Raw genomic sequence first — 55,976 nt, forward strand, 5'->3', positions numbered from 1 at the left:
GCGGGTATCCCGGCGGCAAGCCGCCGGGCAGCGAATGCCTTCGCTTCGCTCCGGCAAAATTCCCGCGCAAGCGCGGGAATTGAATTCCGCAAGCGGAATTCTAAACCGTCGGAAAACCCGCTGCGCGGGATTTCCGAGATTCCCGCAAGCGGGAATCCGATCAGCTGACTGGGAGGGGGTGCATCACGCGCGGCACTGTGTAGGCCCAGGAATCCTGGGCTATCTCAGGAAGTTCACTCCCTGTAACCTCATCGTCGGTCAAGGCCGGCACCCCTGTCGAGCCCGGTGGCTCCGCTTCGCTCCGCCACCCTGAACGCCCGTCACGGCTCACCTCCAGAACCGTCGACACGAGAGGAGTGTACCACCCGGAGCGCGGGTTCATGCTCGAATCTTGCCGTACTTCACCCTGAGGAGCGAAACCTTCGACAAGCCTGCTGCATCACCGTGATGCACTGTGTAGAGTCAGTGTTGCAGGCGCACCCCCAGTGTTCGGCTCTCTTGTGCGGGTTGTGCGATCAAGAAAATCCCCTCCAACATTCCATGGAAGGATTGGGGACATGCCCATCGACTTGCGTGACCACCAGATCGAGGCGGTCGACGCGATCATTCGCGCGCTGGACATCCCGCCGGGCGGATCGATTCCCTGGAACGGCCTGAGGACCCAGATTCACGCGGCCTGCGGGACCGGGAAGACGTACATCTGCGCAGAGGCCGCGCGCAGGATGGTGCCGCGCGGCCGGGTGCTGGTGCTGGTGCCGACGCTGGCCCTGCTGGAGCAGACGATCAAGTCGTGGCGGGAGGTCGGACACACGGGGCCGGCGGTCGCGGTGTGCTCCATGGAGGACAACGTCGAGCTGTTCTCCATGGACGTGCGGTGTACCACCAACCCGATCCGCCTGGCGATGTGGCACAGCTCCGGGCCGGTGACCATGTTCGCCACCTATGGCTCGCTCGGGGTGCTGGTCGACGCCTTCGAGGGTGCCTACGGGCAGATCCTGAAGCCGCTGGACCTGGTCGTGGTCGATGAGGCGCACCGCACCAGCGGGTCGCTGGGGAAGAAGTGGGCCAGGGTCCACGATCAGGAGTGCATCCCGGCGGCCCGGCGTTTGTACGCGACGGCGACGCCGCGGATCTGGCAGGAGCGGCCGGCGCCGACCTGGGACCTGCGGGAGGGCGAGCGGTACGAGCGGCTGCCGGAGGAGATGGCCGCGTCCATGGACGACGAAGCGATCTTCGGTTCCGTCGCGTGGAAGCTCCCCCTGTCCGAGGCGGTGAAGCGCGGCCTGCTCGCCCGGTACCAGATCATCGTGGTCGAGCTCACCGACCCCGTCGTCACCCCCGAGAAACTGATGAGCCCCGAGCGGCGCCAGGAGGAGATCCGCGGGCAGCGACTCGGCGCGCTCCAGGCCGCCATGCTGCGGACGATGGCAGAGCACAGGCTGCGGACGATGATCACGTTCCACCACCGGACGGTCGAGGCGCAGGCGTTCTCGGAGGGTCTGGCGAAGGTGGCGCAGCGGCTGCACGAGAGCGATCCGGAGATGTACCCGGAGCGGATCTGGGCGGGCTGGCTGAAGGGGGAGCACGCCGGCGAGCGGCGGTCGAGAACCATTGGAGAGTTCGGGCGCAGCGCGTTGTGGGCGGTGCTGTGTAACTGCCGGGTGCTGGGCGAGGGCGTGGACATCCGGGCCGTCGACAGCGTCGCCCTGCTGGACCCGAAGGGAGCGCCGCACGACATCGTCCAGGCGATCGGACGAGCCCTCAGGCAGAAGCCGAACGAGGGGAAACTGGCGTCGCTGATCGTGCCGGTATTCCTCAAGGAAGGCGAGGCGCCTCAGGACATGTTCACCTCGGGGAGTTACCGGCCTTTGGTGAATGTGCTTCAGGCTTTGCGGGCTCACGATGAGGAGGCCGTGGAATTGCTGGCGATTCCTCAGGTCGAGCAGAAGAACGAGGTTGAGCCGTCCACGGATATCGGTCCGGAGCCGCAGGAAGGCGAGAAGGAAAGCCGGATGCTGCTCCGTTTTTCGGCTCCGCGTGATCCGGTGATGGTCGCTCAGTGGGTTTCGTTCAACGTGATCGACACCGAGCGTCAGGACTGGGCCCGGGGATGGTCGGCCGCCGAAAAGTACTACAAGCGGGAGCGGCACCTGCGGGTGCCGTTCGACCACCGGGAGGCGACCCGGGCCGGGCTGGACCCGCACCAGATGTACCCGCTGGGGCACTGGGTGAGTGAGCAGCGCAAGGCGTACGCGGCCGGGGAGATGGAGGGCAAGCGGGTCGAGCGGCTGGAGTCGCTCGGCATGGTGTGGGATCCGCTGGACGCGGCGTGGGAGGAGAACCTCGCCGCCGCCCGGGAGTACTACAAGGACCACCACACCCTCGCGGCGCCGCGCACGGCGACCTCGCTGGACAAGCCCGTGGGGCAGTGGCTGTCCAACCAGCGCCGGCCCGGGGTACTGGCCGAGCGTCCCGACCGGATCGAGGCGCTCGCTGAGATCGACCCGGACTGGAACCCGGACTGGCCCCTGGACTGGCAGCGCCACTACGCCGCCGTGCGCGAGTGCGTCCAGGGCGGGGCGCAGCTGACGGACCTGCTGCCGGGAGTGACGCTCCACGGGCTCGACGTCGGCAGGTGGTTGGAGCGCCAGTGTCAGCACATCGTGTGGCAGGGCCTCATGGACGGGCAGCAAGGGCGCCTGGCCGGGCTCGGCGTCGAGCCGTTGGCGGCCCCCGCCGAGGAGGTCGCGCCGAAGAAGAAGGCCGGCGGGAAGGTGAGCGCGTTCGACCGCGGGCTCACCGCTCTCGCCCAGTACCGGGAGCGCACGGGGACGGTGATCGTGCCGCGCGGCCATGTCGAAGAGATCAGGGAGGGCGAGGGCGTGGTGGAGGTGAAGCTCGGGGTGTGGATCTCCAACACCAAGAGCCGCCGGGCCAAGCTCACCGGCGAGCAGCTCGACCGGCTAGCCGCACTCAGTCTCGACTGGCGCTGACCCGGCTGGGTCCGGTGCCCGCCGAGAAGCGCTCCAGGCCGTCTCCGACCGCCTGTGCCAGTCGCGTTGGAGGAACGCGGCGGGCGAGCGGTGCGGAGGCGGCCTGGCGGCCATTCTGGGGCCGCCGCGCCCCAGCCCGCCCCACCGCGAGCGGCCGGCACCAGCCGGACGCGAGAGAAGAAGAGGCCCGCCGCAGGCGCAGCAGACCCTCAACGCCACCGCCCCACCCAACCAGCCAACCACCACTCACAAAGCCAGGGACAGGAAGGGGAAGGAGAGACATCTCAGGAAGCTATGGAGTCAAGCAGCGGCCGTGATTGATGACGTGACGGAGGAGGTGAAGGCGTGGTTCTCGTCGAACAGCTGGCGGTTCTGAAGGCAGTGGAAGAGCTGGCCGAGCAGTCGGTTCAGGAGGTTACGTTGGGCGCCGGCGTGCCAGTCTCCGTGCTCGCGTCGGCGGCGGTAGTGGGCATCGGCGCCGGGCGAGGCGGTGAGGGCGGAGAAGGCCCAGAGGAATCCGGCGTGCATGAGCCGGTTGTTCTTGACCATGCGTCGGCCGACGTAGCTCTTCTTGCCGGAGGCCCGGGTGATGGGTGCGGAGCCGGCGTAGGCCTTGAGGCCGCGGGCGTCGGCGAAGCGGCTGCGGTCGTCGCCGATCTCCGCCAGGACACGAGCGCCGAGCTGGACTCCGAGGCCGGGGAAGCTGAGGTATATCTCGGCGTCCGGGTGCTCACGGAAGGCGGCCTCGACCGCCTTGGCGAGGTCGTCACCGGCCTGGCAGGCCGCGTCGAACTGCTTGAGCAGGGCAGCGAGCTGGTGGCCGAAGGCGTCCTCGACCGCGTCGGGGTGGCGGGCGTACTCGGCCCGGAAGATGCAGCGGAGCCGTTCGGCCTCGGCGTCGATCCCACGGGAGCGGCCGGCGCGCTTGAGTGCTGCCCGCAGTTGGGGCAGGGTGAGCTTCGCCGCCCTGGCCGGGGTCGGCGCGGCGGCAAGCACTGCGCGGGCGTCCGGCCGGGCCAGCCCGCCGGCCTTGCTCTGGAAGGCTTCCAGGGCGGCCGGGTAGTACTCGCGCAGGAGCGAGCGGATCTGGTTGCCGAGCTGCTGCCGGTTCCAGACGGCATCCTGTTGGGCGCGGGCCAGCACGGTGACGGCCCGGCCCTGGTCGGAGTCGGCCGGAAGCGGGCGGTGCACGGGCATGTCGGTGCGCAGGATGTTCGCCAGGACCAGGGCGTCGCCGGGGTCGGACTTCTTGCGGGAGACACTGTGCCGGTCGCGGTAGCGGGCGGCGGCGAGCGGGTTGACCGCGAAGACCTTCCGGCGGCCAGTGCGCAGGGCGGCGACCAGCAGGCCGTGGCTGGTCTCGATCGCCACGGGGATGGGTTCGTCGGGGCCGTCGCCGTACTCGGCGAGCAGGTCCAGCAGCAGCTGGTAGCCGGCCGCGTCGTCGGTGATCCGGCGCTTGGCCAGCAGTTCGCCGGAGTCGTCCACCAAGGCGACGTCATGGTGCGATTCGGCCCAGTCGATGCCGCAGAAGATCTTCAACCTGTTCCCCCAACTCTTGCTGTTTCCGCAGGTCGCGAGCACATGCGGGTCACGCGGCGCCCTAATCCCAGGACTCTTGGGTCCGCCATCTCAGTAGCCGTTCATGACACCAGCGCGTCCCAGGGGCCCCCGTCTGCACGAGAGCTCGGCGGCTCGCGGATATCAAGAAGGGGTCAGCCCTGGAACGGGCTCGCACCACGCCCAGGAAACACGATCACCGGTGGGTTTCGCAGCGGCCCGAGGACGCCGGACCGCGCCGCTCTCTCCAACAGACCTCGCAGGTCGGGGTTGTCGTAGGCATCAGCCCGGCGCCCACGCGACCACTACGAAACCCACCACCGTGACTGCGCCGCTCTTTCTTGAGGCCTCGCAGGGGCCAGGTATGGAACAGGCGTCCGTCACGCACAGACAGTCCGGGAAGCCTTCGTTGGAAGCTCCCGGAGCCACCTTCACTACGGATTAGGGTTGTCGGGGTGGTGAGTTCCACCTTGACGGCCACTCACCACGACACCTGACCTGCGTGTTTGCCCGGAATCCAGGCGCAGCGGTCGGGAGGGTCGGGCGCCGGTTGGTGCGCCGGTTCTCACCACCGGTTGGCGCACCGGTTAGTGCACCCGTTGTCGGATCGTGACCGCAGGGACCGGTCTTGGTGAGAAAAGTGGTGTGAACCGCGGGCTTCCCTACGGGTGCTCGCCGCCACCGGGGTGGCGGGCACCTGATCGTGAGGAGCCCGTGATGGCTATGCCGCCCGAGATCGACCACCAGGTCGTGGCCGCGCTGTACCAGTTCCGGATGGCCACCGCCGAGCAGTTACGCGTCCTGCACACCCCCGGCAGCAAACCGGAGCTGATGCGTCGGCGCCTTCGCCGGCTGAAGGACGAGGGCCTGGTCGAGGACGTCGTGCTGCCGCAGGCCGGGAAGCTGCGGGCCTGGTACCTGACCGAGCACGGCACCCGGATCGCCGCGACCTTCCCCGAGCTGGAGGGCGTCACCTCCCCGCCGCTGCCCGAGGACAAGTCCGCGGCGCGGCTGCGGCTCGGGCACGTCCTGGCCGTCGTACGCACCCAGGTCGCCTTCGTGGCCGGCGCCCGCGCGGCCGGGGACGAGTGCGCGCCGCTGGACTTCCTGCCCGAGGTCTACCACCGCTACGGCGAAGGGCGGGACGGCGCGGTCATCCCGGACGGCCTGCTGCACTACGCGACCGGCGGGGCTGGCCGCGCGCTGTACCGGGCGTTCGTCGAGGTCGACCGCGGCACCATGGCCGGCGAGAAGCTCGCCGCCAAGCTGATCGGCTACGCCCGCTTCCACGACCACCACCCGATCCCGGCCCACCTGCGGCGCACCGCCGGCGCCCTGAGTGTCCTGCCCGCCTGGCAGCAGCACTACGTGGTCTTCCCGCGGCTGCTGTTCGTCCTCGCGGACACCGGCGAGCAGGCCGCCCGGCAGCGCATCCGCGACCTCCAGGGCGTCGCCGATGCCCACCCGCTGGTCGCCCGGATGCTGATGAGCGTGAAGGCTGGCGCGGCCCGCCTGGCTGATCTGGAGCAGCACGGCATCAACGGCCCGGTGTGGCACGCGCTCGCCGACCACACACGGGCCCGGTGCGGGGCCTGGGAGTTGTAGGAACGGCCTCCTCACGAGCCTGGTCTTCCCTCCCATGCCGTGTGGAGGGCAAGACCAGTGCGCAGGATCAGTTGCTCCGCTTGACCTGTTCTTCCAAGCAGAGGACGCAGTCGTCGGTGTAGAGGGTGGCGTTCGGAACGATCACCAAGGGCTTCCCGCAGAGCGAGCGGTCGCCTCGGGTGGATCGAGAGTCCAACTGGTGTCGGTACCTGGGCTGTTCGTCCATGACGATGCCGTACGTGTTGCTCATGGCGCGACTGTACCGGGAGAGCCGAGCCTGGTCTTGGGATCCCCTACGTCCCCGCCACCTACATCTCGGTCAGCGCGGATCCGGCGCGGGAGCGCTCCGCAGCGAACCACTGGGCAACATCGTCGAGCGGGCCCAGCAGCGGCTTATGCGCGAAGGCCGTGTTGTAGGCGCTCCGGCCGGCGGGCGACGTGTGGTTGGGCTCTTCGGGCGGCAGCTGGTCAGCATGGTGCCAGATGATTGAGAGGGGCTGGAGAGTAATCGGGACTGTGATCGGGGCGGAAAGCCCGCCAACGGCGCGGAGTGTCAGTGGCAGAGCGTGGGTGGTGCGGTTGCGCAGCCACTGCAGGCCGCGGATCACGGTTCCTTCCGGCTGCTGACGGGCTGCCCTGTAGGCAAGGTCGGCCTTCACCAGCTGCTCGTCCAGGGCCCTGGCCCAGTAGGCGGTCTCCATCGTCGGCACCGTGACGGTGTAAAGGTTCGTGGTCTCCTCGATCGTGCGGGTGAGACGGACCCGGGCCTGGTTGAAGCCATCAAAGGCGATACCCACCAAGCCGGTGGCAGCAGCAGTCATGGGCTCACCGTAGAGGGATGCCCAGTACCGGGACGATCGGGTTCTGTCCGACTCCCTCCCCGGCATCAAGGTGTCCGGGCAGGCGGCATCAAGGTGTACGAAGCCGGCCACCAAGGTCCGCGCGACGCATCAAGGTTTCCCGGGCCGGTCACCAAGGTGTCCAGCCCGTCATCAAGGTGATGGCTGCCAACGTTGGTAGGGGCCGTTACGTGATCGTTGCCGCAGAGAGGGTGGATCGCCAAGGTATCCGCCAAGGTTCGCGGGGTTCCCTTCGGCGACCGCGCGGAGCACCGGCTCCGCGCCCAGCCGAAGGGGCAACCCCGCGATGACGAAGAACGACGGCGCCAGGCCGAAGAGCAGGGCGAGGACTGGGGCGGAGCCGGACAGCGAGACGCGGGAGGTGGAGATCACCTGGGCCGTGCTCGCCTCCCTGTTCCAGTTCCGGATCGCCACCGCCGAGCAGCTGCGGCGGCTGACCGCCCCGGACGCGGGCATCGAGAAGATGCGGGCCCGGCTGCGGCGGCTGCGCGAGGAGGGCCTGGCCGAGGAACTGGTGCTGCCCCAGTCCGGGCGGGCCAGGGGCTGGTACCTGACCGAGCACGGAGCGCGGGTCGCCGGCGCTTTCCCCGAACTGGCGGACATCCCCGCCCCGCGCCTGCCCGGCGACAAGAGCGCCTTCAAGTACACCCTGTGGCACCAGCTCGCCGTCCTACGGACCCACCTGGTGTTCCTCGCCGACGCCCGCCGCCGGGACGACGCCTACGGGCCGTTCGACTTCATCCCGGAGATCACCCACCGCTTCGCCGAAGGCCGCGAGGGCACGGTACGCCCGGACGGCCTGCTCTACTACAGCCGCACCAGCGCGGACGACGCCCGGGTCACCAACCTGGCGTTCGTCGAGGTCGACCGCGGCACCATGGGCGGGCCCCGGCTGGCCGCCAAACTGAACGCCTACGCCCGCTACTGGGCCACCGCGCCGCTGCCGGCCGGAGTGCGGCCCGGCACCATGGAAGCCGAGGGCGGTGGCGTGCCGCTGTGGGAACGCCGCTACGTGCGCTTCCCGAGGTTGCTGTTCGTCCTCACCGGCACCGGGCAGGCCGGCTTCGCCCACCGCGCCGACGACCTGGAACTCATCGCCCGCACCCGCTACGTCGCCAGGATGCTGCGCACCGTCCCGGCCCTGGTCGCCAAGCTGGAGGACCTGGAGGACGAAGGCCCCAGCGCCGACGTCTGGTGGTCGATCGCCGACCTCGAGGCCGGGCCGGGCCCTTGGTGGGGCTGACCGAGACCGAGTCCTGACCGACACCTTGATGCCCGTCCCGGAAGGGGCGGGCATCAAGGTACTCGTCCCGCTCCCACCGATGTTCTGACCTGCCGCGTTATTGATCCGTGACCAAGTCGCCAAGGTATCGGTGCCTAGTCCGGGGCGGGCATCAAGGTATCGGCGGGGCGCGGCGGGGCGCGGCCGAGCACGGTTCCGGTCGCACGTACGATTCCGTGCCGTGGGCAAAGAGAAGAAGACCTTCGAGTTCCCCTTCAACCTGACGGGCGCGCAGTTCAAGCTGGCTGCCGTACAGGCCGAGCGGCGCGCGTTCCTGGCCGCGTTGCCGACCTGGGGCGGTGACCTGGAGGCCGCCCGGCAGGGGCTGAGCGAGGAGCAGCTGGCCGAGTCCGCCCGTCTGGAGGAGGCCGAGCGGCAGGCGGCTCACGCGGTGTGGGCCGACCACTACTGGGCAAGGCTGCCCGTCGAGGACCGTGTGGCCGCACGCAGCCAGCTCCAGCACATCGACGAGGAGACGGCCGCGGCAGCAGCCGCGTAGCGAAGCCCGCGCCGCTCGACGGCCGGAGGCTGTCCACCGCGGGCGGAGTTTGCCGAACCCACCCCGGCCCGACTCGGTCACGCGCTGATGGTCACCGCCGGGTCCAGGTCGGGCACGCGGGCTCGTGCCAGGTCGTGCGGATGACGACCCCGCCCGGGGTGAGGTGTTCGCTGGACCAGGTCCGGCAGCACCCGCCGCCGGGCCGGGCCGGAGCCGGCGGCCTGGCGGCGCGGACCGGAGCAGCGGGGACGGGGACGGTGCGCGCGGCCGGACGGCGCCGTCGACGAGGGCGCCTGGTCTGAGGTGTCGTCATGCCGCAGGCTCTGCCCACCCAGCCGTCCCGCCGAACCTGACCGCCACCCGAACGGACCAGTGGCGGCCATTCTCACCGGCCGCTGAGCTGCGCGAACTCCCGAAACTCACCGGCGGTCGGCTGCCCGGGGCGGGAGAACTCACCACCGCCCCGGGGCGAACTCACCGGTCCGCCAGCGAAACTCCCCGGTGCAGGCCACAGTGGCCTGGCCGGGTGCGACACGGAGTGCAACACGCCCCCCTTCCGGTCCGGATCGCCTGGTGTTTTCGCAGGTCAGCGGTGCAACGCGGTGGCCTGGCAGGCCGGTGCGTTGCGGTCGTGTTGCACCTCGTGTTGCAGCTGACGGACGCCGGTCTGTCAGGATCGGCGCCACCAGGAGCCGGTGTTCTTCGCGCTGGCAGCCTCGGCCGCTGCGGTTTCGGCGTCGGCTGCGGCCCGCTGCGCCCGCTTCCGGTCGGCTTCCTCCTGCTGGCAGGACGAGCAGACCAGCTCGCCCCAGCGCGCCCGGTCCCACTCGGCGTCGGTGAGCTTGGCCTCGCAGCGGGTGCAGACCGGACGGCTCGCCTCCCGCTCGGCCTGCTCGCGGGCCCGGCGGGCGGCAGCCGCGGCCCGGCGCTCGACGGCCAGGAGCCGGTCGCCGTCCGGGTTGTCCAGCGCGCCGGTCAGGGTGTGCCAGCCGTCCCTGCCGAAGCGCCGCCACACCGCGGCGTCGGCGCCGTGGGCGTCGAGCATGTGCAGCGTGGTGGCGACCACCGGCAGCGCCAGGTGGTAGTTGCCGGCCGTCACCCCGGCGAAGGGGTACGGGCGCGGGCTCCAGTAGGCGGCGGAGCCGTCCTCCACCGCGTCGAGGCGGCGCAGCAGCCGCTGGTGGTCGCGTTCGGCCTTTGCAGCCTGCTGCTCAGGGGTGAGCGGGCGGGTGCCGGGGCGGTCGCGTTTGCGGCCGGGGACGAGGACCAGGGCGACGGGCGGGTAGCCCTCGTGGCCGGTGGGCGGGTAGACGGTGCGCCAGTGCCGGTGGTCGTGGACGGCGGCCCCCTGGTGCCGGGCTGCCTTCGCCCGGATCTTGTCGGCGCCCTTGGCGAGGCGCTCGCACCAGGCGGTGTAGGTGGAGAGCTTCTCGACGAGCTGGCCGACCGTCTCGTTGTCTCGGTCGACCTCGACCAGGAGCACCGGCACGTCGGCGCCGGGGTCGCGCAGGACGAGGTCGGCGTAGCGGGCGGTGCGGCCGGGTACGGGGTGGCGGAGCTCGGTGGTGAGGGTGAGCGGCGAGCCGTGGCCGGCACGGGTGAGGTGTCCGGCGGTGGCGGCGACGTCCAGGGCGTGCTCGTCGTAGCCGGCGCTCGGCGCCTGCTCGCGGACGGCGGACAGCTTCGTGCCGGGCGGCAGCAGGCGGGCGGCTTCCTTGTGGCCGACCTTGGTCAGGCACCAGAGCTTGCGGCCGCGGGCCCAGCCGTCCGGGCGTGCCTTGCCCGCGTCCTGCAGGTCGAGCAGCGCGTCGCGGGTCGCCTTGTCGGAGGCCTGGCCGGGCAGGGCCAGATGCCAGAGCTCACGGCCGGTGGCGCGCTGGAACAGGACGAGCGCCACCATGACGTTCCTCCGGGCTGGACCCGACGCACGCTTCCTGGTCCCCCGGCTTCCAGGAGCAGCGGTAGAAGGGTTGTCGCCATGGCGGCGGCCCCTTGTCCGGGGCCGCTGGCCTGCGGAAATGGGACCGACCGCGGGCGGGGCGGTGGAGGTGCGGGCGGAGGTGGCGGTGGAGGCGGCACCGGGGCCGTTGCCCCGGCCGGGCGAGGCCTCGCCCGGGTGCGCCGGAAGACGGTCGGCGCTCTGGTCGCCGTCGCCGGGGCTGTGGTCGGGGTCGGGCGCCGGGCGGGTGGTGGCGGTCATCAAGGTGGTCTTCCGTCAGCAGGAGGCCGGTGCGGGCGCGATGGCCGCCCGGCACCCGGGCGGGGTGCCCGGACGCGGCCGACCTTGCACGCCGCCCCCTTGTCCGCGGTCTGACGCCACCCCTTGTCCCGCCCCTTGACCAGCCCCCTTGTCCTGTCCTGTTTGCCCTGGTCAAGGGCCTTGTCCTCCCGGTTTGTCCGTGACCGGGATCACGATCCGTCCCGCACGGTCGTAACCGGCCGAGGGCCGTACGGGTTCACCCGGCATGACAATCCCTCATCCCGCGCCGGTGGCCCACGACGAGTCGGAAACCGCCGCGCTCGTCCACGGCGCGGTCATCATCAGCACCGTGGAGACCGCCTGGCAGGAGATCCGGCGACGACACCCGGACGTGCCGGAGCTCGCGGTCACCACCGCGAGCGGCAACGGTGCGGACCCGACCCGCTGCGCGACGCTGCGCACCGGACGCGAGTTCACCCGCGACGGCGTGCTGACCATGGAGCTCCGGTTCTGCGCCGGCACCCTGCGCCACGGCGGCCAGGCCAACCTGCAGGCGCTGCTGCACCATGCGGCGCACGGCCTGGCCAGGCGGCGCGGTGTGAAGGAGGTGAGCAGCGGCTACCGGTGGCACAACAAGCACTTCGCGCGGATCGCCCGCGAGCTCGGGCTCACCCCGCCGCGGCGTGCGACCCCGGTCGTGGGGATGACCGACTGCCGCCTCGATGACGCCGAGGCCACCCGGTGGAGCGAGGTGATCGCCGTCCTGGACGCGGCTGCCGGCGTCCGGCTGGAGGCCGCCGTGCAGTCCACCGCCACCCCTCGCAGCCCGCGCTCCGGCAACCGGTTCGCCGTCGTGTGTGCGGAGTGCTCGCCGCCCCGCCGTCTTCAGATCACGCCTTTCTCCTTCGAGCAGGGGCCGCTGCTGTGCGGGGTGTGCCTCACCAAGTTCCGCCCGGCACCGCCCGCCGCGTGAGTGGCGGGCCACCCGTTCTCGAGGCCCTGGTCGAGTGCCAGGCGCAGCGTAAGTGAGGGCGTCGGCGGGGTTGGCGGACAGCAGCGGCACACCGTCGGTGGCGTCGTCGACCGGGCGGCCACCGAGGAGGGCGGTCCAGCTGCCGAGGTCGTCGTAGACCTCGGTCCAGCCGACCGGGGCCGCGCCGCTCAAGGGCTTGGATGCCGGGCTTGCCGGGCCAGGTGAGGTGGACCAGCTGGCCGCCGTCCCGGCCGACGCTGCCCGGATCTAGGATCTGGTCCAGCGCGGCCCTGCCGCCCCGGTCTGGCACCCGCTCGGCGGTCGGGGCGGGCGTGCGTGCGGGTGGACGGAGCCGTAGGCGGCGAGCCGGAGCCACAGGGTGGCCTGCTGTCGGCCGTCCCGGCCGCTCCCCGGGTTCACGGGGCCACGGGGTCTCACGGCTGTAGCGGCTGGCCGGGTTGGATCCAGGTCAGGTCCAGCGCGATTGCCTTGAGGTCTTCGGGCGCGGCAACCACGATCGTCTGGTCGCCGATTTCGAGCACGGCCGCCCAGAAGCCGTCCCGGGTGGCCGTACGGACGCCGTGCTCCTGGCCGTCGAGGCGCAGCACCGCTTCCCCGGTCGTGGCGGGGGCCGGGTTCAGGCGTGCCGCGGCTGATGCGAGGGGGCCGGACTCGTTCTCGATCCTGAAGTTGGAGATCGTGTTGTTGAGGACGTCTTCCAGGCGTGTGCGCGGCTTGACCCTGAAGTGCTCCGGTGCCGGCCGGGTGGTGCGCACGCGGACGCGGTAGGTGCGCTGGTGGGCGTAGTCCAGGTCGATGTCGGTCAGGTAGCCGTCGATTCCCTCGCGGCCGAGCAGGACCGTCCACCCGGATTCGGGGCTCGCCAGCGCTGCGACAGGGCGGGCGAACTCCCGCTGCGTCTCCTCGTGGGTGGGGATGGCGCGCCTGGGCTGGTCGGCTCCCGGCGGGATGCGGAACACGGTGCTGTCCTTCCTGGCGGGTGGGGCTTCTCCTGGCAGCCTGCCAGGAGAAGCCCCGCGCCGATGGCGGTTTGCCGGATCAGAAGATGGCGTAGTGGACGATCACCGAGTTCGGTGCCGGGTAGCAGACCGACCCGTCGTCGAGTGTGGCGTAGCTGGTGTTCTCGACCCAGGCCAGGCCGTTGCTGGGCGACAGGCCGGGGACGTGCTTGTCGCCCTTCCAGCTCTGGCGCTCCAACAGGCCGCCCGGGCCGAAGGGGATGTGGCTGACGCCGCCGGAGTCGGACAGGCCGACCTCCCAGTAGTAGAAAATCGCCCGCTGGTTGGGGTTGAGGGTGAACCCGGTGGAGATGTCGACGCTGAGGTTGCCCACCGCGTTGCCGGACAGCCAGACGGTGCCGCACTGCGGGTTGTAGTAGTCGCTGTAGTCGTCCGCGACGTCGTGGCCTGGCTTGGCGGCCGGCTTGATGCCCCATCGCGCGGCGGCGAGCTGCTGCGCGGCGGCGTCCTCCGTCTCGGTGGCGTTCTTCTTGACGGAGTACTCGAAGCCCTGGGGGCTGGTCTTGATGGTGTGGCCGTTGGCCTCGGCTGCCGCCTTGTCGTAGCCCTTGAAGAGCATCCCGACCTCGATGCGGTCGGCAGAAGGCTGCGGCGTGGCGGTGTCGGCCGCCGCCACCGGTGCGGTTGCGGCCAGGGCCGACGCGGCGAGCGCCGTTGCGGCCGCCGCTGTCGCGAGCTTGCGAAGCATGATGTGGTCCCTCCCCCGGCGGCCCCAGCGGCCGCCTACGAACATCCATCCACGCTTCGCGCGCCTGCGCCGTTCGCATCACGACCACTGTCCGGAACTGTTCGCAAGCCGTCCGACGCCGGGTGCATAACAAGATCGTATGGCTGACGCCCGGACGGTTCGCTGCCCGCCGACCCGTACCGCGATGGGGACCGGAACGCTCGGCAGGAGGCCGCTACAGGTTCTGCAGGTATGCGGTGTGGACGGTGAAGGCGGCCTGCTCGGGGGTGTCGTGCAAGGTCGCCTCCTGGGTGATCGGGTCGCCTATGAAGTAGTTCTCGCACACCGCCACCCACCGGTCTCCGATGCCGGGCAGGCCGCGCTCGACCCAGCCGACCTGATGGCCCTCGCCCGTCACGAGGTAGACGTCAGGGTTGACCGTCCAGCCGGCCAGCGCCCACCAGTCGCCGAACAGCTTCGGGTCGAGAACGATGCGCGCGTCGCTCGGGGGCAGGCGCCGGTGCATCGGATCGGCCGGGACCGGGACCTCGACCTCGACGGGCGGGCGCTGCGATGCGGACGGCACTGGGGCGGGCCGGTGCTCGCCCTGCTGGGCGAGGCGCTGGCCGACGAGCTCGCGCAGCCGCTCGCCGCCGGGCGGGGTTCCACCCCGGGGAGGAACAGGCCCTGCGGCGGCGGGCAGCGCAGAGGGCACCGTTTCCCCCCGGGGAGGAACGGGCGCCAGCAGGGCCTGCGGCCGGTCCCTGGCAGGGTCCGAAGGCGGCGGAGTTTCGCCCCGGGGCGCGGCGGGCGCGGACCGATCCTCGAAGACGGGAACGCCGGTCGCCACGGCAGGTGCGGTCGCAGCCGCCGGCACCGGATCCTGGGCGTCGCCGAGCGGGCCCCTCGTTTCACCCCGGGGCGAAACGAGGGGCTCCGAGGCGGGCCCTTCCGGGGCGGCGGCCTGGGCGGGGTGGGCAGCGAGCATCCGCTCGGCGACCTCGCGGTGACGCACGACCAGGCCGTCGACGGCACGGATGAGATCGTCCAGGGCCTGGCAGGCAAGGACGCCGTCGCCCTCGCGCTCCGCGCGCTCCAGCTGGAGAAGGAAACGCGCGTCGTGCTGGCGCAGCGCCTCGCCGAACTCCAGCAGCTCTGCCCCCTCGCCGTCGCCGACGGGCAGCGGGGTTTCGCCCCGGGGGTTTTCGGTGGCCGCGGCGAGCGCCTGCGCGCGCTTCTCCTTCTCCCGCATGCGGTCGCCCTTCGACGAACACGCCTTCGAGCAGTACTTCCGCGGGCGGCCCGTACCGCTCGGCTCCATCTCCTTGCCGCACACCGTGCAGGTCGGCGCGCCGAACAGCATCGGCTCGGCCACGACCTTTTGCCCCGGGGAGAAACTCATGATCGGGATGCTATCCCTGCGGTGAGCTGGGGTTTTACCCCGGGGTGAAACGCCGCGCCCTCGACGGGCAGCGTTGGCCCATCGCAGCAGTGCAGCGCCGGTTGCGCAGCGCTGCACACCCGCTCTTGCGCATGTGCAACGGCCCGCACACCGTGGTGCGCATGCGCGTCCCCGGAGCCCGACCCGTGCGCCGCCGACCCCGCCAGGGCGGGCGGCCGGGGTCTGCGGCACCCGGGCCTGCAACTCCGGTCGCACCGCTTCCCACCTGCGGTGGGGAGTTTCCGTCGCACCCGCTGCACGGCAAACTCACCGCCCTCGCGTGGCTGGCTGCACCACGGATCGCGACGTCGCAGTCCGGGCGGGCCGCTGCGCAGCCGGCGGTTGCACGGGGCCGTCGCAGCAGCAGCGTGCAGCAAGGGCCGCCTTGCTACACGGAGAGCAGCAAGGCCACCCTTGCTGCACCCGTGACCGGGCGGACGCTGCGGGGGTTGCACCGGTATGACGCCCTCTCCGCTGTCCTGGCTGCCGATCCCCTCCTCGCTCGACTCCGAGCCCGCGCCCGAGGAGGAGCTGACCGAGGAGGAGCGCGCCGGACTGCAGCTGGCCGCGGCGGCCGGGGAGAGGGCGGCGGCCTGGGTTCGCGAGCTGGCCCGCCGGCAGCCGGTCGAGGTGCACGGGCGGGTGCTGGAGCTGACCGCCGAGGCGATCGAGCAGACCTGCACCCGCGAGATCATCCCCGGCAACGACGACGACCTCGCCGCGGAGCTGCGCTACCGCCTGGACGGCGGCGTGCTGCTCGGCGCGACCAACCTGGAGACGCTCCCGGAGCTCACCCGCGGGGAGCGGATCGCGCTGGCCGCCGTGGCCGCGCTGGCCCTGGCCATGCCGGGCACCGCGGTGACCTGGTACGAGCGCGAGCTGCCCCACCTCTCCCAGGTGATGGACGACGCGATCGCCGCCGGCCGCGCCGCCGAACCACGCCGGTGAATCGCAGCAGCGCCAGCCAGTGGCCGGGCCGGGCCCGCCGGGCGCTCGGGCCCGGCGCGGACCGGGTGCTGGCCGACACCGTCCGCACGCCCCGCACCCCGCCGCCGTGGTCACCGGCCGCCGTCGACGGCGCGCTGCGCACCGTGCTGGAGGAGTTCGAGCAGCGGGCTGAACCGTGGCGGGACGCTTTCGACGGGCTGGACGAGGACGTCCTCGCCGAGGCCGCCGCCGAGGCACGCTCCTTCGGGGCCGACCCGGGTGGCGCCGTCGACAAGCTGGTACACGGGCTGGTCGGGCAGCTCGACCACTGGCAGCATGCGATCGGCGAGCTCGGCCGTACGCTCACCGCGGCCGCGCAGGACCGGCAACTGCCCGAGTGGGCCGCCAACGCCGGCCGTACCGAGGACGTCCGCTGGCGCCAAGCCCGCCAGGCGCTGCTGGAGGCCGTCGCCCGTCACCACCACGGCATCCTGACCTCCCGGACGCTGGCTAACCGGCCGTGGTGATCACCGACCCCCGAAGCACGGAAGAATAGGACAGGTGACCAGCAATCAGCCCCTCCCCCGCGGCCTCACCACCCTGATCCCGCAGTCCCGGGCCACCACCCCCAGCGAGCGGGCAGCCGCCCAGCTCCTCCACCTGCGCGAGGCCACCGTCCCGGTGCCGATCCTCGCCGCAGCCGCCGAACTGATAGCCCCGCAGCTCGACGATCCGGACCCGGCCACCCGCGACGCCGCCGGCGCCGTCCACGCCCGCCTGCTCGCCGCCATCGACGACGCCGCACCCGGCCGGTAGCCGGACGACGGGCCCGGATGTCCCAGCGTTGTCCCAGCCCGAACGCAGAACACCGCTAGCAGGGGAAACGGCCTGGGACCGTCCTAGCGAAACGGTCGAAACCGGACAGGCTGAAAGGGCTGGGACAGCCTCTGTCCCAGCCTCTCGACCGGCACCACCCCGTCGCCGTTCGACCGCATTGTCCTCTGACAGGTGATCTTGACCGATTGCCAGACGGTCTTGAACACCCGCGGCACGGCTCGGTCCCGGAAAACCGGCTATCCGTCCGCAGTCGACCGGGTGCGTCGAATTCGGAGTCGCCGCCACCACCGTCCGCCGGGGCGGGGGAGGGACACATCAGGTGGCCCAGGCATGCAGACGAAGGGCCGTCCATTGGTCCACTTGATCACTGCCGTGCCGGTGCGGCCAGCACTGGTCCAGTCCAATTCGAGGTGCCAGAAGACCTGATCGGAGGAGTAGGGGGTGACGGCGAAAAGTTCGGGATCACCCTTGGCGACCATGAACGGGAAGTCCGGCGCTTCGGGCCGTAGCGGCACCAAGGCGGGAGTGCTGCCGGACAGATCAACGACGAAGCCGCGCTCTTCAATGACAGACAACACGCTCATCGTGACACGCGCAGGCCGAGGCGGCTTACGCGCATCGATGACGGGCCGCATCCTGTTGAGGACAACCGCTTGCGTCGTGAGCCCCTCGACCAGAACCTTCACTCCGCCGCCAGGGAGCCAAGCAGCGCGCGCGTCTTCGCCGACGTAGGAGTAGCCGGTGGTAGTGGACCTGAAGCCCTCGACAGAGACCGCGAGGACCTCGGCGGCCTGCTGCCGGACACTGTCGGTCCCGACGTAGATATCGCCGACGACGCCTGCCTGGATCACCGGGCCCTGTATATCGGCCCTCTCGATCCTGTTCACCGCTCCAGAACCCGGCGGCTGCTCCGCGTCCTGTCCGGGCACGTCCGGCTCCTCCCGTGCGTACAACGGCTTCGCCTGCGCCAGCTTCGCACGACGTCAGCCCTCTGAGAAGACCAGCAGTCTCCCGGAGCCGGTGAGTGCAGATGTGGACGTCGAGGTGTCCTCTCGGGTCGGGGTCTCAGCCGCGTACGCCGGAAGCAGCCCACCGGTTAGGAACGAGCGACAGAGACCTGACACTGGTCAAGATCTCTTGACAAACGGTCAAGATCACCTGTCAGAGGACACCGGACGACGGGCCCGGATGTCCCAGCGTTGTCCCAGCCCGAACGCAGAACACCGCTAGCAAGGGAAACGGCCTGGGGCCGTCCTAGCGAAACGGTCGAAACCGGACAGGCTGAAAGGGCTGGGACAGCCTCTGTCCCAGCCTCTCGACCAGCACCGTCCCATCGCCGTTCGACCGCATCACCCGGATCCGCCCTACAAGCCGATCGGGCGCAGCACGCTGACCCGGGTTGCCCGCGTGGGAGTCGGTGCGCGAGATCGCGGCCGTCGTCTTCCAGGTACCGCAGGCCAGTGGGGCGCAGCTGGCGTCGGTGCGGCGGGCGGTGCGCACGCTCCCCGTTCCAGGAGCCAGCGGCGCCCGTGCCGCAGTCCACCGGCCGGTCCCCGGCGCCCGCTGGCCGCTCGGCCCCGGCGGCCGGCTGTTCTGCGCGCCGGACACCCAGGCACCGACATCTAGGTCCCCGGCCCGCAGCGCCGCCAGCCCGTGAGCGTTCGGCTGTCATGATCACCAGTCTGTCAGTCAGCCGACCGGCCGCGGTCGGCGCGGCTACCTCCGCGAATACGCGACCCAATCGTCAGGCGCTGGCTGACGGGGTGAGTCGGGCCCGGCGTTCGGCCGCCGACTGCTTGGTCATGCCGAGGATGCCGCCGACCTCGGTCCACGAAGCGCCCGCCGCGCGGGCCGCGTCGATCAGCCGCGCCTCGCCGGCGTCCGCTTCGGCCCGCACACCGGCGGCCAGACTCAGGGCCGCCAGCGCCTCCGCCTTGCCGATCCCGGCGTCGCCGACCGCCTGGGCGAAGAGATGGCCGGCGGGCGTCGGCTGCGCCCCCTGGTCCCACGCCCGGCGGTCGCCCCCGGCCGCGTACCGGGCGGTGAGCAGTTCCAGCGGGGTGAGTGCCAGCGCGTCCGCCGTCGCGTCAGGCTCTGCCTGACGGACCGGCCCCGGGACCGTCGTGTCGGCGGCCGGCTCCAGCAGCCAGGTCACGCCGCGTCGGCGCAGGAGTTCGGCCAGGGCGGCGTCCTCGTCCTCGAAGGTGTCGCCCCACGGGTCGCGGCGGGCGGTGTGGGCGAGCAGCCGCTCGACCATCGCCCGTTCCCGGGCCGTTGCGCTTTCCCACGGGTCGGTCACGTCGTCCAGGTGCTCACGGGCCGCAGACTCCAGGTCGCCCCACACCCGGTCGGTGAGCCGCTCCATGCGTTCCTCGGTGGCCGTGGCCACGACCCTCAGCGCCCCCAGGAGCATGGGGCGCCGCTCGTGGTCGCGGTCGAACCTGATGCCGGTGAGGTCGGGCAGGTCGCGGGCGATGCTGCGGCTCACCCTGGTCACCGACGGCCCGTCAGTCCAGTAGACCCGCCACTTCCCGCGGCCTTCCGAGCGCACGCCCATGGTGGCCTGGCAGTTGTAGGTCTTCGCCAGCCCCCGCACGTGGTTGCGCAGCTGGGTGCCCGTGTCGCCCGCCATCTGGTCCGCCCTCCGCTCGCTCGTCAGGCGTTGCCTGACGCACCGCGGACTACTCTCCCACCTGCGCGGGCTGGTGCGCCGGAGTTGAGAACGAGTCGGTGCTCGATGTGGACGGCGGCGAAGGAGGTCGCCGGCTTCGCCGGGGCAGCAGCGGCCTCTGTGCGCAGCCGGCCGGGACCGCGGGGGCAAGGGGGGTGCCCGGGGTCCCGGCCGGGGGAGGCTTCGGCCGCGCGTGGGCGTGGCCGTTCTGCTCGGCAGCCCCGGTGTTGGGGACGGTGGGGTTGCCGTGCCGGGAATGGTAGACCCGTGTGTCGGTGGTGAACAGGGCTGTGACCTGCGAGTTTTCGGCCGCGAACATGCCAGGCCGAGGCCGGGTGCATGGCCGCGGGCAGGTCGGGGCCGTGTCAGATGGCTGGCTGTGCTTCGGGGTCGCGGGTGCACAGGTGGGCGGTGGGGCAGGCCGGGCAGCCGCGGACGTCGACCAGGTCGGCGACGGCGTCGAAGAGCTCCTGGGCGCGTTCGACGGACCCGACGCCCTCGAAGCCGGCGTACTCCTCCGGGGTGCCGGTGGTGCCCTCGGCCAGGTGGGAGCGCAGGTAGCCGAGCGCGGCGAACTCCTCCGTACCGAGGGTCTGCGGGTCGCCGGGGATGCACGTCTTGGGGACCAGGTCGCTCGCGAGGTCGCCGCCGAACAGCCACGGGTCGCCGGGCCGGGCAGGCTTGCCGATGACCACCCGAAGCACGCAGTCCTCCTCGCCGTCCGGTTCGACGAGCAGCATGCCGATTGCGTGCAGCTCGTGCACCGAGGTCCGCACGTCCTGCCCGCCGCTCTGGCCGCCGAGCATGCCGGCGAGCTCGGCGACCGGCAGCCGCCCGACCGTGCCGTCCGGACGGCGCAGCCGCAGGACGCCCTGGTCGACGGCGAGGTCGAGCCACAGCGCCTGGACAGGGATCTTCGGCCCGTAGGTGGGCTGGAGGCGGACCAGGCGGCGGGTCATGTCGACGGTCTCGGGGCTGAGGCGCGGATCGGTGGCGGCCTTCGTGGCGGCGTCGGGCGCGAGGGTCATCCACTGGTCGTAACCGGGCGGCTGGAGCTGCTGCAGGGTGTACGCGGCGGCGGCCCGCTCCCGGCGCGGCTTGCCCGGCTTCTTGCGTCCCACTGTTGGTGCCCTCCCAGCTCAGCGTGCAGTGCTCGAACGTACGATCCTGCCGGCCCGTGGCTGTCAGAGCGTCAGGCACTGCCTGACGGTTCTCCAGCCGCGAGCACGCCAGGCGCGACTTCCGGCGGATCTCCTGATGAGGGCGTGGGTCAGAACCAGTGCGGTCGGTAGGCCCGGCCGCGCTGCGTCGGGCAGGAGTCACCGGGTTTGAGGGGGAGGTCGCCGGCGGCGTGCGCGGCCTCGATCTCGGGGTCGTCAAGGAGGGTACCGGTGAAGTGCCACTTCGGGGAGTGCTGGTCGGGCTCCCAGCCGTCCGTGATCTTGTAGACGCGCCGGACGGTGCCGTCCACGGCGATGACGGCGTAGCGGGCCTTGCGGCGGACTTCCTCGCCGACTGGCCAGGCCCCGCGGTCCATGTCGTACTGGCCGTCGCCATCGACTTCGCCGTAGCCGTCGCGGTGGACGCGGTTGCGCCGGGAGATGACCACGGCGACCCGCTCGCCGCGGGCGAGGTGGCCCCAGCGCTTGGAGGCGGCCTGCCAGCTGAATCCCCAGGCCTCACCGAGGTCTTCGAAGCCCGCTCCCTGCTTGAGCGCGGCGACGGCCGCGCGGGCGGCCGCGGCCTGGCAGGCCTCGTCGATCTTTTTGAGGACGGCCAGGAGGCGGAGCTCGCCGTCAGGTTCCCCGGTCGCCGACGGGTTCTGCATGCCAGCCCAGTCCCGGGCCAGTTGCTCGACCGCGCGGATCAGCTCCGCCTGCTCGGCGGTGGTCGGTTCGGCCCCCGGCTCATCATCCATGGGACAACTGTAGGCGTTATTTGACGGCCGTCACATCGCGAATCAATACTAGATTTGTCCCATTGACCCAATGGGCTTCCTACACCGAGTGCGAGGCGGAAAACCCAGTGCACAAGGAGCGGGACGCCGACACGGCGGACCTGTCCGGCGCCGAGCATGGCGACGTACTGAACAGCGTCATCCTTCCGGCCTGGACCCGAAACGCCGTGCCGCAGGACCAGCCGGTGGTACTGCTCGTGGCGGGGCAGCCCGGCAGCGGCAAGACCACCCTCGGAGACCTGCTGCACGCCGTCCTCGATCTGCGGGGCGGGGCGGTGCGCGTCGGCGCCGACCTGTACAAGGCCGCGCACCGGCGCTACCCCGGGTTGCTGGCCGAGGACGTGCGCACCGCGGGTGCGGGTGTGCGGGCGGACACGCGCCGCTGGCAGGCCGCCGTGGAGGAGCGGGTGCGCGAGCACCGGTTCGATGCGCTGGTGGAGACCGCGTTCGCCGACGCCGACGAGGCCCGGACGCAGGCCTCGGCCTATCGGACGGCCGGGTACCGGGTCGAGGTGGTGGCATTGGCGTGCTCTCCGGCGTGGAGTCAGCTCGGTGTCCTCAGCCGGTACGTCGAGCAGACCGTCGCGACGGGTGCGGGCCGGTACGTGTCCTGGGAGAACCACGACGGGTGCGCGGCCTTACTCGTCGACACCTTGCGGGTGGTCGAGGAGGAGATGCTGGCCGACCGCGTCACCGTGGTGCGGCGCGGCCTGGTGCCGCTGTACGGCAACGAGCTCGTCGACGGTGCCTGGACGAGGACGCCGGGTGCGGCGCGGGCGGTGGAGGCGGAGCGGGCCCGGTGGTGGGGTGCGGCGGAGAGCGCGGACTTTCAGCGGGAGCTGTCCCGGGCCGAGCGGGCGCTGGTGCGCGCCGAGGACCGGGTTCCGGCCGACCGTGTGCTGGCGGTAGCCCGGGACGCGCGCCGTGCCGCCGCGCTGTCCGAGCCGGTGCGCCGGATCGCGCAGGCCCTGCGCCGACCGCCGGGCGTCGACTTCCACCGGCTGTCCCCGGCCGAGCACCGCGAGATCTTCGACCTCGACATCGTGCCCGCGTTCCTGAGCCGCACCGTCGCCCAGGAGCACCCGGTGGCGGTGTTCGTGGTGGGCCAGCCGGGTGCGGGCAAGAGCGGGGCCGCCCGCATGGTGAAGCGCGCGATGCGCCCGGGCACGGTCCGCCTCGTCGGTGACAATCTCAAGATGTTGCACCCCGACTACCCCGACCTGCTGCGCGGCGACGCGCGCGAGGCGGGGGCGGCGATCCGCGCGGACTACAAGGCCTGGTTCTCGATGGCGCAGGCGTACGTGCGCGAGCGGCGCGGCGACGTGGTCGTCGAGACCGCGCCGGGCAGCGTCCGGGATGTCCTGGCCGAGGCCGGGGCCTTCCACCGGGCCGGGTACCGCGTCCAGGTGCTGGCCCTGGCAGTGCGTGCCGCCGACAGCCGCCAGGGCACCGCCCACCGCTACGCGGACGCCCAGCGCGACGGTCTTCCGGCGCGGTTCACGACGGCGGCAGGGCACGACCGGTGCTTCGAGGCGGTGGCCGCCGTGGTCGAGGGGGCCGCGCTCTCCAGCGTGGTGGACGAGCTGGTGGTGATGGGCCGGGACGGGCGGGCGCTGTGGCGCCGGGGCTTCTCCGACGGCGCGCCGGGGTGGGCGCTGGCCGCTGAGCGGACCCGCCCCTACGCCGAGGCGGAGGCGCTGCGCTTCCTCGCGGTCCAGGCGGATGTGCGCCGGGCACTGCCGCAGCACCGCAGGGAACTGGAGGAGATCTCGGCGCTGGCCCGCCCGCTCCTGCCGCCTCGGCTGCGGCCCCGTCCTCTGGAGGTGCCGCCCGCCGGGCCGGTGCCCGCCGTGCCGGTCGCCTGACCGGCGGTCAGTTCCCGGCGGTCAGTTCCCGAAGGGCCGCCGTGTAGTGGGCGGCCAGACGGGCGGCTTCATCGGCGCCCACGCCGTCCTCCAGGCTCTGGAGATCGGCCATGGCCTGCTGCCTGGCGTCGAGCAGGACGTCCAGGTCCGCCGTGCCGGCGCCTTCCCGGACCGCGCAGCGAAGGTCACGGATGCCCGAGCTGTACCAGGCCACCACCGCGCGAACGGCCCGCTCGGCCTGCTCGGCCTGCTGCCACCGGTCTGCCTGCTCCTGCGGGCCGACGGCGCCGGCCGTGCCGGAGTACTCGGTGCGGCCTTCCTCGGGACGAGGGTCGTGCACGGGGACACCGCCTGGGTAGTGGACAGAGATTGCGTTTGCAAGTGTCACATGCGGCCTCAGCCGTACCCTCGTCGGCATGTCATCGCCGAAGCGCCACCATTTCGTCCCGCGCGCCTACCTCGCCCGGTTCGGCGACGGCACCCAGGTCCGGGTCCGGCGCCGCGGCGGCAGGGCCCCGTACCTCACCAACCCGATCAACGTCGCTGTCCAGAGCGGCTTCTACACGACCACCGATGTCGACGGCGTCACCTCGACGGCGGTCGAGGACGCGCTCGCCGGCCTCGACGGCGCCGGCGTCGAGGCGATGCGGGAGATCGCCCGCACCGACGAGCCGCCGGCCGCGGGCAGCCCCGGACGCGAGATGCTCTGCTGGTACCTCGCGGTCCAGATGGCCCGTACCCCCAGGGCCCGGGCGATCTCACTGTTCCCCGAGGCCGTCACGAAGTACGCGAAGGGCCGGACGCTGGACCGCGCCGTGGTGCAGGAGTACCTGCGCCGGGAACACCTCGGCTTCGATCCCGAAGCGTCCGAGATCGACGGCGCCTGGGCATACCTGCACGGCACGTTGGCCATGAACGGCGGCGAACCCGCAACGCAGACGGACGCGATACGCGCGGCCCTTGGCCCGATCGACCGCTACGTGCCGTACTTGCGGGCCCGGCACTGGCGGCTGGAGGTCTGCCGCAAGCCCTGCTTCCTGACCTCCGACGCCCCGCTCGTCCTGTGGAAGCGGCCGTCACCCCAGGACGCGTACCTCGGCTTCGGCCTGGCCGACGCCGAGGAGATCCGCTTCCCGCTCGACCCGTCCCGCCAACTGGTCCTCGTCCCCGGTACGGGAGCATCCGTCCAGGAGGTCAAGCTCGCCCGCGCCGCGCAGTGCAACGCCGACCTCGCCTCGGCGTGCGAGCAGGTCATCGTCGGGCACCCGCAGCGATCCGGCTGGCAGGACCGGGTCGAGCTCCGGCAGCGCGGCCCGGTCCTGCGGTTCAACCACGGCCCCGTCACCAGTACCGGTGGCGACGGCCGCGACGAGGAACGCAGCCTGATCCATCTCTGGACCACCCGGGGGTGAATCGCCAACCGGACATCAGCGCACCTGGCGGTCTTCACGACCCACAGGCCACCTGTGCGCGCTACGTGGCCTGGCACCAGTGCCGACCTGCCCCAATGGGGCGTAGGTTGATGCCAGGTCAGGTCTGTGCGAAGGGGGAGTCGTCGATGGCGGGGCGGGATCTGCGGACGCTGTTCGGTTCGAACGACCGGAGCCTGGGCACCGGGGAGGCGTTCACCAACCGGGGAGGGCAGTGGGAACGGGTCGCGGCCGCGCTCACCGAGCACCTGGCCCGGGTGACCGAGCCCGGCTTCGACGTCCAGGACCTGGAGACGGCGCGGCACAACATCATCGTGTTCCACGGCATCGGCGGCGTCGGCAAGACCACGTTGTCGCGGAAGCTGGAGGCCGCGCTCACCGCGGCCGAGCACCGGCCCGCGCAGTGGGGCGAGCCCGCCTGGCCGGCGGCGCCCCGGCTGCTGCCGGTGCGCATCGACCTCGCCCGCTCCGCCGGCGGCGACTTCGAAAGCCTCGTCCTCACCCTGCGCCTCGCGCTGGCCGGCCTGGACCGGGCCCTGCCGGCGTTCGACATCGCGCTCGGCCGGTACTGGGAGCACAACCACCCCGGCGAGAGCCTGGAGGAGTACCTGCGCCGTGCCGGGCTGGTGAGCCGCCTCGCGACAGCGCTGCCCGGCCAGGTGCAGGCCGCGCTGTCGAAGGCGGCCGAGGAGCTCGCCCTGCCCGGCGCGGTCGGCTCCGCCGTCGGCCAGGTCGCCACCGCGGTCGTGCGGGCGGTACGCGAGCGCCGCACCACCGCCCGCGCTCTGGCCGGCTGCCCGCGGCTCGCGGACCTGCTGGAGGCGGAGCCGGACCTGGAGGCGCTCTCCTACTACCCGCACCTGCTCGCCTACGAGGTCGACCGGCTGCCGACGAAGCAGGCGGTCGTGCCGGTGGTGCTGCTGGACACCTTCGAGGACATCGGCGACCGCACCAACCGCGACCTGGAGCGCCTGGTCCAGCGCGTCGTGTGGCTGCTGCCGAACGCCTTGTTCATCGTCACCGGCCGCTCCCGTCTGCAGTGGGCCGACGACGCGCTGCAGGGACAGCTCGACTACACCGGGCCCGCCGCCTGGCCGCAGCTGGGCGCCCACATCCCCGGCGCCCGCGCGACCACTGAACTCGCAACCGCCCCGGCCAGCACCGGGACGGCGGCCGACCGGCAGGTCCTGATCGGCGACTTCAGCCCCGAGGACTGCGAGGACTACCTCACCCGCCGCCTCACCACCGCAGACGGCCGGCCTCTCATCGGCGACGCCCTGCGCCAGGTCATCGCCGCCCGCTCCCACGGCCTGCCGCTCTACCTGGACCTCGCCGTGATGCGGTTCCTGGAGATCCGCCGCACCCGCGAACCCGAGCCGGCCGACTTCGACCACGACTTCCCGGCCCTCGTCGCCCGCACCCTCCAGGACCTCACCCCCGACGAGCGGCACGTGCTGCGCGCCGTGTCGCTGCTGGACGCCTTCGACATCCCGCTCGCCGCCAAGGCCTCCGGCATGGCCCACCAGGCCGCAGCCCTGCGTCTGGCCGAGCGGCCCTTCGTCCGCGAGAACTTGCTCTCCTTGTGGCCCTACCACCTGCACGCCGTGGTGCGCTCGACCATCCGCCGGGCCGACGACCACACCGACGACCGCTGGTCCGACCAGGACTGGGCGAGCGCCGCCGCCCGGGCCTTCGAGGCGATCGGCGAGCAGTGGACCGCCAACGCCAGCCGCAGCCGGATCCTGCTGGTCGCCTGCCTGCGCCAGGGCCTGACTCTCGCCCGCGACCACCGCCTCGACCTCGGCTGGCTCGCCGCCGCGGCCTGGGCGTACGTGGCCGACTCGGTGTGGGAGCCCCTCGCCCCGCCCACCCCAGCCGCCGAGGACGGGCCACCGACCCTGGGAGGCCCGGACACCGGGGCCGCCGTCCTGACCACCCCAGCCGACACCCTGGTCGAGATCCTCAGCACCCTCGCCGGCCGCCAACGACAGCACCGCACCCACACCGCCGACCGCCTCACCCGCGTCATCGACAGCGGCCTGCTGCCCGAGGACCTGACCGACATGGCCCTCTACTACAGGGCCAAGGCCCACCGCGACCTCGGCCGCACCGGCGCGTCCCGCCAGGGCATGCAGCAGGTCGCCGCCGGCGCCACCCGCCTCGCCCCAGCCGCCCGCCGCGGCCTCGTCCACCTTGCCCGCCTGGACGGCGACTTCCCCGCCGCCCACGAGGCCGCCCAGACCCTGGGCTGGGCCGGACGCCAGCACCGCGTCCTCGGCGACCTCGCCTGGGTCCACGCCCAGATGGACCAGGCCGCCACCCACTACCAGGCCGCGCGCGCCGACGCCGAGCAGCACACCGTCGCCGGCGAGCGCGCCACCTCCCAGGCCCAGCTCGCCCTCACCCACGCCTTCACCGACCCCGGGACCGCAGGCGACGACCTCGACCTCGCCGCCCAGCTCCTCGCCGGCCTCGACCTGCGCGCCACCACCCTCACCACCCGCATCGCCGCCCTCGTCCGTGACGCCGGCACCGGCGGCCGGGACTTCCTCGACCGCGCTGCCGTCCTCGACGCCGAGGTCAGGGCCTCCGGCGTCCGCGCCGCCCGCACCACCCTCGCCCTCACCGTGTGCTTCCACCACGCCGTCCTCGACGACGACGACGGCCTGGACACCGCGATCCGCGACCTCGACCAGCTCACCCGCGACCGCGACTACGCCTACTACACCGACATCGCCGCGTTCATGGCCGGCCGCCCCCTCCAGTACCCCTCCCCCGCACGCTGGCTCGACGGCGACCAGGCCGTCCGGGACCGGTGGCGCGCCCTCGTCACCGAACGGCAGGACCGCCTTCGCACCGCGCGCTGAAACGGCGAGGCGGCCCCCGATCGGGGGCCGCCTCGCCGTTTCACGCCTGCATCTACTGCTTGCCGCCCAGGCGGCGCAGCTCCTCCAGGACCGCCGTCTGCCCCGTCACCAGGGTCTCCAGCATCCGGCCGTGCTCCACCTGCCCGGCCACCAGGGCACCGACGGCCTCGGCAAGGCTGGTCATCGCCTGGCGCTGCTCGACCTGGTCCTCGCGGATCGCGTTCAGCACCTGGGTGTGCCCACGCAACGAGGCACGGACCTCGGCGCTGTCCCGGTCGGCCATCGCCGCCATCGTGCGCGTGGCCGCCGACTCCTCCCGAAGCCGGTCGACCTCCGCCTCCAACGCGGCCAGCCGACCCCGAAGGTCGTCCATCTCGCTCATATCCGCCATTGTCCAGGTCCCTCCCTCGCTGAGCCGTCCACTGTTCAGCCTAGCCTGCCCCGCCCCACCTGCTGACCTGCGTAAACGCCGTCGGCGGCCCGTCAGCCCTGGAGCCACGCGCTGCCGCGGGTGCGGTGCGCGCCGTTCCAGACCGGGAGGCTGTAGCGGGTGACCAGGGTGAACGCGGTGCGGGTGGCGTCCTCGACCCAGGCGTGGCCGGCCGCCGGGAGGCCGCTCGCGCCGCGCAGGTTCGCGGTGATCCGGTCCTCGGGGATGTGCCGGTTGCCCCGGCCGAGGTACTTGAGGACGTAGATGGCCAGGTAGTCCACGTCGGAGGAGTCGCCCCGGCCGCTGAGGATCTCGCGGAGGCGGTGCCCGACCTTGGAGCCGATGCTGTTCGATCCCTCGCCCCAGAAACTCCGCATGTCCGGGCCCGGGAGCATGTCGATCAGGTCGACCAGGTGGGCGAGGTCGGCGTCGTCAGCCACAGTGACGATCTTGCGCATGAAGTTCCCTCCGGAAGTCGGCGACCGGTGCGGCCGAACCGCTGCTGGACAGGGGCAGCAGCGGCTTCCGACCAGGCTGACGCACCATCACCCTCAGTGTCCCGAGAATGCGCGGAATGCGACGGACGGTGCAGGCCGTGGACGGCGATGGTAAACAGGCCGTTCCAGTTGTCGTCGCCTCCGGAGCTGTGGCACAGCGGCCTGGTTGCCCAGGCCAACCGACTCGGTCAAGGGCTGGAAACCGACGCCGGGATCCGGGCGCCGGCCATCGCCTGCGCGGCGGGAACGGGCCGTGGCTTCACCTGGTGGAAGCGCAGGGCGTGCGCCCGCTCCGAGTGGCGCAGGACGTGGTGGTAGCCGGAGGCGTCGCGGTACAGCGACTCCAGGTACAGCACCCGCATGATCGCCGCAAGTTCGGCGTCGGTGGCGTCCACGGTGTGGCGGCGGGAGCCGTCGACGGGGCGTGCCTTGCCGATCGCGGCGCCCAGCGCGACGGTGTCGATGCCGGTGAGGGCGCCGGCTTCGGCATCGGCGAGGGCACGGCGCAGGAGGTCGAGGTCGATGCCGCGGACGCTGATCGCGGTGTCCGGCACCAGGTCGGGCCCGGACCCGGCCAGGCGCTCGGTCGGGTTCTCCTGGTGGTGCCGGTAGCGCAGGGCGTCCTGCCCGAGCGCGGTGATCCGCACGGCCCAGGTCAGACGCGCCTCGTCGCGGGGGAGGCACCCGAGAACGTCGGCCGGTGCGAGTTCACACAGGCCGGCGTCCACGAGGTTGCGAACGACGGTGACCTCCGCGTTCCGGGTCTCCAGGGGCTGACTGCCGGTCAGCCAGCCCTCCGGCCCCTGGGCGGCGACGGCCTCCAGCATCACCCATGCGTCTCGACGCAGCGTCACCGATACCTCCCCGAGAGTGATGTCACCTGGATCCTCCCAGCTCTCCCGCCGTGGCGTCCCGGTTTTCGACAAGCCCTCGACAGGCCGTCCGGGGCAGAAGTGCGCCACCCACCGCGGGGTCGGAGCGGCGGAGTCGGCATGCTCCTGGGCGGTGCCGACGGTGTTCCTCGGCCCGCGGGGCCGAGCGCGGCGAATCCCTCAGCACCCGCGCTCGACTCGGCGCACGGGTGCACACCCAGGCGAGTCCCTGCCGGGCGAAGCGTGTGAGGGCCTCCCGAAGGACGGCGCCCTTGATCCGACCTCCGCGGATCAGTGCTGCTGGTCGAGGAAGTAGCCGATCTCCAGCGTGTTCTGCTCGGCCAGGGACGCGAGCGGTTCCATCAGGCCGTCCCACAGGGGATCGATGCCCGGGTCGTCCGCTTCGGTCAGGCGGCACACGGCGGCCTGCTCCCGGTCCAGCGGCTTGTCCCGGGCGGGGTCCGCGAGGCAGAAGTAGATGCTCTCGACCGCGTTGAGCAGCTCCTTCTGTTCTTCCCGCTCGGAGGCCTGGAACTCGGGGGAACGGGCTCGCCGCAAGGAGGCGACGGGGATGGACAGCGCGGTCTGCAGCTCGGCGACGGTGGGCTCGGCGCTCAGGTCCCGGACGACGGCACTGGGCAACGGGGCGCGCCCGCTGACCACCCGGTCCAGGAGCGTGATGCCGAGCACGGTGTAGGCGCTCACGCACGGCCACATCGCAGCCTCCACCGCCCGGCCGTACTGGGACGCGGCCCTGGACACCTGCGACAGGGCCTCGGACCGGTGCGAGAACCGGCTGCTCTCGTCGGCGTGGTCGGCATGGTCGGACAGCGCGATCATCCGCTCCAGCACCGCGCCGGAGGCGACCCACTCGTGACGTACGTCGTTCACCGCGAAGTGCAGCGAACCGAGCGCGTCGTACTCGACATCGGTCAGTGCCGCGAGCCGGTCCCTGCTGAGAAACCTCGCCACCGTCACCCCTCCCGTTCGTTCCCGGCCGTCCACGCTATCGGCACCGGTGAACACCGCGCAGCGGCTTCACCGGTTTGCCCGATGCCTCGGGACGGCGCGGCCGCGGGCGAAGGCGAGGGCAGCGTGGTGGCGGCCGAGGGGCTCGCGGGCGTGGGTGGCCCGGGCCAGGGACTCCAGGTGTCCGGCCATTGCGGTGCCGTGCGGCACTACCGGCGCAGCTTCGCGGGGTCGAGGTCGAGGGGGAACGGGTCGATGAGCGCGGTGGTCTCGCCGACCTGGACGAGGCGGTCGACGTAGAGGCCGCGCTCCAGGTGCCCGAGGTAGAGGCGTGGGGCGGGTTCGAGTTCGACGCGCCAGTACTGCCGGATACCGGCCGCGGCGTACAGCGCGGGCTTGAGCACGGTGTCGACCACGCGCGTGGACGGCACGGTGACCTCGATCGCGACCAGGACGTCACGCGCGCTAAGGGTGAGGTCGGCCGCGGCAGCCACGTTGGCGTCGGCGACCACCAGGTCCGGGACCAGCAGCCCGTCCGGGACCAGCAGGTTGATCGCCGTCAGCACTTCGAACGAGGCGGCGCAGGCCTCGGCGGCAGCGTCCAGGATCACGGCCAGGCGGGAGCCGGCGCGCTGGTGGGGAACATCGGGGTGGGGACTGAGCAGGAGTGCTCCCCCGAGGAGTTCGACTCGGTGGTGGGTGTCCTCAGGCAGAGCCAGGACGTCCTCGATGCTCCACGGACCGACGTGGTGCTCAACGCTCATGGCCCCAACCTTCTGGTCAGGGCCCGGCGATGACCCAGGTCACGAACACGGACCCCATCGCCTCGTGCACCCGGTACACGACGCTGATGCGGTCGCCGGAGTCGGCGGCCGGGTCGGTGCGGGCGGTGTAGTCGTCGACCTCGGGGTCGGTGCCGCCGGGCACCGGGATGCCGAGCCGGGGGTGGACCGCCAGGCGCTCGACGAGCTTCTCGACCGCGTCCAGCTCGCCGGGGCGCAGCTGGGCGAGGGCTTGCTCGGCGGCGTCGGAGAGGAAGACGTGCAGCGGGGCCGGCTGCTGCTGTTCGGGCTGGTCGGTCACCGGTTGCCGCCCGCGGCGCGGAGCCGGGCGAAGGCGTCGGCGGCCGGGGTCCACTGCTGGCCGCCGATCGGCGCGGCGAGGGAGGCCATGGCCTCGGGGCTGGTGCGCAGAGTCAGGCGGTGCCGGTAGGTGGCAATCACCTCGGCGACGGCGGCCAGGTCGCCGATCGGGGAGGAGTCGAGGGCGGCGGCCAAGGCCTGCTCGAACAGGTCGCGGTCGCCGGGCAGGCCGTAGCGGGACAGGGCGGTGCGCAGCTCGTGCAGGGTGGCCGGCAGGGCCGGGGCCGGGCTCCCGTGGTCGGGCTGGGTGGTCACCTGGTCCTCCTCGGTGGGGGCGGCCGCCGTGGTGGCGGGCCGCAGGTTCGACGGTAGCGGTCGGCGGGCGGGTGGTGGAGCGGTCCTGGTCACACGGCACCGCTGAGGGTCATCGGCGACCAAGTCGGGCGCAAGCGGGACGGGGCCGACGATGCCGGTCGGTCTTGCTGCCATGCTCCGTGCTGGCGGTTGGCACCGACAGCGGCGACTCGGCGGGTGTCAGATATCGACGCGGTGTCGCTGAACCTCGTCCGCGCTCCATCCCGTGACGGCCGCAACGTCCTTGTCTGGTGTCGAACGCAGCGAGAGCCATTCGCGCAGCGCTTCGGCCAAGGACTCGGGCAGGCCGAAGGAGCTCACCTGGAGCTCGTCAACGCCCTCGCCAACGTGGTCGATGTGGAACCACATGCCCGTGGGGTCCGGGCGGTCCGCTGCAGCATCGTAGCCATCGAGGCCATTTGTGCTGGCCTCAATCAGCGCGCCCGAGCGCCAGTCTGTGATCTCCCACGAGTCCATTCCGGTCTGACCGCCGTTCACGATCCGGTGTCCGGCCTCTTCGAGGCGCCGGACCTCTGACTCGCGCGCCTCCTCGGCTGCCAGGTTCGCGCGCAGGAGCTCGCAGATGTACTCCCTGATCGGCCCGTCGAGAGCCGTCTGCTGGGTGTTGCCAGTCGTCCCGTTGGTGGTCATGGTCATCTCCTTAACACGCCGCTCCTGTAGAGGTGCGGCAGTCTCGCCGTCGTGGCGGCGGGCCGCAGGTTCGACGGTAGCGGTCGCCGGGCGGGCAGGGGAGCGGTCCTGGTCAGGCGGCACCGCTGAGGGGCATCGGCGGGCAGGCCTGGCGCAGCGGGACGGCGCTGGCGCGGAGCTCCGTGTCGGTACGAATACGGCATTCGGCGAGGACCTGGCTGCTGGTGGCGGCCGCGATGGCTGGGTCGACGGCGGTGGTGGTGCGGCGGATTTCGGCGAGTGCGCGGTGGTAGCCGGCGCTCGCGTCGTCGCGGGTGCGGACCGGGGTTTCGGGCTGATGGACGGCCTGGTGGTGTTCGGTCCGCTGGTCGGGGCCGGTGGCGGCGATGGCGCGGGGTGCCAGGACCCGCAGGTCCCGCACGACGGTCCGGCCGACCTTGCCGTTGATCCGGGCGACGAGCTGGCGGCCGAGCAGGCGCAGCTGGGTGGCGTAGGCAGGGGAGGTGGGTTGGAGGTCGAGCCGTCCGGGTGCGCACGTCGAAGTGCACCGGAACCACTTTGCCGACGAGCTCGGGGGCGATCTCGACCCACTGGTCGAGGACGCGGCCACCGGTCGATCGAACAATGTGACGATCCGATTCCGGACAGTGATGATCTGGATCGGGTCAGCCCCCCGCGATCTCCTCTCCGACCACCCTGCGCCCCATAACCCTTGACCCGAGACGGTCACCACCGTGCGACACCGCACACGGGGAGGGCAAATGATGGGCACCGCCCGCCAGGTCGAGCTCCTACGCGCCGAAGTCGGGCAGATCCTGCGCGAAGGCCTCAAGGAACTGCGCACCGACAACGCGACCTTGCGCGCCGATCACACCGCGCTGCGCACCGAGCTCACGGCCGCCGTCACCAGGGAGCTGCAGGAGATCCGCGACGAGCTGCGCCGTGCTGTAAGCCGCGACCGCAAGGAACTGCTCGAAGCACGCCAAGAGATCCGGGACCTGCGCAGGCAGCTGGACGACGCCCGTGCTGGCGGCCCGACACCGCAGGCCGACTCTCCCGACCTGGACCCGAATCCGCCCCCGTACATCGTTGCGAACAGCACCCCCGCAGAACCAGCCACCGCAGCAGGCCTTGACCCGATTCCCCACAACGACGATGCGGTAGGCGATCACGAGCTGGCCGCACCTGCCCTCCAGGAGCAGGCCACTGCCCTGGCCGCCCAGCCGACGCCGCCCCTGCTCGCGAAGGAGACCACCGTGTCCGACCAGACCGCCGGCGAACCCGGCAACCAGCCGGCCAACCCGACGACCGACGCCGGTATGGTCGCCGAACTCACCGCAGCCGTCAGCGACCTGCTGCCCACCGAGGCCACCGCCACCCAGCCCAAGTCCACCACGGCGCCCGCACCGGACAACCTGACCGGCACCAGCCGCCTGGAAGCCGACCTCTTCCGCACCCTGACCCGCGCAGCCTGCGTGGGCTCCGCCGAACTGCTCTGCCACCCCCACGTCTGGCAGTTCATCGGTTCACGCGCGGCGGCCGCCAGCCCGCACTTCCAGTTCCCCGCCGGCGTCGCCCAGGAGAGGACCGACATGGTCACCGTCCTGCTGCCCGGCCCCAGCCTCATGGCCGTCATCAAGGCCCTCTACAGCGCCTACTGGACCGCCGGGAGCGACCTGACCAGTATCGAGGACCGCGCCCTGGCCCTGGCCTACTACACCGCCATCACCCACGAGGTCCGCAAGACCCAGCCGGTCACCGCCACCGCCGAAACCCCGGAACCCGACCGGCCCCGGCTGCGCATCGTCATTGACCAGCGCCCCCAGCGAACCGCCTGAACCGCCTGAACCGCGGCCAGCACCGCGCCCCGACCGCAGCATGTCGAACGGCGCTGGTGGCATCACCGGTGACGCCGCCCAGCCCGCCGGGCAACGACCAGCCGCATGCCATGCCGAACGACCCCAGGCGAAGAGGCCCGCTGCCAGTGGCCTGTCGACGCCGACAGGCCACCGCTAGCCGCACACCGCCTCGGCCACGGCGGCCATCGTGGTGGCGAGCCGCAGGTTCGACGGTAGCGGTCGGCGGGCGCAGCGGGACGTTCGGTGAACTCGGGTGACATGGTTCGGCAGAGCGGCAGTCAGTTGCCCGGCCTATTCGGGCCGCGGGGCTGCGCACAGGAGGTCCTGCTCAAGGAGGGCGTCCAGCTCGGCGCGGACGGCCTCGATGGACAGGTGTCCGCCGATCGCCTCGGCGATTTCGAGTGCGCTCGTCGAGCCGTTGGCCTCGATCAGGCTGAGGGCGGTGAAGTAGATGCCGACATCGCGGAGAACGAGCCTGCGGCCCTCGGGGTGAGCACTCGGCTCCCCGAGCATGAGGCGGGCCAGAGCCGGACGTAGCGGCGAGGTAAACCGGACCTCCTCGGGTCGGAACGCCGGATGATAGACCGCATAGTCTGCCCTAATTCCGAGCTTGAGCCACTTTTCCATCGTCATCGGTTCGGGGTCGTATCCGAGGCAGATGCAGTCGAATCCGTGCCCGTCGTCCGCAGCACAAAGGTACGGTGGATCGTTCTTGACATTCGGCCCGGAGTGCAGCAGAACAGAATGGCCGCAGTTGCAATCCGGGGAATTACTGTCCAGGCCTGGTGTTTTAGCGGGACCTGCTGGCTTCTCGGACCGCTGCGCCGGCAGGCTGGACTCCAGGGCAAGGACCGCGCTGTCCAGGACATGGCTGGCCGCGAGGCCGCTGAAGTCGAACCATTCGCCGTGTCGTCGGCGGTCGGCGAAGTGACGGTGGAGCTTGTTCTCGAGCTGTAGATCTTCCGTCTCGTGCTGCCAGATTACCGAGAGGAGCAGCGGGGACATCGTACGAATCTGCAGCAACCGTTTCGGCAGATTCTTCGTGATTCCGATCTTCACCAGCGGCGAGGTGCTACTGCCGATCGCATAGACAATCCGCTTAAACGGTGGAGGAATCTCGATGGAGTCCTGATCATTCACGCGCATCCGCCTCTCTGCTGGTCATCTGGTGTGGCCCGGGCTGGGGCCGACAAACGGGTTATCGTGGCCACCCTGCCGCCACCGCTACGAGGTTGTCCCGGTTTTCCCCGGACGAGCGAGGCCGGCTGCGGCTCACGCCGCTCCGGTCTTTGGCGGGGCCGGGCGGGCAGTACGCAGTGGGGTAGCCCCGGCCCGGGTGGCGCGGGCGGCGGCGAGTGCCGCGCGGTGGCGAGCGAGCTGCTCTCGGTCATGGGCGCGGGCGACAGCTTGTTCGGGCTGATCGGCGTCGGCCGCGGGTCCTTCCGGCTTGCGGCACCAGCCGCGGTGCCCGCGGAACCACTTCTCGCGGGCGGCGTCGCGCTCGGCAGCGGCTTCCTCGAGCACGGGCTGGCGAACGACGGACTGGTCGCGCATCTGCTGCCGGAGCTGCTGGTACAGCGGGTTCTCGTCGACGGGCAGCCCGTTTGGGGCCCAGGCCGCGCCTGCATGCGGCCGGGCGGGAACGGGCTCTTGGCCAGCGTCACGCACCCCGACGGGGGTGGCCGGGCCGACACGGATGTCGAGGGCACGGACGGTGCCGGGTCGACTGCCGTTGAGCTGGGCGAGGACTGCGGGCTGCTCCAGCCGGAGTTTGGTGGCCCAGGCCGGGGAGTCGCACGTGATTCGCAGGGTGCGGGTGCTGGCGTTGAACCCGGCCGGGAACCAGTGGCTGGCCTCTTCCGGGCCGACGAGCTGGGCCCAGTTGGACCGCATGGTGCCCTGCGCGGCGCCGAGCGCCCAGCCCTGGGCGGTCGCCATCGCGGGCACGACGGCGGCCAGGGCGGACGGCTCGCGGCTGTCCCGGCCGGCGCGTGCGATCTGCTGCCGGGTCGGGGCTGGCTTCTTCTTCGCCGGGGCGTTGCCGTTGAGGCTGGCCGCGCGGCGGGCGGCGCGCAGGGCGGTGCGGGCAAGGTCGGCGCCGCTGGGTGCCTGGGCGCTGGTGCTGGTCACGAGGGAGACCTCCGTTCGGGGCGGCAGGACGGGGATGTTCAGCGGGTGACGCCGAGCTGGATGTTCGGGTTAGCGGCCAGCGCGGTGTAGCGGGCGACCATGTCGATGCCGAACTCGTCGATGGCCAGGTCGACGTCGGCCTCCATCCGAGCCGCGGCCGCGGCGGGTAGGTACTGCGCTTCCCGCCGCTCCTGCCTGCTCGCCGGCACGGTGGCCACGGCGGCGGCCTCGCTGAACAGGTCGGCGAGGAACTCGAACTCGCTGGTGAGCTCGCGCACCGCGGCCACGCTGGCCTCGTCAACCCGATCGGCGGCCAGGGCCACGAGCTCCCGCTCGCGCTCCACCTGTACGACGTCCTCGCGCAGGGCGTGGGCGATCAGGGAGTGCGGGCGTTCCGGGCGCCAGAGCACTCCGACGCACCCGTACTGGCCGGCGATCGAGCCGAGCCAGGCCATGACCTGGTCGTCGCTCCAGTCCCGGGCGGCGAGGTCGTTGAGGACCCACCGCAGCTGGTCGTGCGAGGCATTGCGCACCCACGGCACCCGCCGGTACGCGACTCGGGCGAGCCGGTCCCCGGCGGTCAGCATCGCCGCCGTGACGACCTGCCCGAGCACTGTCCGCCGCCGTTCCCCGGCCCTGGTCTGCCGGGTCGACCGCTTCTTCCTCGTGATCGACTTCGTGTCACGGGCCCCGCCCGTAGTCTTTGAATCACCCACAGAGGAAGAGCTCACGCAGTCAGTGGTACCGCCCTCCATTGGGGTGCAACGCGGGGTGCTGACGCACCGTCCGGCACGGCCGTGACGAACGGTCCGGCGGGGACGGCGCAGACGCTTCGCGGCCTTCTTCCCGAGCTCCGCGATGACCGGCCGACCCTCCTCCGAGATCCCCGTCATCCGCCGCTCCACGCCCTCGCCCGCGGTCCGGATACCGAGCGCCCGGTCGTAGCTGACCGGGATGAGCCGCTCGTACTCCGACGCCAAGCAGGTGACCCGCTTCTGGCCGGGCGCCATCGGCAGCCGGGTGCCGACCGAGCGCCAGGCCAGCAGGCCGGTCGCCTGGAGGATGTCCCGGTGGTACTGCACGGTCCGCCGGGAGCACTTCAGCTCGCGCATCAGGTACGGGATCGACGGCCGGCACGGCGTCAGCTTCGAGAGGACCTCGGCGAGCTTGATTGTGGTCTCGCCGAACTTCGGGCCGTCCTTCGGGACGTACAGGCCGGCGCCATGCACCCAGTGCGCCGCCTGCATCCAGCTGTAGCTGTCGAGCGCGATCCGGCCCGCCGTCTCGGACAGCAGCTGATGCTGCTGCGGAACCCACGCGGTCTTCTTCGCCGGGACTACTAGGGTGGCGTCGATCGACTCCAGGCGCTGGCGCGGAACGGCTGATGCGGCCGGAAGCGCACGGTTCGGACCCGACCGTGTGACACTCGGAGCCTCACCCAAATGGGTGATGTGCGTCACATTGCCGACGGTGCGCGCGGCGGATTCGACAACCGGTCCGCTAACCCGTCCCTGGACAGAACCCAAGGCAGGACCGGGGGAGGAGAGATCGCCCCCCTCTCGGATCGCATCGTCCGAGCTCAAACCGGGGACACCACTCGCCGCGACGGGGGTACTGCGGGACTGGAACGGGGCTGTGAGCTGCTGCAAAATGACAGAGCCCTCCTACTCACATCTGGGAACGGCAACCGCACCCCCTCACAGGGGTTCGGCAACCGCCCTCTTCGTCGGGGGTCGGTACAACGGGCCCCCTGCGGGGGTACGGCAAGACGGCTCCCTCCCAGGAGCCGGTACAACGACGGGCCCCCTCGGGGGTCCGGGTTCGTGGAGAACCTGTAGTGCGCCCCTCCCGGGCCCCGGCCGCCAAGCCGAGACCCGTTCCGGGCCATCGTCCGATCGCCAAATCGGACAGATCACGTAAGACCGCAGACCGGTGGTGGTATCCACTGGAAGCGGCCCGGGGTTGCTGGCCTCGCCAAAGGCCGGCGCCCCCAAGACGACTAAGTCACACCAAACCCCCTCGGGGGAGAGGTGTGTCCAGACATGACGACGGCACCCCGCCGGAGCGAGACCGACTCGGTCGCTCCACGGCGGGGTGCCGCGCGTGTGCCTTGTTGTGGGTACGGGTACCCTTCACTGCGTCACCACCCTTCTCGTGGTTGACCTGGACGGGCCCCTGGCAGGGGGCGCCGATCCACTTGAACGCCGTCCGGACCTTCGGGGCCGGGCGGCGAAGTGCATTCTGGACCACTAACGGTGACAGACTACCCCTGTGGACAACGCGGAGAGTAGGCGCAAGATCCCCGTGTCGATCTGACGAACCAACAAGCTGAATAGCCAACAAGTTCGTCGCTCCTACTCGACTGCCTGGTCGTCGAGACCGTGCTCCGCCGGGGCGGCGGGACGCTGGGCGACCCAGCCGGATCCGCCTACCTCGGGGTCGTGGACCGTTCGTACGTGCTGGAAACCGCGCTCCGCGTAGTACTGCTGGAGTCGGGTATTGCTGGTCCAGGCATCCAACCGTAGCCAGTGCGCTCCGTGGCGGGCTGCCCGATCACCGGCCCAGTCCAGGAGTCGAGTTCCGAGGTTCAGGCCGGTGAACCTCCTATCGACCGTGAGTTTGTGAACGTAGAGCGCCTTGTCCTGGCGCTCCTGGGGCGTCCAGAGAAGAGGGTCGGCCGCGTCGTCAAGCGTGATGGTCGCGGCGAGGTCATCGGCATCCGCTGACTCCCGTACGACGAAGACCTCGCCGGACTGGATGCTCTGCGCTATGTGGTCGCTCGGGAAAGGCGTCGACCACTGGTCGCTGCCGAGTGCGGCCAGCCACGTCGCTGCATCGACGCGGAACTGCGTCAGTCGGGCCAGGTCCCTAATCTCGGCACGCGTGATGATCATTCTGCGGCCTCCGAGTCTTCCTCGGTGCGCTTGTGTCGTTCGTAGACGACGACGTGGCGGTCGCCAGGCAGCAGGCAGATCGTCACCTGGATGGGTTTGCCATCGTGGTCGTGCCCGGTGCTGATCAGCTCGGCCATGGGGGTACCGGGCGGGAGGGCAAGCCGTTCGAGCTCGGTAGGCCGAGGCATCCGCGGGTAGATCTCGTCGAGTGCTTCGACCAGCTCGTGGCCGAGCTCGGCAAGAACCTGGTTGGTGCCGCGTTCGACGCTGCCCGGCGTCATCCACTCCGAGCCCTCAACGATCCGGTGGGCTACGTAGGAGTCGTCGGTGGCGAAGGGCGTGTCGTCGACGAAGCTCGTCCGTCGGCGGAACGCGACGGGCTCGCCCGGCGCAAGCTGCAGTCGCTGTCGTACGGCCTCGTCCGGCAGTTCGACGCCCACTTCGATGGTCTGCGTACCGTCCCGCCCCTCGGTCTGGAGCAGGTTTGTGAAGATGTCGACGGCTGGCGGCTTGCGCCGGAACTCGCTCTGCGGACGGTAGACCAGCGGCTGCCACTCGCGGACGTACACGCCAGAGCCTTGGACGGACCTGACCAGGCCAGCGGCCTTGAGCTTGATGATTGCCTGCCGGACCGTTTCGCCCGTGACGCTGTACTGCTTCGTCAACTCCCGCGTGAGCGGGAGACGGTCGCCGGGCCCGAGTTGGCCGGAGTCGATCTTCTCGCGCAGGTCTTGCGCGATGTCGGCTGCGCCTGGGCGCCGATGATCACGAGCAGCAGTCATGCGAGGAGAGTACCCGATTTCACTAGCGAAGTCTGCGGGGGGAGGGCCTTGATGTTCCGAGAGCCAGCTTGGTGCCGAGATCGCCTGGACTTCCAGGTGGCTCCGTGGAACTCGGTGTGGAACTCCCATCAGGCCCACCCCGGTTACGCCGTAGCCCGCACCGCGGTGGAGTAGTAGCAGCTCAGAGCGGCCTGGGCGCCTGAACCCTGGGCTGTGACGATGCGTTGGAACCGGGCCGACCGCAGGTCACCAGCCGTCACGAGGAGCGGCCCCTGCAACTCGGACGGGCAATAGCCGTCCTCGTCTGCGGTCAGCCCGGGAAGCGCGGCCGGCCGGTTGCCGATGTTCGTGAGCAGCGTGTCGCAGGCGTAGGCCGTGGCAGAGCCGTCCGCGGCTTCGACGTCGACGATGTAGCCGCCGCCGGGAGCCGGGGCGAGCACGACGTGGCGAGCGCGGCGCAGCTGGGCGCGGGAGTCCTGCTGCACTTCAGCGACCTTGTAGTCGTCGGTGCCGGGATGGACGACCAAGAGCTGCCGCCGAACGTCCGGATGGGCGCGCAGCCAGGTGCCCAACGGCCGGTCACCGCCGAGGACACAGGTGCGGCCCTTCAGGTCTGCGGGCCGGGCTCGCCAGAGCGGCGCCGGATCCAGGTCGGCCGGAGCGGAGATCCAGCCGACCTCTGCCGGAGTGACCGACGCGACGCCCGTAGCGGCGATCACTGCATTCCCTGTGACCGTGGAGTCATCGGCCAGGGTGACGCTGGCCGACCGGCTGTCGGCGGATACCGCGATCGCGCGGCCCGTGATGACCGTGCAGTGCCCTGAGCCCTGGATCCGCTGGATATCCCGGGCAAGCGCCTTGGCGAGCGACGGTCCATCGGCCCAGTCGCCGGGCACGTTCGAGAGCGCCCCGATGACGTGCAGCCGGCCGCCGATGCTGTTGCTCTCGATCAGTACCGAGCGCAGACCCAGGCTGGCCGCCATCAGCGCCGCTGCGCACCCAGCTGGCCCGCCGCCGACGATGACAAGATCCGGGTCGCCGAACGCAGTACTCACGAGTAGGCCCTTTCGGTGCTGGTCAGACGCCTGATGGCATCGTGACTGGTGATGAGCTGAGCGCTGCCGATGTTGCGGCGGGCCAGCAACAGCGCCGCCGAGTGGTACTCCTCGCCACCGCTCGATGCGCAGGCGTCGACGGCGATCCACGGGCGGAAACCGGAGTGATAGGCGTCGATGGCACTGTCGTAGACGCACGAGTCCGTGTCGATGCCCACGAAGACCAGGTCGGTCCAGCCAGCCTCGGCGAGGACAAGTCCCGCTCCGTTGGTGAAGACGGAGGAAGTCCCCTTGTCGATCACGGCGGCTGCGTCCCCGAGATGCGGCTGGAGTTCCGCCACGATGGCCTGCTCTTCCGGCGTCCGCAGCCGCGTCCACCCGCTGATCTTCTCGTAAGGAGAGTTCGGCAGGTTCTGGAAACGGGCGAACACGACGGGGGCTCCCGCCGACTTCCACGCTTCGACCATGCGGACGATCACCGGGACCGCTCCGGCGCTGTGCGCGTTGATGAAGCCCTGCTGTACGTCGATGACGATCAATGCCGTGGTCCGAGGGTCCATCTCTGCCTCTCTCGCCTGCTCACACACGACTGTCTCGGAGTGCTTCCTGGGCGTCACGAAGGCGGTCGGGCAGATCGCTCGTGCTCAAGATCGCCTCTCGCATGGCCCGGTGTTGTGCGGTTTCGGCCGGGCGGGACGCTCGAAGCCGAGAGTACGCGCCCCTTAGGTAGCGCCAGCCATACTCCTCCGGCATGACCGGATCCTCCCCTTCCTCGATGGAGTCGAGGACCCGAGAGGAGAGCGCCCACAGGCCCTGGACGTCAACCTCCAGCGCGACGATCTCGCGCACCGTCAGGGCGCGTTCGTCAGGCTGAGGGTGGTATGTGACCCCGGACCAGCCGGCGAGGCCTGGCGATGAGCCGCCGTGGAAGGCGACGACGTCGGGGTGGGTCCAGACCGAGGCGAACTTTTCCGCCTCCACATGGGGTCCGATGGGCTCGACGGCCTCAGGATTCTGCCGGTTGACCAGCACAGAGGGAGTCGTGAGGAGGTGCAGTGCCGTCGGAAGCGCTGACAGGGGCCAGTTCTGTTCGCGGAGCTCGTACACCGACAGGACGTACTGCGGATCCTCGATTTTGGGCTGGCTGGGGACCGCCGCTTCCAGGAGAGCGTTGAGGCTGGCACCAGCCCATGCTCGATCCGTCGGATAGGTGCGGTACCGCCAGAGCGCGAGCTCGGTGATGCTCTCGAGCGTCAGCTCCTCCGCCAGGTGAACCACGGCCACGCCGCACGCCAGCAGGTGCGCGGTTGCGGACCCACCTGCCGGGTGCTCCAGCGGCAGGACTCGCTGTTCCAAGCCACCAGGTCCTTCTGGATGGGGCAGCGCCTTCTCGAACACGGCCCGGAGCTGTGATCCCAAGTAGACCGGGATGAACTTGTGTGAGACCACCACGAAGGGTCCGGCCTGCTGCCCAGGCTCCACGGCGGTGCCCACTGGCTGGGTGGCCAGCTGGGCGTAGAAGGTCTCGCGCTGCTCCTCGGACGCCAGGTCCAGAGTCCGACTCAGCACCTCCTGCATCTCATCGTTGCAGGTGAGGCTTTCCCCGTGCTTCCGCCACTTGGTGACGGTGCGTGGGTCCACGCCCAGCTTCCTCGCGAACTCGCGGACCGAAAGCCCGAGAGTCTCCTGGAGCAGCCGCGCCTTCTGGCCAGTCCACCGGATCGCCGTGTCCACGGCCACCTCCCCGTCCGTTCCCGCTGGTGTGGGCCTTGCTCGGTTCCACAGCAGTGCCACGCGGGAGGCTCGCGCCCACCCATAGCGCTGTGGATCCTGATTGACGAACAGTCACGGGTGAAGCACCCAAGGCCATCGCTGAAGCAATTTCACTAGCGAAGGGCCTTGACGGTCAAGCCCTCAAGCTGTTCACTAGTGAAATCAGGAAGCCGCCTAGCGGCCTCCAAAGGCCCCCGAATGCTTCCTGTATAGGGCTTATTCGGCATGCCTTCGCTAGGTAGTCGCCGCCCACAGTTCGGGTGCCGGGTAGCTCCACCAAACCCATGCGACAACCTCTCAGCAGTGCTGATGCGCTGTCCGCTCCCCAGGGCGCCGGGATTCCCGTGCGGCCTGGCGGGCGGAGAGAGCACCGCAACGCGGCCCTCACCTCCCCTTCCGCACAGACGAGGAGCACCCGATGACCACCTCGACCGCGACCGCCCGGCAGCGCAACCGCCGAACCCGCACGACCAACGTCTCCTCCCAGCCGGCGCTCCTGGTGTCGGAGCTGCCGCTCGCCTCGGTGCAGCTCACTCACCGCGCCGAGGTCCTGGCCTGCCCGGCGTGCAAGACCTGGTGCCCGCTGACCCTGAACAAGGGCACCAAAGAGTGGAAGCTCGCCCCGCACCACACCACGAAGGCCGGCACCCCCGCTGCCCGCCGCTGCAGCAACAGCAACCGGCTGGTCGTCATCGACGTGTCGCTGGTCCGCTGGCAGGAGCAGCGGGTTGAGGCCAATGCCGACGTCGCCGCCCGCCGACCGACCAAGGTCCTGCGCAAGGTGAAGGCCCCGCAGCCGCCCGCGCTGCACCAGCTCACCCCGGCCGCGCCCACCGCCGACACCGCCCACGCCGCCTACGTCGGGCACCGCAGCCGCTGCACGGCCTGCACCGACCCGAAGAAGCGCTGCACCGACGGCCTGCGCTTGGGCTCCGCGTACCTCGAGCTGCTGCGCCGCGAGCCCGAGCGCCTCGTCGCGCAGGCCCGTACCAAGCAGGAGCAGCGCCGCGCCGTCCGTCAGCAGGCCGAGGAGCAGCCGCAGCGTCGGGCCGACGAGTGGTCGAACGTCCTGCTGCCGGTGTTCGTCGCCGACGCCCTGCGCAACATCCCGTTGCACGGCGCGCGCGGCCCGATCGTCCCGCTGGCCCTGCCGGTCGGGGCCCGGCCGATCGCCCAGACGCCCACCGCGAACGAGGTGCTCGCAGCGAGCCCGGTGCGCAAGCGCACCTCCTGACCCAAAACCAGCAGCACGACCACGGCCGCCGCCGACCCCGAGCAAGACGGGGTGGGCGGCGGCCGTCGCATACCCACATCGATCACCTTGAGGAGACCGCGATGCCCAACACCCCCGACACCGTGCTCGCCGACGCCTACACCTGGTACTCCACCGGTCTGCGCGACCTGGTGCAGGAGCTGCTGGAGGAGACCGGCCTGGACACCGCCAGCGACCTCGTCGACGACCTGTGCGGTGAGCTGTGGCTGCACGCGGCGGAGCTCGCGGTGTCCCACGGCCTCTCCTTCACCGACGTCCTGGACCTGCTGGACAGGAACGCCGACCTCCTGGTGAACCGCCTCCGCCTCCAGCCGACGGAGATCCCCGCAGGTCGACTCGACACGGTCGCCGACCCGGCGGACGTCGCCGAGCTCGCCACCGACTCGGTCGATGGCACCGGCGACCGGCCGGTCCCCCGCCCCCGGCGCCCCGCCGCCACCAGCGTCGCCTTCGAGCGCCTGGCCGGGCTGCGTTCCGCTGCCTGACCGGCATCACCCGGGCCCGGCCCAGTCCCAGAACTGAATCTGCACCACTATCAGCTGCGGCGGTCCGGACTTGCTCCGGGCTGTCGTGTCGCATCCCCGGAGGTAGAGATGACCACCACGACCGAGGCCCCCACCGGTACCGTCCCGGCCCCGCATGCCGAGACCTCTGCCGCCGCGGAGCCCGAGCCGCTGTTCCTGCTCAGCTACAGCTACTGCTACGGCCGCGAAGACCGCCTCTCGGCGCGGACCTTCACCCGGGCGCAGCTCGACCGTATCGGCCCGGCCGTGATGTGGTCCGTCGGCCGCGGCAGGGCGTGGGGTGTCGAGATCCGCGACGAGGCGGGTGTGGATGTCACCGGCGTCTTCGTCTGGGTCTACGCGGCCTGACCAGTCCGCTCTCTCCTGCGACGCTGCCTGTCGCCTCCGCCCCGGCATCGCCGGTGCGGGGACGGCGGGGGGACGGCAGGAGTCGTCCTGGAAATGCCGACGGCCTCGGGATTGCCCTCCCGAGGCCGTCATTGTCGCGCCTAGTTGGAGGCAACGACTGTGCTGCACAACATCATTGCACGCCCCGACCTCACCTTCGCCCCGGGTGATAGCGACCCCGACGCCGACGAGATCTGGCGCCGGGCCCAGGAGCACCGGGGAGGTCGTCGGTGATGACGGCCCGCAGCTTTGCCGGCGGCGGGACGCCGGTGACCAAGCCCGGTACGCCCGGCAAGCCGAAGGGCGGCACCCGATGACCACCCCCACGCCCACGGCCTTCGGCACCGGCACCGCCCCGGGCCTCACCGGGCACGACCCTGCCCTGCCCCCTCCCCGTCCCGGCCTGTACCTGCGGCAGCGGCCCGGCGGCATCACCGCCCACCTGACGGCCTGCCAGGACACCGTCCACACCGTCCGGGCCCTGGCCCTGACCGTGCTGCTCGCCCACGGCATCGACCTGGAGACCGCGCAGTCCGCGCAGTTGGTCCTGTCCGAGCTGCTCGGCAACGCGATCCGGGCCTGTGGTGAGCACGTCCCGCTGGTCGTGGAGGTCTACCGCTCCCGGGGGATCGACGCGGTCGTCGCGGTCCACGACCCGCTCGCCGACACCGCCCCGCGCCGCACCGACACCCCGGCGGACAGCGACGAGGCCGAGTGCGGCCGCGGCCTGACCCTGATCGACGTCCTCGCCCCCGGCTGGACCGTCGAACCGTCCCCGATCGGCAAGCGCGTCTGCTGCCGTGTCCGCGCGGCCGGCTGACCAACCCCGCCCCTCCCCCGGTGCCCGCTGCACCTGCCCGGCCACGACCCTGGTCCGGCAGGTGCAGCGGGCACCCGCCTACCCCGGCCTGGAGGCCGTCATGAAGCACCGCGCCCGCAACTCCACCCCCGCCCGCCGCGCGCACTACGACGCCGCCAGCTACCGACGGTGGGTCGCCCGCCAGATCGGCCCGCGCGCCGTCGGCGGCTACTACCGCAGCGGCTACTCCGACACCGTCTACGAGGTCCTCGCGATCGAGCCGGGCCCGCTCCCGGGCTGGCCGGTCTGGCGGATCACCGTCCGGACGCTGGGCGAGACCAGCAGCCGCTGGCACTGCAGCGCATGGGACGAGCGCCGCGACCGGGTCGTCGCCGAACCCGGCGCGCAGGCCCTCACCTTCTGGGCCGAGTACACGCTCGCCCAGCCGGCCTGTACCGGCGCGCTCCTCGAGCAGCGCCACCTGCTGGACGAGGCCGCCCACCCCGACCTCGTCGACGCGCTCCACCACCTCGCCCTCTCCGCCCGGACCAGCTGACCGCAAGGAGTTCGTCATGGCCAACAAGATCACGCTCTCCACGGCCGCCGCCGACGACTGGCGGATGCGCTCGGTGTGCGCCGAGGAAGACCCGGAACTGTTCTTCCCGGTCGGCGAGAACGGCATCGCGCTGTTGCAGGCCGAAGAGGCCAAGGCCGTCTGCCGTCGCTGCCCCGTGATGGAGCAGTGCCTGACCTGGGCGCTGGAGACCGGCCAGGACGCTGGCGTGTGGGGCGGGATGAGCGAGCAGGAGCGCCGCGCGATGAAGCGCCGCGCCGCCCGCAACCGCGCACGCACCACCTGAACCCAGCTCCGCCGGTTGTCGTCGTTCGTCCCCGGGCCGCTGGTGCGGGGGCGTTCGACGGTGCCCGACAGCACCGCCGCCGATCACGAGGAGCAGTCCGATGTCCCACACCGCCACCGCTCAGCAGCAGGCTCACGCCGCGCAGGCGCAGGGCTCCTACCACTTCATCCTCACCCTGCAGTTGTCCCTCGGGAACGGCTTCCAGGTCTTCACCACCGAGGGCACCCACACCCCGCCCGCCGACTGGAGCCGGCAGGACTTCTACAAGGCGATCCGCGACTCGATCGTGCAGCAGCACCCCGAGCTGGCCCGCGCTAACACGCTCTTCTTCGACGTCCAGCCCAACCGGATCTGAGCCCCGCCGGTTGCTGTCGTTCGCCGCCGCGCCCCGCCCCCAGCAGCACCGGGTGAGGGGCGGCGGTGTTCGACGGTGCCCGACACACCACCCCACAATCACGAGGAGGACCTCCGTGTTCCGTCTGATCCGCGCCACCACCTGGACCGCGACCCGGCGCCGTCTGCTCGACACCGAGGGCGAGCTGGAGGCGGCCGTCACCATCCTCGCCGCCCAGGCCCCCAGCTGGACGCCGCCCGAGCCGCCCGTCGACGGCGACCAGGCCGCCGTCCTGCGGTACGTCGACGCCGGTGTCCGCGACGAGGCCGTCTGCCGGGCCGCCGACTTCGCCGAGCAGCACCTCGACCAGGAGAACGTGCTCGGCCTGGCGCTGGCCGAGCGCTGGACCGGCTTCCCGGACGGCAGCGCCGTCCACTACCTCGGCGACGGCCGGTGGCTGCACTACCACCCCGGCCGCACCAAGCTCCGCACCAGCCGGTCCCACTCCTTCCCGGAGTCCGAGCGGATCTGCCTGCTCAACAGCCACAGCAGCAGCCGGGACCTGAACCCGGTGGCCAGCCTGCCCGACCTGCTGGAGCGGCTCGGCGCCCACTACATCGACTACCGCGCCCCGCGCGCCGGCCAGCCCGCCTGACCACCGCCAGCCGCTGCCGTTCGCCGCTGCGCCCGCCCCCGTCAGCGCGGGGTGCGGGGCGCAGCGGCGGTCCACCGCGCCCCGTATAGAGGAGGAGCCCGCTGTGGCTGCCCGTACCCGCACTCCCGCCCGCCGCCCGGCACCGGCCAAGCCCGCCACGACGAAGACCACCACGGCCGCCGCCTTCCCGGCGCCCCGGGACGAGACCGCCGACCAGGCCGGCGCCGACGCGCTGCTGGCGACCGCCCGCACCGAGGCCGACCAGCTGCGCACCACCGCGCAGGCCGATGCCGACCAGCTACTCGCCGAGGCCTGCCAGAAGCTGGGCGACGCGGAGGGCTTCCGAGCGCTGGCCGCCGAGACCGCCGTTGCCGCGGGCCGGGACGCGGCGACCGCAGAGCAGTGGGCGGCCGAGGCCGAGCAGCTGCGCGCGGACGCCGCCGCCGACGCCGAGGTGCTCACCCTGCGCGCCGAGCAGACGGTCCGGCAGATCCTCGACCTGGCCAACGACCAGGCCGACCTGATCCGCCAGGACACGGCCCAGGTCGCGCAGGAACGGCGAGAGGAGGCCGACGCCGCCGCCCACGCGGAGGCCGACCGGCTGCTGGAGGAGGCCACCGAGCGGGCCGGGGCGCTGCTGGCCGACGCCGAGCAGCGCGCCGCCACCGTCCGCAGCAAGGCCGAGGGGGACGCCGCGCGGATCGTCGCCGACGCCGAGGAGCAGGCCCGGCGCGTTGCGGCCGGAATCACCGCCCTCGCGCAGGAGCAGGCCGCCAAGGTCGTCGGAGAGGCCGAGCGCGAGGTGGAGGCGACGCTGCGCCGGGCCGCCGGCGACCTCGCCGACGTCCAGGAGCAGGTCGACGACGTCCGCCACCAGTTGGAGCGCACCCGGGAGAAGGCCGCCGCTGACCGCGCCCTGGCCGAGCGGGACCTGACCGGTGCGCGGGAACTGGCGGCCACCGTGCAGCGCGACGCCGCCACGGCCGCCGACCGGACCCTGACCGAGGCCACCACCGAGGCCGAGGCGATCCGCTCCCGCGCTGCCGACACCGCCCGGGAGATCCTCCGGGCAGCCGCCGAGCAGGCCGAGGAGACCCGTACGGAGGCCGACGCGACGGCCGGCCGCGTCACCGAGGCCGCCCGCGTCGAGGCCGACACTGTTCGCGAGGACGCCGCCGTCGCGGCCCGCCAGCTGCGGGATGACGCCGAAGCCGAGGCGCACGAGCTCCGCGAGGAAGCCGCCCAGCAGGCGGCCGACCTGCGCGAGCGCGGCCAGAAGGCCGTACAGCGGCAGCGCGAGGACGCCCAGGCCGCCATCGACGAGGCCAAGCGGGCCGCCGGCGAGCAGCTGCGTCAGGCCAGCGCCGTCCGGGGCAAGGCCGAGTCCGACTCCCAGCGGCTCCTCAACACCGCCCGCAAGGAAGCCGAGCAGGTCACCGCCGACGCCCTGGCCGAACTCGCCGAGACCGAGCAGCACGTCGCCGAGCTGCGCGCCGAACAGCGGCAGCTGGAGCAGAAGCGGGCCGACCGGCAGACGGGCCGCCTGCGCCGGGCCTGGCGCTGGTGGGAGGCCAACATCCCGAAGCTGCTGCCCAAGCTGGCGCTGTGGGCGGGCGTCGCCTACACCGCGGCGGGTGAGCACCACCTCGCGGTGATGGCCGGCATCGACGACGTGCTCGCGTGGCTCTTCCCGGTCGCGGTGGACGTGTGGGTGGTCGCCGCGACCCGCGCCCACGCCAAGGCCCACACGGAGGAGGAGCGCGAGCGGATCACCTGGGAGGTGGTCACCGCCTTGGTCGTGATGATGGCCTGCCAGATCGCCTCGCTGCTCGCCGAGCTGCACATCTTCGGCGTCGAGCCTCGTGACGGAGAGTGGCGGGTGAAGTGGGGCCTCGCGGTCCCGCTCGCCATGGTCGTTCCGGTGGTCATCTGGCGCGTGCACGCGCTCATGGGCCACGGCCCGAGCGCTCACGGCAAGCCCGCCGACGACGCCACCGCGCCGGTCGCGCCCGCCGCGCAGCCGGACGGCGTTCACGAGGACCCCACCCCGCGCCCGCCGCACGGCGGCCAGCCGCTGCCGACCGCTCACGGTGACCTGCCCTCCGCGCAGGGTACGCACGGCGAGCGCTCATCTGAGCGCGAGATCGTCGCAGGTGGCGGGACGAGTGACGCTCACCGCGCACTGCCGCCCGCGCACCCGCAAGATGCTGACGCTCACCCGGCTCCGGCCATGAGCGATGCCGCGCTCCTGTACGCGCGCAAGGCGCTCGTCCGCTCGCTGTACGACGTTCTCGGCCGCCGTCCGCGCGCGTCCGAGATCCACGCCGTGCTCACCGCCAAGGGTCTGCTGTCCGGCGACGAGCGCAAGACGCGCTCAACCTGCCAGCGGGTGCGCGACGCGGTGGAGGACGCCGAGCCCGCGCTCAAGCCCTCCGTTCGCTCTGCGTAGCCGAGCGCGCAAAGTGAGCGGCCCCCGGGATGAAGAAAGCACCCCGGGGGCCGCGCGCCCGTGAGCGCAGGCGGGCCGGTCTCGCCACCGGCCCGCCTCGATCCTCCCGCACCGCCCGCGTCGAGCGCGACCCCGCACCTCGACCGTCCGAATCCCCAGGTTCCGGGCCTCTCGGCCGGTCGCCGACGTGCTCCGATCCTGGGGCGCTTCGGCGGCTGGCGAAGGCGTCCGGCCCCGGCGCGCCGAGCACCACCGAACCGAGTGAAGGAGCACGTCAATGGCCGAGCGTGATTCGGTCTACAACGACCCTGCCTACGACATCACGTCCGTCCCCTCCTGGAAGACCCCGCCGTTGCACGGTGCCTACGCCCCGAACGCCCGGCTCTCGCCGCGGGCGAAGGCGGGTGTGGCCGTCGCGGGCGTGGTCCTGGCCGCGACCGGGATGGTCGCCTGGTCGCAGTACGCCTCCGCGTCGGCCGACGCCGAGGTGAAGAAGGCGCAGATCGCCCTCGACAACTCCAGGTTGGAGCTGGAGAAGCAGAAGCAGGACGCCGCCGCGGCGGCGGAGATGGCCAAGACCACGGGGGTGGAGAGCGACGCGCAGCGGGCCCGCCGGGAGGCGGTCCAGGCGTGCGTGGCCAAGGCCGCCGGCGCCTACGGCGCGGTCGCCGACTGTGGGAAGGCGTACCCGGCGGTGGACTCCCCGGGCATGGTCAACACCGCCCAGAAGGTCGCCACGGGTGAGGGCGACGGCACCTCGAACTCCGGTGTCGGCCTGGCCGTCCTCGGGGTCGCCGGCGTTGCCGTGGCCGGCGGCTACTTGAAGAAGCACCTCGGCCGCAAGTAACCGTCAGTGACTTCCTTTCCTTTCCCTTCCCGGTCCGGGAACGCGTTCCCGCGTTCCCGGACCCAGTCCACGACCTTGGGAAGCCATTCTCCGGATGGGAAAGGAAAGGAAGGGAAGTCACCCAGAGTAAGGAGAAAGGTGATGGCGACACCCGCCCCGGCGGCCGTCCCGCCCCGGCCCGAGCACCCGCCCGAGGCCCCCGCACCCACCGCCGACCCCCCCGTCGGCACCCCCGCCGGCGCGGCTCCCGCCCCGGCCCCGGACGCCGCTTCCGCCGCCGGACCGGAGCCCACCGGCCCCGCCACGGCGACCGTCGCGGACGCCGCCCCCGGCGGCCTGGCCCACTTCCTCGCCCCCGTCCACCCCGCCCGTACGGTGCTCGGCTCCACCGCCGACCTCGACCCCCGGGACGACCCCGCCGGTACCCCCGCCTTCGGCGCCGAGACCGGCAAGGCCAACGGCAAGAACGCCTCCGCCGGATCCGACGGCAAGGCGGCCGGTGACGGCCCGCTCGGCGCCCTGGTGCGCGCCCTCGCCCAGCGCCTGGGCCGCACCGGCACTGCCACGACCATCAAGCGCAACCACGAGGTCAAGGAGAGCCGGGTCTCTGGGGACTCGACGAACACCACCAACGCCAACAAGTCCGACCGCAGCGCCAAGCACGAGAACAGCGCGCAGCACCGCTCGCAGCGGGACGCCAAGGTCGCCGACCTGAACAACAAGTCCCACCAGCACCAGGGCAAGGACAACCGGGACGTCCGCAAGAACGACAGCACGGACGCGAAGTCCGCGGCCAGCAAGGCCTCGAAGAACGACTCGGCCTCGAAGACGGGCAAGGACAGCCGGGACAGCACCGACACCAAGTCCGCGGCCAGCAAGGCCTCGAAGAACGACACCGCCTCGAAGACCGGCAAGGACAGCCGGGACAGCACCGACACCAAGTCCGCCGACACCAAGAGCTCGAAGAACGACACCGCCTCGAAGACCGGCAAGGACGACAGGAACCACAGCGACGAGAAGACCACCAAGGCGTCGGACGGCAAGACACCCAAGGACGACCCGGCCGGCGGCCCGGCCGGTGACGTGAAGACCCTCAAGCCCGAGAACCCGGCGGGCAAGGCGGAGCCGGACGGCGCCGGTGGGCCGAAGCCGGACAAGCGAGCGGACGGCGGCAGCGGTCCGGAGCCGGGCAAGGGCCCGGCCGCTCCCAAGCCCGGCGGCGCGCCGGGGGCCGGCGGCGGCCAGGCGTCGGCGAAGGCGGCCGACGCGAAGGGCGCCGACAGCAAGTTCCGCGGGGCGAAGGTCAGTGGCCTCGTGGGTGCCGCACCGGAGCCGGCCGCCCCGGTGGCGCCGCCGGACCTGAAAGGGCCGGATGACAAGTTCCGCAAGCCGAACGCCGCGCCGGACAAGCCGGTGAAGCCCGGGCCGAAGCCGGCACCGGCGGGCTGCGCTCCGCAGCCCGCCGGGACGAAGACCGACCCCGCCTCCACGACGTCTGTGACCGGTCCCGCCGTGCGGGACGGAAGGAGCACGATGAACGACCCGAACACCGATACCGGGATGGTCCCGGTCAGCGGTTCCACCGCCGACCCGGCGGGCACGACGGTCGGCGGGGCCGCGGCACCGCCGCCGCGCCCGACGCAGCCGCCCGTGATCCCCGCCCAGGTGAGCCCCGCCGCCGCGTCCGCGCCGGCCGAGGCGGTGCCGGCGCAGGTCCAGTCGGTCGGCAAGGACGCGATCGCCTTCGCCGCCGATGGTGCCTCACGCACCATGAGCCGCGGTGAGGTCCGCACGCTCAAGCAGTTCGAGCGGCGCCTGGCCATCAAGGGCGAGGTGCTGGCGAAGGTCGCCGAGGGTAGCAAGGACACCCGCGCCAAGGCCGTCGACCACGCGACCCGCGCCCAGCGCCTCGCGGAGGACGCCAAGCAGGTCAAGGGCGGGGCCCGACTGGTCGCCATGGCGCAGCGCCTGGCCGAGCAGACACAGGCGCTGCGCGCCAAGGCCGAGCAGACCGAGAAGAACGCCGGGCGCGGCATGGAGGCCGTCAAGGTGCTGGCCATCAACGCGCAGAAGCGGCACGGCGTGATCTACAAGGCCGTTGTCGACAGCCCGTTGACCAGCCCGGCGGAGCGGGAGTTCTACCAGGACAAGCAGGGGAGCTGATATGGCCAGCACGTTGACCTACCGCGAACTGCGCCGGCAGCTCCGGGCCCTGGCCAAGGAGGTCCGGCAGGCGACCGAGGCGCACAAGAAGCGCGCGAAGACGCTCGGCGACGAGGCGAAGGACACGGGCCGGATCGCCGAGCAGATCGCCGCCCTCCAGGTCGACCCTGCCACGGTCGCCGAGACCCGCGAGGTGTCGCGGATCATGCAGGGCCTGTCCACCACGGCCCTGGCCTACGCGGCTGCCGCCGACGAGGCCTCCCGCGCCGCGACCGCCGCCGACCAGGAGGCCGTGCGCCTGCACGACGGCATCCAGCAGGCCGTCGACAAGTCCCCTGTCCCCATGGCCAAGGCCAGCTGGTACACCCAGGAATAGGAGAAAGCCGTGACCACCGACTTCGCGGCCCCCGCCGCCCAGCGCAGTCCGTCCGTCGAGAAGGCCTTCGCGGCCTGCGAGGTCGCCGCCCCGGTGGTCACCGCCGTGGTGATGCCGCTGCTGCAGGCCGACGCCGCCACCACGGTGTGCACGTTCCTCGCCGCGCCCGTTCTGGTGGCGGGGGCGAACTACGCGGGTCTGATCGCCGACCGGACGCTGGACGCGGTCCCGGGCGGCGACATCGTGCGCGCGCACCGCCGGCCGATGTTCGTCTCCGCCGTGGCCACGGCGACGGCGGCCGCCACCGCCACGGTCAGCGGCCTGCCCGGCATCGACGCCTTGGCCGCCGGCTGGATGGACATGCCGTCCGTCTCCGGCCTGGTTTCCGTGGTGTGGTGGGGCAGCGTGGCGTTCGTCGGCTTCTCACTGCGCCGGGTCCTCGGAGGCAGCGGCCGCCCCCGCCGCAAGAGCGCCCCGGCGCAGCAGTCCGCCGCGCCCGACCAGCTCCCGCACGAGGTCCGGAAGGTGCTGGAACTGTGGCGCGCCCACGTCTGCGGTGAGTACGGCGCGCACACCGGCGAGAACCTCTCCCTCACCGCCCTCGGCCCCGGGGCGTGGGAGGGAATCGTCGAGGCCCAGCCCGGTCGGCCGGTCACCGTCACCGCGGAGACCGTGTCCGGTGTGTACCGCATCCCGGCAGCCTGGGTGAGCATCAAGGAGGGCCCCCACACCAGTTCCAAAGCCATCCGCGTCAACCTCGTCGCCCCGCCGGCCGGGCAGGCGCAGCACAGCGAGCTGGAGACGCTGTGGCTGCAGCGCGTGGCCCGCAGGGGCGGTTGCGTGCCCGGCACGCACCTGGAGGGCCTGGTCGATGACCCGGCCACCGGCGGGGTTGCCGCGTGGGTCGTCGCCGACGAGGACACGGACACCGTCACCGTCCCCGACGCCTACCAGCTCGCCGGGGCGCTGCGGACCACGTCCCTGCTCGTGAGCTTCGAGCCGACGCACGACCCTCGCCGCGCGAAGGTCCGCAAGATGCTGCGCTCGCCGCTGGAGGACGGACGGCCCCTGCCCGGCGCGCAGGCGCTGCTCGCGAACAAGAACGGCTTCGTCGAACTCGGCACCGGCATCTCCGGGCGGCCCTCCCGGGTGCAGCTGTACGACCCCAAGGGCGGTGCCCGCCATGTGCTGGTCGCCGGTGTCACCGGCTCCGGAAAGGGCGGCGTTCTCCAGCTGGTCTGCCTCTCGTACCACGTCAACGGGGTGGCGATCATCTATGCCGACCCCAAGGGCAGCTCGAACCCGGACGTGGAGGACATGGCGGCCTTCTCCGGCTGCGGCCGCGACGGCGCGATGGGCGCCCTGCGCTTGGCCTACGCGATCCTCCAGCACCGCATCGCGCAGTCCCAGGCGCTGAGGATGAAGAACTTCACCCCCGCAGACGAGATGCCGTTCATCGCGGTCGTCCTGGACGAGTTCGCGCAGCTGCTCGGCGACAAGTCCCCCTACCAGGCCGAGGCGGCGATGATCGTCGCCGCTCTCGCCGAGCAGGGCCGCTCGCTCGGCATGGCCATCGTCCTGTGCGGGCAGATCCTCAACCTCGACAAGATGGGCGGCGACACCAGCATCCGCGACAACGTCTTCTACGGCGGCGCCCTCATCCTGCTCCGGTCCGACGGGGCTCAGAAGAACCGCCTCGACCTGCCCGACTCCTTCGACGGCATCGACCCCTCCCAGATCCCGGCGTTCTGGCGGGGCGGCGACGACTCGCTCATCTACGACCCGAACGTCCCCGAGGACGACCCGCGCCGCACGTTCGGCGTCGGCTACGTCGTCGGCCCGGACGAGCGCGCCGAGATGATGCGCGCCTGGATCCTCGAATCCGCCGCCGGACTCTTCAACCCGGCGAACATCGCCGTCCCGCTGGACTTCCCGGACTGGGACGACCGCGACTCGATCGCCTCCGCCCCCATCGACCCCACCACCACGGCGGGCGGCGGGGACGGCACCACCGCCTGGGAGCCCGGTCCCACACCGGCCGTCCTGACCAAGGAACCCACCGCCAAGGAGAAGATCCTGCGCGCACTCGAGGACCAGCGCGACCCCATGAACGAGGAGATCGGCTACCTCAGCGTGGAGGCCATCACCACGATCGCTGGCATCGCCCGCAAGACCGCCTTCAACGCCTGCTCCGAACTCGCGCGCGACAACAAGCTGGTGCGCCGCGGCGCCGGCGAGTACGGCCTGCCGCTGCTCAAGAACACCGACCAGGACAGCTTGCCGGAGC

Annotated in this window: 55 protein-coding genes (1 of these 55 running past the window's edge); 26 read left to right on the plus strand and 29 right to left on the minus strand. The window is 71.8% G+C overall.

The genetic code is table 11. The features are described 5' to 3' along the window. The first annotated feature begins 557 nt into the window (after window positions 1-557). A complete protein-coding gene (locus ACFVXG_RS38065; protein WP_387934525.1) occupies window positions 558-2,993 on the plus strand; it encodes a Helicase associated domain protein in 2,436 nt (811 codons plus the stop codon). A 300-nt stretch (window positions 2,994-3,293) separates the two neighbouring features. Here ACFVXG_RS38065 and ACFVXG_RS38070 read toward each other — a convergent pair whose 3' ends face one another. Next, a complete protein-coding gene (locus tag ACFVXG_RS38070) occupies window positions 3,294-4,535 on the minus strand; it encodes an IS110 family transposase (protein ID WP_387934527.1) in 1,242 nt (413 codons plus the stop codon). A 735-nt stretch (window positions 4,536-5,270) separates the two neighbouring features. Here ACFVXG_RS38070 and ACFVXG_RS38075 point away from each other — a divergent pair. Then, window positions 5,271-6,158: a replication-relaxation family protein gene (locus ACFVXG_RS38075; RefSeq protein ID WP_387934529.1), complete on the plus strand. Its 888-nt coding sequence runs from the start codon at window positions 5,271-5,273 to the stop codon at window positions 6,156-6,158. Between the two features lie 67 nt (window positions 6,159-6,225). Here ACFVXG_RS38075 and ACFVXG_RS38080 read toward each other — a convergent pair whose 3' ends face one another. Next, window positions 6,226-6,408 (minus strand): hypothetical protein, encoded by a 183-nt coding sequence (locus ACFVXG_RS38080; RefSeq protein WP_380641287.1) that lies wholly within the window; start codon window positions 6,406-6,408, stop codon window positions 6,226-6,228. 58 nt (window positions 6,409-6,466) lie between these two features. Then, window positions 6,467-6,979: a hypothetical protein gene (locus ACFVXG_RS38085; RefSeq protein WP_387934531.1), complete on the minus strand. Its 513-nt coding sequence runs from the start codon at window positions 6,977-6,979 to the stop codon at window positions 6,467-6,469. Between the two features lie 325 nt (window positions 6,980-7,304). Between ACFVXG_RS38085 and ACFVXG_RS38090 the strand changes: the two genes are divergently transcribed. After that, window positions 7,305-8,261, plus strand: a complete 957-nt coding sequence (locus ACFVXG_RS38090) for a replication-relaxation family protein (protein WP_380641283.1) — start codon at window positions 7,305-7,307, stop codon at window positions 8,259-8,261. A gap of 220 nt (window positions 8,262-8,481) precedes the next feature. After that, window positions 8,482-8,799, plus strand: coding sequence for a hypothetical protein (locus ACFVXG_RS38095; RefSeq protein WP_380641281.1), 318 nt, complete (start codon window positions 8,482-8,484; stop codon window positions 8,797-8,799). 670 nt (window positions 8,800-9,469) lie between these two features. Here the strand turns inward: ACFVXG_RS38095 and ACFVXG_RS38100 are convergent. Then, window positions 9,470-10,699: a hypothetical protein gene (locus ACFVXG_RS38100; RefSeq protein ID WP_387934533.1), complete on the minus strand. Its 1,230-nt coding sequence runs from the start codon at window positions 10,697-10,699 to the stop codon at window positions 9,470-9,472. Window positions 10,700-11,264: 565 nt separating this feature from the next. Between ACFVXG_RS38100 and ACFVXG_RS38105 the strand changes: the two genes are divergently transcribed. Further along, window positions 11,265-11,972 (plus strand): hypothetical protein, encoded by a 708-nt coding sequence (locus ACFVXG_RS38105; protein ID WP_387934534.1) that lies wholly within the window; start codon window positions 11,265-11,267, stop codon window positions 11,970-11,972. A 434-nt stretch (window positions 11,973-12,406) separates the two neighbouring features. Here the strand turns inward: ACFVXG_RS38105 and ACFVXG_RS38110 are convergent, their stop codons facing one another. The 3 genes from ACFVXG_RS38110 to ACFVXG_RS38120 all read right to left on the minus strand — a co-directional run bounded on the left by ACFVXG_RS38110 (window position 12,407) and on the right by ACFVXG_RS38120 (window position 15,054). Next, window positions 12,407-12,952 carry a hypothetical protein gene (locus ACFVXG_RS38110; protein WP_387934535.1) on the minus strand — a complete coding sequence of 182 codons (546 nt, stop codon included), beginning with the start codon at window positions 12,950-12,952 and terminating at the stop codon, window positions 12,407-12,409. 79 nt (window positions 12,953-13,031) lie between these two features. Next, a complete protein-coding gene (locus ACFVXG_RS38115; RefSeq protein WP_387934537.1) occupies window positions 13,032-13,700 on the minus strand; it encodes a hypothetical protein in 669 nt (222 codons plus the stop codon). 214 nt (window positions 13,701-13,914) lie between these two features. Beyond that, complete coding sequence (locus ACFVXG_RS38120; RefSeq protein WP_387934538.1) at window positions 13,915-15,054, minus strand: hypothetical protein; 1,140 nt, start codon at window positions 15,052-15,054, stop codon at window positions 13,915-13,917. Between the two features lie 525 nt (window positions 15,055-15,579). On the opposite strand from ACFVXG_RS38120, the gene ACFVXG_RS38125 reads away from it, so the two are divergent. The 3 genes from ACFVXG_RS38125 to ACFVXG_RS38135 are packed head-to-tail and all read left to right on the plus strand — an operon-like array spanning window position 15,580 to window position 16,863. Beyond that, window positions 15,580-16,068 carry a hypothetical protein gene (locus ACFVXG_RS38125; protein ID WP_380641269.1) on the plus strand — a complete coding sequence of 163 codons (489 nt, stop codon included), beginning with the start codon at window positions 15,580-15,582 and terminating at the stop codon, window positions 16,066-16,068. Next, window positions 16,065-16,574 (plus strand): hypothetical protein, encoded by a 510-nt coding sequence (locus ACFVXG_RS38130; RefSeq protein ID WP_387934540.1) that lies wholly within the window; start codon window positions 16,065-16,067, stop codon window positions 16,572-16,574. Before ACFVXG_RS38125 ends, ACFVXG_RS38130 begins: the two co-directional genes overlap by 4 nt. Window positions 16,575-16,608: 34 nt before the next feature. Beyond that, window positions 16,609-16,863 (plus strand): hypothetical protein, encoded by a 255-nt coding sequence (locus ACFVXG_RS38135; RefSeq protein ID WP_387934542.1) that lies wholly within the window; start codon window positions 16,609-16,611, stop codon window positions 16,861-16,863. Window positions 16,864-17,120: 257 nt separating this feature from the next. On the opposite strand, the gene ACFVXG_RS38140 is transcribed toward ACFVXG_RS38135, so the two are convergent. Continuing rightward, the gene (locus ACFVXG_RS38140; RefSeq protein WP_387934544.1) at window positions 17,121-17,813 is read right to left on the minus strand and encodes a hypothetical protein; all 693 of its coding nucleotides are present in this window, start codon (window positions 17,811-17,813) and stop codon (window positions 17,121-17,123) included. A 470-nt stretch (window positions 17,814-18,283) separates the two neighbouring features. Here ACFVXG_RS38140 and ACFVXG_RS38145 point away from each other — a divergent pair, with 470 nt between their 5' ends. Continuing rightward, window positions 18,284-18,541, plus strand: coding sequence for a hypothetical protein (locus tag ACFVXG_RS38145; protein ID WP_387934546.1), 258 nt, complete (start codon window positions 18,284-18,286; stop codon window positions 18,539-18,541). An 87-nt stretch (window positions 18,542-18,628) separates the two neighbouring features. Here the strand turns inward: ACFVXG_RS38145 and ACFVXG_RS38150 are convergent, their stop codons facing one another. The 3 genes from ACFVXG_RS38150 to ACFVXG_RS38160 all read right to left on the minus strand — a co-directional run bounded on the left by ACFVXG_RS38150 (window position 18,629) and on the right by ACFVXG_RS38160 (window position 21,473). After that, window positions 18,629-19,516 (minus strand): hypothetical protein, encoded by an 888-nt coding sequence (locus ACFVXG_RS38150; RefSeq protein WP_387934548.1) that lies wholly within the window; start codon window positions 19,514-19,516, stop codon window positions 18,629-18,631. Window positions 19,517-19,920: 404 nt separating this feature from the next. Continuing rightward, window positions 19,921-20,676 carry a hypothetical protein gene (locus tag ACFVXG_RS38155; RefSeq protein WP_387934550.1) on the minus strand — a complete coding sequence of 252 codons (756 nt, stop codon included), beginning with the start codon at window positions 20,674-20,676 and terminating at the stop codon, window positions 19,921-19,923. A 149-nt stretch (window positions 20,677-20,825) separates the two neighbouring features. Next, window positions 20,826-21,473, minus strand: a complete 648-nt coding sequence (locus ACFVXG_RS38160) for a hypothetical protein (protein WP_387934551.1) — start codon at window positions 21,471-21,473, stop codon at window positions 20,826-20,828. A gap of 107 nt (window positions 21,474-21,580) precedes the next feature. On the opposite strand from ACFVXG_RS38160, the gene ACFVXG_RS38165 reads away from it, so the two are divergent. Then, complete coding sequence (locus ACFVXG_RS38165) at window positions 21,581-23,377, plus strand: zeta toxin family protein (RefSeq protein ID WP_387934553.1); 1,797 nt, start codon at window positions 21,581-21,583, stop codon at window positions 23,375-23,377. 7 nt (window positions 23,378-23,384) lie between these two features. Here the strand turns inward: ACFVXG_RS38165 and ACFVXG_RS38170 are convergent, their stop codons facing one another. Next, window positions 23,385-23,717: a hypothetical protein gene (locus ACFVXG_RS38170; protein WP_387934555.1), complete on the minus strand. Its 333-nt coding sequence runs from the start codon at window positions 23,715-23,717 to the stop codon at window positions 23,385-23,387. 76 nt (window positions 23,718-23,793) lie between these two features. On the opposite strand from ACFVXG_RS38170, the gene ACFVXG_RS38175 reads away from it, so the two are divergent. Next, window positions 23,794-24,789: a DUF4238 domain-containing protein gene (locus ACFVXG_RS38175; protein WP_387934557.1), complete on the plus strand. Its 996-nt coding sequence runs from the start codon at window positions 23,794-23,796 to the stop codon at window positions 24,787-24,789. 146 nt (window positions 24,790-24,935) lie between these two features. After that, on the plus strand, window positions 24,936-27,674 hold the full coding sequence (locus tag ACFVXG_RS38180) for an ATP/GTP-binding protein (RefSeq protein WP_387934558.1): 2,739 nt from the start codon (window positions 24,936-24,938) through the stop codon (window positions 27,672-27,674). 52 nt (window positions 27,675-27,726) lie between these two features. Here ACFVXG_RS38180 and ACFVXG_RS38185 read toward each other — a convergent pair whose 3' ends face one another. From ACFVXG_RS38185 to ACFVXG_RS38225, 9 genes are all read right to left on the minus strand, one after another. After that, the gene (locus ACFVXG_RS38185; protein ID WP_387934560.1) at window positions 27,727-28,056 is read right to left on the minus strand and encodes a hypothetical protein; all 330 of its coding nucleotides are present in this window, start codon (window positions 28,054-28,056) and stop codon (window positions 27,727-27,729) included. Between the two features lie 101 nt (window positions 28,057-28,157). Further along, on the minus strand, window positions 28,158-28,562 hold the full coding sequence (locus ACFVXG_RS38190; protein WP_387934561.1) for a hypothetical protein: 405 nt from the start codon (window positions 28,560-28,562) through the stop codon (window positions 28,158-28,160). Between the two features lie 227 nt (window positions 28,563-28,789). Beyond that, window positions 28,790-29,455 (minus strand): hypothetical protein, encoded by a 666-nt coding sequence (locus tag ACFVXG_RS38195; protein ID WP_387934562.1) that lies wholly within the window; start codon window positions 29,453-29,455, stop codon window positions 28,790-28,792. 309 nt (window positions 29,456-29,764) lie between these two features. Further along, window positions 29,765-30,445: a hypothetical protein gene (locus ACFVXG_RS38200; protein WP_387934563.1), complete on the minus strand. Its 681-nt coding sequence runs from the start codon at window positions 30,443-30,445 to the stop codon at window positions 29,765-29,767. Between the two features lie 206 nt (window positions 30,446-30,651). Then, a complete protein-coding gene (locus ACFVXG_RS38205) occupies window positions 30,652-31,206 on the minus strand; it encodes a Uma2 family endonuclease (protein ID WP_387934564.1) in 555 nt (184 codons plus the stop codon). A 16-nt stretch (window positions 31,207-31,222) separates the two neighbouring features. Next, window positions 31,223-31,525, minus strand: coding sequence for a hypothetical protein (locus ACFVXG_RS38210; RefSeq protein WP_387934566.1), 303 nt, complete (start codon window positions 31,523-31,525; stop codon window positions 31,223-31,225). Beyond that, window positions 31,522-31,839: a hypothetical protein gene (locus tag ACFVXG_RS38215; RefSeq protein WP_387934567.1), complete on the minus strand. Its 318-nt coding sequence runs from the start codon at window positions 31,837-31,839 to the stop codon at window positions 31,522-31,524. Before ACFVXG_RS38215 ends, ACFVXG_RS38210 begins: the two co-directional genes overlap by 4 nt. 219 nt (window positions 31,840-32,058) lie before the next feature. Then, complete coding sequence (locus tag ACFVXG_RS38220; protein WP_387934569.1) at window positions 32,059-32,529, minus strand: hypothetical protein; 471 nt, start codon at window positions 32,527-32,529, stop codon at window positions 32,059-32,061. Window positions 32,530-32,641: 112 nt separating this feature from the next. After that, complete coding sequence (locus ACFVXG_RS38225; protein ID WP_387934571.1) at window positions 32,642-33,139, minus strand: DciA family protein; 498 nt, start codon at window positions 33,137-33,139, stop codon at window positions 32,642-32,644. Between the two features lie 151 nt (window positions 33,140-33,290). On the opposite strand from ACFVXG_RS38225, the gene ACFVXG_RS38230 reads away from it, so the two are divergent. After that, window positions 33,291-34,367 carry a hypothetical protein gene (locus tag ACFVXG_RS38230; protein ID WP_387934572.1) on the plus strand — a complete coding sequence of 359 codons (1,077 nt, stop codon included), beginning with the start codon at window positions 33,291-33,293 and terminating at the stop codon, window positions 34,365-34,367. 312 nt (window positions 34,368-34,679) lie between these two features. On the opposite strand, the gene ACFVXG_RS38235 is transcribed toward ACFVXG_RS38230, so the two are convergent. The 8 genes from ACFVXG_RS38235 to ACFVXG_RS38270 all read right to left on the minus strand — a co-directional run bounded on the left by ACFVXG_RS38235 (window position 34,680) and on the right by ACFVXG_RS38270 (window position 42,983). Then, window positions 34,680-35,528: a GIY-YIG nuclease family protein gene (locus ACFVXG_RS38235; RefSeq protein ID WP_387934574.1), complete on the minus strand. Its 849-nt coding sequence runs from the start codon at window positions 35,526-35,528 to the stop codon at window positions 34,680-34,682. A 132-nt stretch (window positions 35,529-35,660) separates the two neighbouring features. Then, on the minus strand, window positions 35,661-36,518 hold the full coding sequence (locus ACFVXG_RS38240; RefSeq protein WP_387934576.1) for a DciA family protein: 858 nt from the start codon (window positions 36,516-36,518) through the stop codon (window positions 35,661-35,663). 38 nt (window positions 36,519-36,556) lie between these two features. Further along, the gene (locus tag ACFVXG_RS38245; RefSeq protein ID WP_387934578.1) at window positions 36,557-38,101 is read right to left on the minus strand and encodes a hypothetical protein; all 1,545 of its coding nucleotides are present in this window, start codon (window positions 38,099-38,101) and stop codon (window positions 36,557-36,559) included. 771 nt (window positions 38,102-38,872) lie between these two features. Continuing rightward, on the minus strand, window positions 38,873-39,412 hold the full coding sequence (locus tag ACFVXG_RS38250; protein ID WP_387934580.1) for a GNAT family N-acetyltransferase: 540 nt from the start codon (window positions 39,410-39,412) through the stop codon (window positions 38,873-38,875). Further along, complete coding sequence (locus tag ACFVXG_RS38255; RefSeq protein WP_387934582.1) at window positions 39,409-40,194, minus strand: GntR family transcriptional regulator; 786 nt, start codon at window positions 40,192-40,194, stop codon at window positions 39,409-39,411. The genes ACFVXG_RS38250 and ACFVXG_RS38255 overlap by 4 nt, the downstream gene beginning before the upstream one ends. A gap of 143 nt (window positions 40,195-40,337) precedes the next feature. Continuing rightward, a complete protein-coding gene (locus ACFVXG_RS38260) occupies window positions 40,338-41,249 on the minus strand; it encodes an FAD-dependent oxidoreductase (protein WP_387934584.1) in 912 nt (303 codons plus the stop codon). Further along, window positions 41,246-41,788 carry an isochorismatase family cysteine hydrolase gene (locus ACFVXG_RS38265; protein ID WP_387934585.1) on the minus strand — a complete coding sequence of 181 codons (543 nt, stop codon included), beginning with the start codon at window positions 41,786-41,788 and terminating at the stop codon, window positions 41,246-41,248. The genes ACFVXG_RS38260 and ACFVXG_RS38265 overlap by 4 nt, the downstream gene beginning before the upstream one ends. Window positions 41,789-41,828: 40 nt before the next feature. Beyond that, window positions 41,829-42,983: a helix-turn-helix domain-containing protein gene (locus tag ACFVXG_RS38270; RefSeq protein ID WP_387934587.1), complete on the minus strand. Its 1,155-nt coding sequence runs from the start codon at window positions 42,981-42,983 to the stop codon at window positions 41,829-41,831. Window positions 42,984-43,440: 457 nt separating this feature from the next. Between ACFVXG_RS38270 and ACFVXG_RS38275 the strand changes: the two genes are divergently transcribed. The 13 genes from ACFVXG_RS38275 to ACFVXG_RS38335 form a co-directional block, all read left to right on the plus strand. Next, window positions 43,441-44,256, plus strand: coding sequence for a hypothetical protein (locus ACFVXG_RS38275; protein ID WP_387934589.1), 816 nt, complete (start codon window positions 43,441-43,443; stop codon window positions 44,254-44,256). 101 nt (window positions 44,257-44,357) lie between these two features. After that, complete coding sequence (locus ACFVXG_RS38280; protein ID WP_387934591.1) at window positions 44,358-44,780, plus strand: hypothetical protein; 423 nt, start codon at window positions 44,358-44,360, stop codon at window positions 44,778-44,780. Window positions 44,781-44,888: 108 nt separating this feature from the next. Then, the gene (locus ACFVXG_RS38285; protein WP_387934592.1) at window positions 44,889-45,167 is read left to right on the plus strand and encodes a hypothetical protein; all 279 of its coding nucleotides are present in this window, start codon (window positions 44,889-44,891) and stop codon (window positions 45,165-45,167) included. Between the two features lie 352 nt (window positions 45,168-45,519). Next, window positions 45,520-46,026, plus strand: coding sequence for an ATP-binding protein (locus tag ACFVXG_RS38290; protein WP_387934593.1), 507 nt, complete (start codon window positions 45,520-45,522; stop codon window positions 46,024-46,026). A gap of 61 nt (window positions 46,027-46,087) precedes the next feature. After that, window positions 46,088-46,561: a hypothetical protein gene (locus tag ACFVXG_RS38295; RefSeq protein ID WP_387934595.1), complete on the plus strand. Its 474-nt coding sequence runs from the start codon at window positions 46,088-46,090 to the stop codon at window positions 46,559-46,561. Between the two features lie 16 nt (window positions 46,562-46,577). Beyond that, window positions 46,578-46,865 carry a WhiB family transcriptional regulator gene (locus ACFVXG_RS38300; protein ID WP_387934596.1) on the plus strand — a complete coding sequence of 96 codons (288 nt, stop codon included), beginning with the start codon at window positions 46,578-46,580 and terminating at the stop codon, window positions 46,863-46,865. A gap of 100 nt (window positions 46,866-46,965) precedes the next feature. After that, a complete protein-coding gene (locus ACFVXG_RS38305) occupies window positions 46,966-47,220 on the plus strand; it encodes a hypothetical protein (protein WP_387934597.1) in 255 nt (84 codons plus the stop codon). 115 nt (window positions 47,221-47,335) lie between these two features. Beyond that, a complete protein-coding gene (locus ACFVXG_RS38310; RefSeq protein ID WP_387934599.1) occupies window positions 47,336-47,854 on the plus strand; it encodes a hypothetical protein in 519 nt (172 codons plus the stop codon). A 103-nt stretch (window positions 47,855-47,957) separates the two neighbouring features. Then, entirely contained in the window at window positions 47,958-50,303 is a 2,346-nt protein-coding gene (locus ACFVXG_RS38315) for a hypothetical protein (RefSeq protein WP_387934601.1), read from the plus strand. A 277-nt stretch (window positions 50,304-50,580) separates the two neighbouring features. After that, window positions 50,581-51,150, plus strand: a complete 570-nt coding sequence (locus ACFVXG_RS38320; RefSeq protein ID WP_387934602.1) for a hypothetical protein — start codon at window positions 50,581-50,583, stop codon at window positions 51,148-51,150. A gap of 141 nt (window positions 51,151-51,291) precedes the next feature. Continuing rightward, entirely contained in the window at window positions 51,292-53,313 is a 2,022-nt protein-coding gene (locus ACFVXG_RS38325; protein ID WP_387934604.1) for a hypothetical protein, read from the plus strand. Between the two features lies 1 nt (window position 53,314). Beyond that, complete coding sequence (locus ACFVXG_RS38330) at window positions 53,315-53,689, plus strand: hypothetical protein (RefSeq protein ID WP_387934606.1); 375 nt, start codon at window positions 53,315-53,317, stop codon at window positions 53,687-53,689. A 9-nt stretch (window positions 53,690-53,698) separates the two neighbouring features. Beyond that, window positions 53,699-55,976 carry the 5' portion of a hypothetical protein gene (locus ACFVXG_RS38335; RefSeq protein ID WP_387934608.1) on the plus strand. It continues 17 nt past the right edge of the window, so only the first 2,278 of its 2,295 coding nucleotides appear in the window; it begins with the start codon at window positions 53,699-53,701; the stop codon falls past the right edge of the window.

It is taken from the genome of Kitasatospora sp. NPDC058162 (assembly GCF_042884005.1).
GTDB lineage: Bacteria > Actinomycetota > Actinomycetes > Streptomycetales > Streptomycetaceae > Kitasatospora.

Excerpts from the sequence above, each read along its gene's own strand:
- ACFVXG_RS38230 (WP_387934572.1), top strand. The coding sequence starts at position 33,291 with ATGATGGGCACCGCCCGCCAGGTCGAGCTCCTACGCGCCGAAGTCGGG.
- ACFVXG_RS38250 (WP_387934580.1), bottom strand. The coding sequence starts at position 39,412 with ATGATCATCACGCGTGCCGAGATTAGGGACCTGGCCCGACTGACGCAG.
- ACFVXG_RS38190 (WP_387934561.1), bottom strand. The coding sequence starts at position 28,562 with ATGCGCAAGATCGTCACTGTGGCTGACGACGCCGACCTCGCCCACCTG.
- ACFVXG_RS38115 (WP_387934537.1), bottom strand. The coding sequence starts at position 13,700 with ATGCTTCGCAAGCTCGCGACAGCGGCGGCCGCAACGGCGCTCGCCGCG.
- ACFVXG_RS38300 (WP_387934596.1), top strand. The coding sequence starts at position 46,578 with ATGGCCAACAAGATCACGCTCTCCACGGCCGCCGCCGACGACTGGCGG.
- ACFVXG_RS38305 (WP_387934597.1), top strand. The coding sequence starts at position 46,966 with ATGTCCCACACCGCCACCGCTCAGCAGCAGGCTCACGCCGCGCAGGCG.
- ACFVXG_RS38175 (WP_387934557.1), top strand. The coding sequence starts at position 23,794 with ATGTCATCGCCGAAGCGCCACCATTTCGTCCCGCGCGCCTACCTCGCC.
- ACFVXG_RS38160 (WP_387934551.1), bottom strand. The coding sequence starts at position 21,473 with ATGGATGATGAGCCGGGGGCCGAACCGACCACCGCCGAGCAGGCGGAG.
- ACFVXG_RS38075 (WP_387934529.1), top strand. The coding sequence starts at position 5,271 with ATGGCTATGCCGCCCGAGATCGACCACCAGGTCGTGGCCGCGCTGTAC.
- ACFVXG_RS38090 (WP_380641283.1), top strand. The coding sequence starts at position 7,305 with ATGACGAAGAACGACGGCGCCAGGCCGAAGAGCAGGGCGAGGACTGGG.
- ACFVXG_RS38180 (WP_387934558.1), top strand. The coding sequence starts at position 24,936 with ATGGCGGGGCGGGATCTGCGGACGCTGTTCGGTTCGAACGACCGGAGC.
- ACFVXG_RS38185 (WP_387934560.1), bottom strand. The coding sequence starts at position 28,056 with ATGAGCGAGATGGACGACCTTCGGGGTCGGCTGGCCGCGTTGGAGGCG.
- ACFVXG_RS38320 (WP_387934602.1), top strand. The coding sequence starts at position 50,581 with ATGGCCGAGCGTGATTCGGTCTACAACGACCCTGCCTACGACATCACG.
- ACFVXG_RS38220 (WP_387934569.1), bottom strand. The coding sequence starts at position 32,529 with ATGACCACCAACGGGACGACTGGCAACACCCAGCAGACGGCTCTCGAC.
- ACFVXG_RS38105 (WP_387934534.1), top strand. The coding sequence starts at position 11,265 with ATGACAATCCCTCATCCCGCGCCGGTGGCCCACGACGAGTCGGAAACC.
- ACFVXG_RS38285 (WP_387934592.1), top strand. The coding sequence starts at position 44,889 with ATGACCACCACGACCGAGGCCCCCACCGGTACCGTCCCGGCCCCGCAT.
- ACFVXG_RS38150 (WP_387934548.1), bottom strand. The coding sequence starts at position 19,516 with ATGGCGGGCGACACGGGCACCCAGCTGCGCAACCACGTGCGGGGGCTG.
- ACFVXG_RS38290 (WP_387934593.1), top strand. The coding sequence starts at position 45,520 with ATGACCACCCCCACGCCCACGGCCTTCGGCACCGGCACCGCCCCGGGC.
- ACFVXG_RS38280 (WP_387934591.1), top strand. The coding sequence starts at position 44,358 with ATGCCCAACACCCCCGACACCGTGCTCGCCGACGCCTACACCTGGTAC.
- ACFVXG_RS38255 (WP_387934582.1), bottom strand. The coding sequence starts at position 40,194 with ATGACTGCTGCTCGTGATCATCGGCGCCCAGGCGCAGCCGACATCGCG.
- ACFVXG_RS38080 (WP_380641287.1), bottom strand. The coding sequence starts at position 6,408 with ATGAGCAACACGTACGGCATCGTCATGGACGAACAGCCCAGGTACCGA.
- ACFVXG_RS38275 (WP_387934589.1), top strand. The coding sequence starts at position 43,441 with ATGACCACCTCGACCGCGACCGCCCGGCAGCGCAACCGCCGAACCCGC.
- ACFVXG_RS38085 (WP_387934531.1), bottom strand. The coding sequence starts at position 6,979 with ATGACTGCTGCTGCCACCGGCTTGGTGGGTATCGCCTTTGATGGCTTC.
- ACFVXG_RS38205 (WP_387934564.1), bottom strand. The coding sequence starts at position 31,206 with ATGAGCGTTGAGCACCACGTCGGTCCGTGGAGCATCGAGGACGTCCTG.
- ACFVXG_RS38125 (WP_380641269.1), top strand. The coding sequence starts at position 15,580 with ATGACGCCCTCTCCGCTGTCCTGGCTGCCGATCCCCTCCTCGCTCGAC.
- ACFVXG_RS38100 (WP_387934533.1), bottom strand. The coding sequence starts at position 10,699 with ATGGTGGCGCTCGTCCTGTTCCAGCGCGCCACCGGCCGTGAGCTCTGG.
- ACFVXG_RS38330 (WP_387934606.1), top strand. The coding sequence starts at position 53,315 with ATGGCCAGCACGTTGACCTACCGCGAACTGCGCCGGCAGCTCCGGGCC.
- ACFVXG_RS38325 (WP_387934604.1), top strand. The coding sequence starts at position 51,292 with ATGGCGACACCCGCCCCGGCGGCCGTCCCGCCCCGGCCCGAGCACCCG.
- ACFVXG_RS38065 (WP_387934525.1), top strand. The coding sequence starts at position 558 with ATGCCCATCGACTTGCGTGACCACCAGATCGAGGCGGTCGACGCGATC.